The 57,514-nt window shown below is 56.8% G+C and carries 54 protein-coding genes, 1 tRNA gene and 1 pseudogene (2 of these 56 cut by a window edge); 24 read left to right on the forward strand and 32 right to left on the reverse strand.

Going from position 1 to position 57,514, the window contains the following annotated elements:
- The 5 genes from GV827_RS03460 to GV827_RS03480 form a co-directional block, all read right to left on the reverse strand.
- Positions 1-1,369, reverse strand: partial view of a biotin carboxylase gene (locus GV827_RS03460; protein WP_164352314.1) — the 5' portion only. Its footprint begins 89 nt before the window's first position; 1,369 of the gene's 1,458 nt are visible here — the first part of the coding sequence; its start codon is at positions 1,367-1,369; its stop codon lies beyond the left edge, outside the window.
- Positions 1,370-1,385: 16 nt separating this feature from the next.
- On the reverse strand, positions 1,386-4,118 hold the full coding sequence (locus tag GV827_RS03465) for an aminotransferase class I/II-fold pyridoxal phosphate-dependent enzyme (protein ID WP_164352315.1): 2,733 nt from the start codon (positions 4,116-4,118) through the stop codon (positions 1,386-1,388).
- 75 nt (positions 4,119-4,193) lie between these two features.
- Positions 4,194-5,306, reverse strand: coding sequence for a carbon-nitrogen hydrolase family protein (locus GV827_RS03470; protein WP_164352316.1), 1,113 nt, complete (start codon positions 5,304-5,306; stop codon positions 4,194-4,196).
- A gap of 163 nt (positions 5,307-5,469) precedes the next feature.
- Positions 5,470-8,220, reverse strand: coding sequence for a TRAP transporter permease (locus tag GV827_RS03475; RefSeq protein WP_164352317.1), 2,751 nt, complete (start codon positions 8,218-8,220; stop codon positions 5,470-5,472).
- A 118-nt stretch (positions 8,221-8,338) separates the two neighbouring features.
- On the reverse strand, positions 8,339-9,295 hold the full coding sequence (locus GV827_RS03480) for a TAXI family TRAP transporter solute-binding subunit (protein ID WP_164352318.1): 957 nt from the start codon (positions 9,293-9,295) through the stop codon (positions 8,339-8,341).
- A 401-nt stretch (positions 9,296-9,696) separates the two neighbouring features.
- On the opposite strand from GV827_RS03480, the gene GV827_RS03485 reads away from it, so the two are divergent.
- A complete protein-coding gene (locus GV827_RS03485) occupies positions 9,697-11,313 on the forward strand; it encodes an FMN-binding glutamate synthase family protein (RefSeq protein WP_164352319.1) in 1,617 nt (538 codons plus the stop codon).
- Between the two features lie 106 nt (positions 11,314-11,419).
- Here GV827_RS03485 and gabT read toward each other — a convergent pair whose 3' ends face one another.
- Positions 11,420-12,829 (reverse strand): 4-aminobutyrate--2-oxoglutarate transaminase, encoded by a 1,410-nt coding sequence (gene gabT / locus GV827_RS03490; protein ID WP_164352320.1) that lies wholly within the window; start codon positions 12,827-12,829, stop codon positions 11,420-11,422.
- Between the two features lie 185 nt (positions 12,830-13,014).
- On the opposite strand from gabT, the gene GV827_RS03495 reads away from it, so the two are divergent.
- Positions 13,015-13,566 carry a cupin domain-containing protein gene (locus tag GV827_RS03495; protein WP_164352321.1) on the forward strand — a complete coding sequence of 184 codons (552 nt, stop codon included), beginning with the start codon at positions 13,015-13,017 and terminating at the stop codon, positions 13,564-13,566.
- 65 nt (positions 13,567-13,631) lie between these two features.
- Here GV827_RS03495 and GV827_RS03500 read toward each other — a convergent pair whose 3' ends face one another.
- The 4 genes from GV827_RS03500 to GV827_RS03515 all read right to left on the reverse strand — a co-directional run bounded on the left by GV827_RS03500 (position 13,632) and on the right by GV827_RS03515 (position 16,323).
- Positions 13,632-13,790, reverse strand: coding sequence for a hypothetical protein (locus GV827_RS03500; protein ID WP_164352322.1), 159 nt, complete (start codon positions 13,788-13,790; stop codon positions 13,632-13,634).
- A gap of 99 nt (positions 13,791-13,889) precedes the next feature.
- Positions 13,890-15,611, reverse strand: coding sequence for a sensor histidine kinase (locus tag GV827_RS03505; RefSeq protein ID WP_164352323.1), 1,722 nt, complete (start codon positions 15,609-15,611; stop codon positions 13,890-13,892).
- Between the two features lie 2 nt (positions 15,612-15,613).
- Positions 15,614-16,171, reverse strand: a complete 558-nt coding sequence (locus GV827_RS03510) for an RNA polymerase sigma factor (protein WP_164352324.1) — start codon at positions 16,169-16,171, stop codon at positions 15,614-15,616.
- Positions 16,168-16,323, reverse strand: coding sequence for a NepR family anti-sigma factor (locus GV827_RS03515; RefSeq protein WP_164352325.1), 156 nt, complete (start codon positions 16,321-16,323; stop codon positions 16,168-16,170). Before GV827_RS03515 ends, GV827_RS03510 begins: the two co-directional genes overlap by 4 nt.
- Positions 16,324-16,439: 116 nt before the next feature.
- Here GV827_RS03515 and GV827_RS03520 point away from each other — a divergent pair, with 116 nt between their 5' ends.
- Positions 16,440-17,249, forward strand: a complete 810-nt coding sequence (locus GV827_RS03520) for a response regulator (protein ID WP_164352326.1) — start codon at positions 16,440-16,442, stop codon at positions 17,247-17,249.
- A 35-nt stretch (positions 17,250-17,284) separates the two neighbouring features.
- On the forward strand, positions 17,285-17,698 hold the full coding sequence (locus tag GV827_RS03525; RefSeq protein ID WP_235930220.1) for a hypothetical protein: 414 nt from the start codon (positions 17,285-17,287) through the stop codon (positions 17,696-17,698).
- Positions 17,699-18,015: 317 nt separating this feature from the next.
- Here the strand turns inward: GV827_RS03525 and GV827_RS23320 are convergent, their stop codons facing one another.
- Entirely contained in the window at positions 18,016-18,171 is a 156-nt protein-coding gene (locus tag GV827_RS23320; protein ID WP_204325700.1) for a hypothetical protein, read from the reverse strand.
- 298 nt (positions 18,172-18,469) lie between these two features.
- On the opposite strand from GV827_RS23320, the pseudogene GV827_RS03530 reads away from it, so the two are divergent.
- Positions 18,470-19,197, forward strand: a pseudogene (locus tag GV827_RS03530) (Crp/Fnr family transcriptional regulator).
- 1 nt (position 19,198) lies between these two features.
- On the opposite strand, the gene GV827_RS03535 reads toward GV827_RS03530, so the two are convergent.
- Positions 19,199-20,125 carry a YihY/virulence factor BrkB family protein gene (locus GV827_RS03535; RefSeq protein WP_164352328.1) on the reverse strand — a complete coding sequence of 309 codons (927 nt, stop codon included), beginning with the start codon at positions 20,123-20,125 and terminating at the stop codon, positions 19,199-19,201.
- Between the two features lie 18 nt (positions 20,126-20,143).
- Entirely contained in the window at positions 20,144-20,992 is an 849-nt protein-coding gene (locus tag GV827_RS03540) for a formate/nitrite transporter family protein (protein WP_164352329.1), read from the reverse strand.
- A gap of 126 nt (positions 20,993-21,118) precedes the next feature.
- Here GV827_RS03540 and GV827_RS03545 point away from each other — a divergent pair, with 126 nt between their 5' ends.
- Together GV827_RS03545 and GV827_RS03550 are read left to right on the forward strand one after the other, a co-directional pair.
- Positions 21,119-22,372: an aminotransferase class V-fold PLP-dependent enzyme gene (locus tag GV827_RS03545; protein WP_164352330.1), complete on the forward strand. Its 1,254-nt coding sequence runs from the start codon at positions 21,119-21,121 to the stop codon at positions 22,370-22,372.
- Between the two features lie 50 nt (positions 22,373-22,422).
- Positions 22,423-23,706, forward strand: coding sequence for an acetylornithine deacetylase/succinyl-diaminopimelate desuccinylase family protein (locus GV827_RS03550; protein ID WP_164352331.1), 1,284 nt, complete (start codon positions 22,423-22,425; stop codon positions 23,704-23,706).
- On the opposite strand, the gene GV827_RS03555 is transcribed toward GV827_RS03550, so the two are convergent.
- Entirely contained in the window at positions 23,703-24,950 is a 1,248-nt protein-coding gene (locus GV827_RS03555; RefSeq protein ID WP_164352332.1) for an Hsp70 family protein, read from the reverse strand. The two genes, GV827_RS03550 and GV827_RS03555, sit on opposite strands and share 4 nt — an antisense overlap.
- Positions 24,951-25,083: 133 nt before the next feature.
- Between GV827_RS03555 and GV827_RS03560 the strand changes: the two genes are divergently transcribed.
- Entirely contained in the window at positions 25,084-26,562 is a 1,479-nt protein-coding gene (locus GV827_RS03560; protein ID WP_164352333.1) for an ABC transporter substrate-binding protein, read from the forward strand.
- A 98-nt stretch (positions 26,563-26,660) separates the two neighbouring features.
- Positions 26,661-27,659, forward strand: coding sequence for an adenylate/guanylate cyclase domain-containing protein (locus tag GV827_RS03565; RefSeq protein WP_164352334.1), 999 nt, complete (start codon positions 26,661-26,663; stop codon positions 27,657-27,659).
- Here GV827_RS03565 and GV827_RS03570 read toward each other — a convergent pair.
- Together GV827_RS03570 and GV827_RS03575 are read right to left on the reverse strand one after the other, a co-directional pair.
- Positions 27,642-28,763 carry an acetoin utilization protein AcuC gene (locus GV827_RS03570; RefSeq protein ID WP_164352335.1) on the reverse strand — a complete coding sequence of 374 codons (1,122 nt, stop codon included), beginning with the start codon at positions 28,761-28,763 and terminating at the stop codon, positions 27,642-27,644. The two genes, GV827_RS03565 and GV827_RS03570, sit on opposite strands and share 18 nt — an antisense overlap.
- Before the next feature lie 98 nt (positions 28,764-28,861).
- Positions 28,862-29,269: an HdeA/HdeB family chaperone gene (locus GV827_RS03575; protein ID WP_164352336.1), complete on the reverse strand. Its 408-nt coding sequence runs from the start codon at positions 29,267-29,269 to the stop codon at positions 28,862-28,864.
- A gap of 270 nt (positions 29,270-29,539) precedes the next feature.
- On the opposite strand from GV827_RS03575, the gene GV827_RS03580 reads away from it, so the two are divergent.
- Genes GV827_RS03580 through GV827_RS03605 form a run of 6 tightly spaced genes read left to right on the forward strand, consistent with a single transcriptional unit; the run spans position 29,540 to position 35,052 of the window.
- Complete coding sequence (locus GV827_RS03580) at positions 29,540-30,487, forward strand: ABC transporter permease (RefSeq protein ID WP_164352337.1); 948 nt, start codon at positions 29,540-29,542, stop codon at positions 30,485-30,487.
- Positions 30,484-31,299, forward strand: a complete 816-nt coding sequence (locus tag GV827_RS03585) for an ABC transporter permease (protein WP_164352338.1) — start codon at positions 30,484-30,486, stop codon at positions 31,297-31,299. The genes GV827_RS03580 and GV827_RS03585 overlap by 4 nt, the downstream gene beginning before the upstream one ends.
- On the forward strand, positions 31,296-32,894 hold the full coding sequence (locus GV827_RS03590) for an ABC transporter ATP-binding protein (RefSeq protein ID WP_164352339.1): 1,599 nt from the start codon (positions 31,296-31,298) through the stop codon (positions 32,892-32,894). Before GV827_RS03585 ends, GV827_RS03590 begins: the two co-directional genes overlap by 4 nt.
- Entirely contained in the window at positions 32,891-33,244 is a 354-nt protein-coding gene (locus tag GV827_RS03595; RefSeq protein ID WP_164352340.1) for a cupin domain-containing protein, read from the forward strand. Before GV827_RS03590 ends, GV827_RS03595 begins: the two co-directional genes overlap by 4 nt.
- Positions 33,245-33,260: 16 nt before the next feature.
- A complete protein-coding gene (locus GV827_RS03600) occupies positions 33,261-34,250 on the forward strand; it encodes a P1 family peptidase (protein WP_164352341.1) in 990 nt (329 codons plus the stop codon).
- A gap of 55 nt (positions 34,251-34,305) precedes the next feature.
- Entirely contained in the window at positions 34,306-35,052 is a 747-nt protein-coding gene (locus tag GV827_RS03605; RefSeq protein WP_268895715.1) for an alpha/beta fold hydrolase, read from the forward strand.
- Here the strand turns inward: GV827_RS03605 and maiA are convergent, their stop codons facing one another.
- The 5 genes from maiA to GV827_RS03630 all read right to left on the reverse strand — a co-directional run bounded on the left by maiA (position 35,053) and on the right by GV827_RS03630 (position 40,459).
- Positions 35,053-35,700, reverse strand: a complete 648-nt coding sequence (gene maiA / locus GV827_RS03610; protein ID WP_164352343.1) for a maleylacetoacetate isomerase — start codon at positions 35,698-35,700, stop codon at positions 35,053-35,055. It abuts the gene before it with no gap.
- The gene (locus GV827_RS03615; protein WP_204325701.1) at positions 35,697-36,392 is read right to left on the reverse strand and encodes a fumarylacetoacetate hydrolase family protein; all 696 of its coding nucleotides are present in this window, start codon (positions 36,390-36,392) and stop codon (positions 35,697-35,699) included. Before GV827_RS03615 ends, maiA begins: the two co-directional genes overlap by 4 nt.
- Before the next feature lie 112 nt (positions 36,393-36,504).
- Complete coding sequence (gene cueR, locus GV827_RS03620; protein ID WP_164352344.1) at positions 36,505-36,924, reverse strand: Cu(I)-responsive transcriptional regulator; 420 nt, start codon at positions 36,922-36,924, stop codon at positions 36,505-36,507.
- On the reverse strand, positions 36,921-39,368 hold the full coding sequence (locus GV827_RS03625; protein ID WP_328823105.1) for a heavy metal translocating P-type ATPase: 2,448 nt from the start codon (positions 39,366-39,368) through the stop codon (positions 36,921-36,923). Before GV827_RS03625 ends, cueR begins: the two co-directional genes overlap by 4 nt.
- A 74-nt stretch (positions 39,369-39,442) precedes the next feature.
- Positions 39,443-40,459 carry a threonine/serine dehydratase gene (locus GV827_RS03630; RefSeq protein ID WP_164352345.1) on the reverse strand — a complete coding sequence of 339 codons (1,017 nt, stop codon included), beginning with the start codon at positions 40,457-40,459 and terminating at the stop codon, positions 39,443-39,445.
- Between the two features lie 206 nt (positions 40,460-40,665).
- Here GV827_RS03630 and GV827_RS03635 point away from each other — a divergent pair, with 206 nt between their 5' ends.
- The gene (locus GV827_RS03635; protein ID WP_164352346.1) at positions 40,666-42,120 is read left to right on the forward strand and encodes a mannose-1-phosphate guanylyltransferase/mannose-6-phosphate isomerase; all 1,455 of its coding nucleotides are present in this window, start codon (positions 40,666-40,668) and stop codon (positions 42,118-42,120) included.
- 3 nt (positions 42,121-42,123) lie between these two features.
- On the opposite strand, the gene rfbA is transcribed toward GV827_RS03635, so the two are convergent.
- The 6 genes from rfbA to GV827_RS03665 all read right to left on the reverse strand — a co-directional run bounded on the left by rfbA (position 42,124) and on the right by GV827_RS03665 (position 46,165).
- Positions 42,124-42,996 carry a glucose-1-phosphate thymidylyltransferase RfbA gene (gene rfbA / locus GV827_RS03640; RefSeq protein ID WP_164352347.1) on the reverse strand — a complete coding sequence of 291 codons (873 nt, stop codon included), beginning with the start codon at positions 42,994-42,996 and terminating at the stop codon, positions 42,124-42,126.
- Positions 42,993-43,844: a dTDP-4-dehydrorhamnose reductase gene (gene rfbD, locus GV827_RS03645; protein ID WP_164352348.1), complete on the reverse strand. Its 852-nt coding sequence runs from the start codon at positions 43,842-43,844 to the stop codon at positions 42,993-42,995. Before rfbD ends, rfbA begins: the two co-directional genes overlap by 4 nt.
- Positions 43,841-44,881 carry a dTDP-glucose 4,6-dehydratase gene (gene rfbB / locus GV827_RS03650; RefSeq protein WP_164352349.1) on the reverse strand — a complete coding sequence of 347 codons (1,041 nt, stop codon included), beginning with the start codon at positions 44,879-44,881 and terminating at the stop codon, positions 43,841-43,843. Before rfbB ends, rfbD begins: the two co-directional genes overlap by 4 nt.
- Positions 44,878-45,447 carry a dTDP-4-dehydrorhamnose 3,5-epimerase gene (gene rfbC, locus GV827_RS03655; RefSeq protein ID WP_164352350.1) on the reverse strand — a complete coding sequence of 190 codons (570 nt, stop codon included), beginning with the start codon at positions 45,445-45,447 and terminating at the stop codon, positions 44,878-44,880. Before rfbC ends, rfbB begins: the two co-directional genes overlap by 4 nt.
- 75 nt (positions 45,448-45,522) lie before the next feature.
- The gene (locus GV827_RS03660) at positions 45,523-45,687 is read right to left on the reverse strand and encodes a hypothetical protein (protein ID WP_164352351.1); all 165 of its coding nucleotides are present in this window, start codon (positions 45,685-45,687) and stop codon (positions 45,523-45,525) included.
- A gap of 1 nt (position 45,688) precedes the next feature.
- Positions 45,689-46,165, reverse strand: a complete 477-nt coding sequence (locus GV827_RS03665; RefSeq protein WP_164352352.1) for a hypothetical protein — start codon at positions 46,163-46,165, stop codon at positions 45,689-45,691.
- Between the two features lie 37 nt (positions 46,166-46,202).
- Between GV827_RS03665 and GV827_RS03670 the strand changes: the two genes are divergently transcribed.
- The 3 genes from GV827_RS03670 to GV827_RS03680 are packed head-to-tail and all read left to right on the forward strand — an operon-like array spanning position 46,203 to position 50,189.
- The gene (locus GV827_RS03670; RefSeq protein WP_164352353.1) at positions 46,203-47,363 is read left to right on the forward strand and encodes an acyl-CoA dehydrogenase family protein; all 1,161 of its coding nucleotides are present in this window, start codon (positions 46,203-46,205) and stop codon (positions 47,361-47,363) included.
- Positions 47,363-49,393 carry an acetate--CoA ligase family protein gene (locus GV827_RS03675; RefSeq protein ID WP_164352354.1) on the forward strand — a complete coding sequence of 677 codons (2,031 nt, stop codon included), beginning with the start codon at positions 47,363-47,365 and terminating at the stop codon, positions 49,391-49,393. The genes GV827_RS03670 and GV827_RS03675 overlap by 1 nt, the downstream gene beginning before the upstream one ends.
- Before the next feature lie 10 nt (positions 49,394-49,403).
- Entirely contained in the window at positions 49,404-50,189 is a 786-nt protein-coding gene (locus GV827_RS03680; RefSeq protein ID WP_164352355.1) for a carnitinyl-CoA dehydratase, read from the forward strand.
- 122 nt (positions 50,190-50,311) lie between these two features.
- On the opposite strand, the gene GV827_RS03685 is transcribed toward GV827_RS03680, so the two are convergent.
- From GV827_RS03685 to GV827_RS03700, 4 genes are all read right to left on the reverse strand, one after another.
- A tRNA-Thr gene (locus tag GV827_RS03685) sits at positions 50,312-50,387 on the reverse strand.
- Between the two features lie 45 nt (positions 50,388-50,432).
- Entirely contained in the window at positions 50,433-51,929 is a 1,497-nt protein-coding gene (locus GV827_RS03690) for a heme biosynthesis protein HemY (protein WP_164352356.1), read from the reverse strand.
- 13 nt (positions 51,930-51,942) lie between these two features.
- Positions 51,943-53,337, reverse strand: coding sequence for a COG4223 family protein (locus GV827_RS23550; RefSeq protein WP_235930224.1), 1,395 nt, complete (start codon positions 53,335-53,337; stop codon positions 51,943-51,945).
- Positions 53,338-53,409: 72 nt separating this feature from the next.
- Positions 53,410-54,114, reverse strand: coding sequence for a uroporphyrinogen-III synthase (locus tag GV827_RS03700; protein ID WP_164352357.1), 705 nt, complete (start codon positions 54,112-54,114; stop codon positions 53,410-53,412).
- A 74-nt stretch (positions 54,115-54,188) separates the two neighbouring features.
- On the opposite strand from GV827_RS03700, the gene tsaD reads away from it, so the two are divergent.
- From tsaD to GV827_RS03725, 5 genes are all read left to right on the forward strand, one after another.
- A complete protein-coding gene (gene tsaD / locus GV827_RS03705) occupies positions 54,189-55,280 on the forward strand; it encodes a tRNA (adenosine(37)-N6)-threonylcarbamoyltransferase complex transferase subunit TsaD (protein ID WP_164352358.1) in 1,092 nt (363 codons plus the stop codon).
- Positions 55,277-56,230, forward strand: coding sequence for an NAD(P)H-dependent glycerol-3-phosphate dehydrogenase (locus GV827_RS03710; protein WP_164352359.1), 954 nt, complete (start codon positions 55,277-55,279; stop codon positions 56,228-56,230). The genes tsaD and GV827_RS03710 overlap by 4 nt, the downstream gene beginning before the upstream one ends.
- 1 nt (position 56,231) lies before the next feature.
- On the forward strand, positions 56,232-56,504 hold the full coding sequence (locus GV827_RS03715) for a YciI family protein (protein ID WP_164352360.1): 273 nt from the start codon (positions 56,232-56,234) through the stop codon (positions 56,502-56,504).
- Positions 56,504-56,923 carry an EVE domain-containing protein gene (locus GV827_RS03720; RefSeq protein WP_164352361.1) on the forward strand — a complete coding sequence of 140 codons (420 nt, stop codon included), beginning with the start codon at positions 56,504-56,506 and terminating at the stop codon, positions 56,921-56,923. The genes GV827_RS03715 and GV827_RS03720 overlap by 1 nt, the downstream gene beginning before the upstream one ends.
- 125 nt (positions 56,924-57,048) lie before the next feature.
- On the forward strand, positions 57,049-57,213 hold the full coding sequence (locus tag GV827_RS03725; RefSeq protein ID WP_164352362.1) for a hypothetical protein: 165 nt from the start codon (positions 57,049-57,051) through the stop codon (positions 57,211-57,213).
- A gap of 233 nt (positions 57,214-57,446) precedes the next feature.
- Here GV827_RS03725 and GV827_RS03730 read toward each other — a convergent pair whose 3' ends face one another.
- A protein-coding gene (locus GV827_RS03730) for a DUF2853 family protein (RefSeq protein WP_164352363.1) crosses the window boundary here: on the reverse strand, positions 57,447-57,514 show its end. Its footprint extends 274 nt past the window's final position; only the last 68 of its 342 coding nucleotides appear in the window; its start codon lies off the right edge, out of view; the stop codon is at positions 57,447-57,449.

Genomic DNA, 57,514 nt, shown 5'->3' on the forward strand with positions numbered 1-57,514 from the left:
GAATCCACTTTTTCGCGCGCTCATTCAACTGGAAAGACTTCGTCATGGAACGACCTCGCGTCACCAGGATGCCGATGTCAGCACCTTCGTAGCGATACTCGCCCGGGCGCAGGATGCTGAGGAAGAATGCTTCGTTCTCGCTCTCCACCGCGCGACGGTGATAATCAAAGCGGTCAAAAACAACGCTGCCGTCTTCCTTCATCCTGTAGATGCCTGTTTCTGGCGCCTGCGTGCAAATATCGACGCTGTCGTCGGTGTGCTTGATCACCATCTGCGACCAGCCATCAATGTTCGCCGCGTCAGCCCAGCGCGCATTCAACTCGTCCACATCGAGATTGAATTTCTTTTTCGAGAACTCAAGAAGGTGGAACAAAAACAACGGCGCATCCGCGTGGGCAAAGGCCGCATGGTTCGTCATCGAAGACGCGCCGGTGATACGTGGGTTCAGTTCACCCAGCCACAGATCGCCGGTCTTCTTGTCAATCAGGAAGTCGAGCTCAAAATAGCCACGATAGCCTTCCTTGCGCAGCTGCTCACCAAACTTGAAGGTCAGTTCGCGTGCTTTCTCACGTACCTTGGGTGGGAAAGCGGTTGCCAGTATTTCGTTGCCACACCATCCGCCGCGATAGGGCGTCAGTTCCTTAAAGCCCACAAGTTCTGTCATCAGCGGGCCGACGATCGTGCCTTCCTTGGTGGCGCAAGCCTCGATCGCGGCACCACGGCAGTCGATCCGCTTCATGATCTTGATTTCGCCTTCGCCGATGATCTCAGATTCGTGACGGCGGAAATCGGCCTCGTTCTTGATAAAGAACGTCGTGTGACCGCTGTCACCAAAGGCGGATTGCAGCACCAGATCGTGCCCAATGCCCGCCTTTTCGCAGGTCTCGCGCAGGTTCTCGTACGATGTGACTTCGGCCAGAACGTTCGGCACTGACGGGACGCCCGCCTTGTTGCCGATCCGGACGGTTTCGATCTTGTTGTCCATCGACTGGCGCAGCTTGGCTTTGGGGAACCAGACGGTTGCGCCCAACTCTTTCGACAGTCGTTCGGTTTCCTCGTCAAACATCAGAAAAACGAACTTGGGCTTGCCCCCGCGCCGCTTGATGAAGTCGATGACTTCTTTGTGCTGCAGCAGATAGTTGTTGATATCCTCGATGGACTGGAACTCTGCGTGCGGCTGTTCAGACGGGCAGAACACGTTCGGATGCTTGCCGCCGTAACAGTCGATGTAGCAGATGTATTTGAAATTCTTCACCCATTCATCAAGACCCAGCAAGTTGAAGTTGGTCGCCGAGATGAAATAAATCGGGTCTTCGTTTCGATGAAAGAACCGGCGAATTTCTGAGATATTTTTGAGAACAGTAGCCATAGTTGTGGTCCTTTTCTTAGGTCGATGCGTTTGAAAGTTGCTTGGCGCTAACACCGTCAAGCGCCTCTTTTGTGAATACGCGCAGGCCCAGATCGGGCCGGTATCCATGAATCTCGCTCACGTCCAGCGCGCGCATAAAGTCGAGAATTTCATGACTGATCACCTGTCCAGGAACAAGGATCGGAAAGCCGGGTGGGTATGGAATGATAAAGCTCGCGGAGACCACGGTTTCGCCCGCTTCCATCGCGTCCTTCAATGATCCATCAAGATCAAGGTAATCGCAGTTGGTGTCATCATAGCTCAGATAATACGCGGTCCGAATGTCGCCCTCCGGTGTGTCTGGTGCCTTGAATGCATCATGGAACCTGCTGAAATCAGGCAACGGCGGATAATGCTCCATCAGGTTTGCAACCCGCTTGTCAAAGCTCATCTTCTCCATACGGCTGGCATCATCCAGACGTTCATCCAGTGACTTGGCGATCTCAACCAAGACTTCGATCAGATAGGCCACGCTGGAGCGCGTTGTGCCGATGTTCGTCATGAACAGAACAGTATTGCGGGACGTCTTGTTGATCTGAATGCCGTAGCGGTCCATCAGGATATCGGTCTTGAAGGTGTCACCATCCCAACCGGTGCCGCCGACAGCGAGTGTCACGCGGGTCGGGTCAAGCACGAACTCATCCTGTTCGTAGCAATCCCACATGTCCGTCCAGCCCTGTTCGGTATCGTAATAGCTGGTCACACCGCTTTCACGATGCTCTTCGGGGATCATGTCGCCTGCGGTCAGGACCTTGAAATACTTGGTCAGCAATGGGTGATCCGAAATCGCCCGTCGCATCGACATCGCCGCCTCGACCTGACGCTGAACAAACTCAAAGCCTTCGAGTTCGACCTGTCTGCGGCCAACGTCGAGGGATGCAATGATCTGGTAGTTGGGCGAGGTCGAAGTATGGGTCATATAAGCTTCGTGGAAAGACTGCTCTACCTCACCTTTGAAATCCTGATCGTACACATGGATCATCGACCCTTGCCGCAGTGAAGTGAGCGTCTTGTGCGTTGATTGTGTTGTATAAACCCGCACCCTCGCATTCGGTGGCGGGATCAGGCGAGTCTTGAGTATCGTGTCCTCATCCGCATCTTTCAGCAGGCTCTGCTGCGCCTCGTACATACGTGCATGTGGTTCCGAACGCAGCTTTTCGCGTAACCGATTTGCCGCCTCCATTCCGGTGCGCTGGCGGTACGTTGGACTGAAACGTGCGAAGGCAAACCATGCCTCGTCCCACAGGAAAATCAGGTCCGGCTTGATCGCAAGACATTCTTCCATCACCCGCTCAACGTTATAGACCAGTCCGTCAAAGGTGCAGTTGGTCAGCAGCAGCATTCGAACGCGATCCAGCTTGCCCGCCGCTTTGAGTACCAGCAACTGGCGCTTGATCTCGTGCAATGGCACAGCACCGTACATGGAATATTCGTTCAGTGGATAGCTATCCAGATAACAGACCTGCGCACCCGCCAGCACCATCCCGTAATGGTGCGACTTATGGCAGTCACGGTCCACCAGAACGATATCGCCGGGTTTGATCAGCGCTTGGACAACGATCTTGTTACAGGTCGAAGTACCGTTGGTGGCAAAGAAGGTCTGCTTGGACCCAAAAGCGCGCGCCGCCAGTTCCTGTGCTTCCTTGATTGGGCCGTGCGGCTCAAGCAGGGAATCCAGACCACCGGATGTGGCTGAGGTTTCTGCCAAGAAGATATTGGGGCCATAGAACGCGCCCATGTCCTGAATCCAATGTGACCGCGTGATCGACTTGCCCCGGCTGATCGGCATGGCGTGGAAAACGCCTGTGGGCTGCTTGGAATACTCGACAAGCGCCGTGAAGAACGGCGATTTGTTACGCGCCTGCACACCGCGAAGGATGTTCAGGTGCAATTCCATGAAGTCTTCCTGATTGTAGAAAACCCGGCGGCAAATACCCAGATCAAGGCCCGCAATATCTTCCACGGACCGCTCTGTAACCAGATAGGCGTCAAGTTCCGGCCGCACCTTGGCAACCATCCGACACAGCTCAGGACCATAGAATTCAGGCTGCAGCGCGTCGATTTCGTCACGGCCTCCGGCGCGCGCCAGATACCGGGTCAGAATATCCTGATCGATCTTGGATTTCAGCGTGAGGCCCGGACGGACCACGATGGCCTGAATATTGTGATTGAACAGAACCGCAATCAGCGCATCCTCAAGGCTGTTCACCACGACAGGTTCATAAATGAACGAATCTTCAGACCGCCGCATGCGGTTCACGTTGGACTTCAGCCAGCGCTCCTGCTGTTCGTTGACATTATCGACGATCAAGACCTCAAAATAAGGCTTTGCCAGCGCGCGCGCCTCTGGTGGCAGCATCGCTTCGTCATCTTCTTCGTGATCAACGGTATCGCGATCAAGCGGGATATGGCGGCGGCGATAGGCTCCTGTCGTCAATGCCCGCGTAACTCGATTAACCGCAAAAGCGAGGTCGTCGTAATTGCCATGCTCATACTGCCGGCGCAGGTGATCAAAAGCGGACATCCCGGGAAACGCCCAATAAGGCTCGATTATTGCGAGAGAGTTGAAAAGCTCCTCGATCTTTTTGTTCAGGATCTTGGTTTCTCTGGCCTTCGGGTCGCGGGTCAAGGCCGCAGCCGCCTCGCGCAAGGCGCTCCAGCGGTCGGATCGCAATTGAATGGCTGACGAATACTCGTTCATCGAATGCATAGTCACTTCTCCATTTGGCGGAAAAGCTTCTACATCCGATCCCGGCGCAGAATGCGCCGGGGTCTTTGCAGTTGCTTATCCGCTGGATGTTTCTTCTGTGCCTGTCAGAACACCGGGTTTGACAGGAGGGTTAGGCATCCCCGCAGCGGGTGCTGCCGGGGTCTCAGATTCTGCAGGCATGTTCGCAGTGCCTGCGGAAGGGTTCGGAAGGGGTTCAGGCGCAAAACCGGTCTGGTGATGCGCGAAGCTTGGAAAGTTATCATGGCCTTTGAAGGCAGGTGCATCTGGCACTCGCTGCGCGGGCACATCTACGTGCAGCCCTGCGCGGCTCCCCTGTTGTGGTATTTCTAGCGGGCCCAACGTCTGCAGATAAGCATCGGTTCCACTATTCCGGTCATAAACTGAAAAATCGGTAGAACGGTCGCGGAAGGACTTAAGAACCTGCCCCAGTCCCTTCATCCCGGTTTCACGCTGACGGCGCACCATGTTCAGGTCGATCTCAATCGGGAACATGTCCTCTTGACCTGCCGACTGGTGCAGCACCATCGACGTTGGGTCAATAACGCAGGATTTGCCCACACCGCCCGCACCCAGACCGTTCACATCAAAGATGTAGCACTGGAACTGCGCCGCCGTCGCACGCGCGATTGCAAGCTCTGCGTCGCGGTCGGTGGTCCCTGTCAGCACGGGGTGCAACAGGACTTCGACACCCTGCGAGGTCAGCTGGCGCGTGGTTTCGGGGAACCAGATATCGTAGCAGATCGACAGGCCGAAACGGCCCACATCCGGCACATCAAAGACGCAGAATTCAGTACCCGCCGCAATGCCGCTCTCGTAAGGCCGGAACGGGAACATCTTGGCATAACGTCGGATCACCTCGCCTTCGGGGTTGATCACGACGGAGGTATTGTAGACACGTCCATCCTCGGGGTTTTTCAGGAACATTGAGCCGGGGATCAGCCAGACCCGATGCTTCTTCGCCGCTTCCTGAAACTGTTCAATCGTTTCATTCTCAGGTGGCAGCGCAAATTTGTCCAAGGGGCCAAATGGTGCCAGTTCGGAAAACAGCACCATCTGCGTCCATGGGAAACGCGCCATCAGGATATCAAGCCGATGGATCATACCATCGACATTTGAATGCAGGGCATTGACGTACATCTGCACGCCAGCAATTGCGAAAGGGGTCATATCTTAACACTCCGTGAAACACGGCGCGGGGCGAATATCGCCTGGGGAGGAGCGCCGATTTGTTCCGGTCTTACGCCCATAAAAGGGTAAGGGGAACAGGCGATATCACACCATGTTAACACAGCCTTGCAAGGCAGATATGAGCGTTGCGCAAAGATGACAGTTACGCCGCGGCCTGCTCACGCGGGCTGCGCGCGGCACGCCCTCTTTGCAGGAACACGACGAGCGCCAGCAACAGAAGCGCCGGAATGAACATCAGGTACTTCGTCGGTTGCGGCACAGGCTTGAGCACCCGCAGCACCTCCTGATCCCAATCAAGACCTGCATTCTGGGCGGCTGAATCAAAACTGACATCGTCGATGATCATCTTTTCACCATCGGTGCGGAAAAGAAGCCCTGCGTTCTCCAGCTTCTCCTCGCCAGTCGCCCCTTCGGCAATGGGCAAGATCGCCACAAATTCAATCGGATCACCCAGATCATTCATACCCGCAACGCGCAGCCGCAAATCTTCGCCCGGTGGCGTGTCATTGGCGGCCTGTTGGATCTCTGTTGGCGCGACCTCGTCAAATGGAGGTGCGACCATGTCCATCCAGAAGCCCGGCCGGAACAAGGTGAACGCAATCAGAAGCAGGGCGATCGTTTCGTAAAAGCGGTTCTTGGCAAAGAACCAACCTTGGGTCGCCGCCGCGAAAAGCAGCATCGCAATGGTCGCGACGATAAAGACGAAGATACCCTGTCCCCATCCCACGCCGATCAACAGCAGTTCAGTGTTAAAGATGAACAGGAATGGCAGTGCTGCGGTGCGCAGCGAATAGAAGAACGCGACCACACCCGTCTTGATCGGATCACCGCCCGACACAGCAGCGGCCGCAAAGGACGCAAGGCCAACCGGGGGCGTCACATCCGCCATAATGCCGAAATAGAACACAAACAGGTGGACGGCGATCAATGGCACGATCAGGCCATTCTGCTGGCCAAGTGTCACGATAACAGGGGCAAGCAATGCAGACACGACGATGTAGTTCGCCGTTGTGGGCAGGCCCATGCCAAGGATCAACGACAGGATTGCCGTCAGCGCCAGAATGGCGAGGATATTGCCGCCCGACAGAACTTCGACCACGTCAGCAAGGGCAGAGCCCACGCCGGTCTGGCTGACCGCGCCCACGATAATACCCGCAGTCGCCGTGGCGATGCCGATACCGATCATGTTGCGCGCACCGGTGACCAGACCGTCGATCAGGTCAAGAAATCCGTCTTTGATATCAGACGCCAGTTTGCTTTCGCCGCGCATGATGGCCATCAAGGGCCGCTGCGTTAGCAGGATAAAGACCATATAGGCAGACGCCCAGAAAGCGGAGAGGCCCGGAGACAGACGATCTACCATCAACGCCCAGACCAGCACGACAACCGGCAGGATAAAGTGCAGACCCGAACGCGCGGTCGGCCCGGGCATTGGCAAGGCCGTTACTTCAGCGTTCGGATCATCCAGCTTGAGCGGCTCTTCCTTGCTCGCCACATACAGCAGGGCAACGTAGATCAACGTGATGAAGGCAAAGATGATGTAAGACGCTGTCTCAGGGAATGCCGGACGGATCCAACCCATGCCGTAGTAGACCGCGAAAGACAGCGCGCAAATCGCCGCGATGGCAAAGGCCGTGCCGATCAGCCGCTGCACAATAGGCTTGGGCGTATAGGCGCGGGGCAGACCCTGCATACCGGCTTTCATTGCTTCAAGGTGAACAATGTAGACCAAAGCGATGTAGGAAATCACCGCAGGCAGAAAAGCGTGTTTGACCACGTCAAAATAGGGGATGCCGACGTATTCCACCATCAAGAAGGCCGCCGCCCCCATCACGGGCGGCATGATCTGGCCATTGACGGATGAAGCAACTTCCACGGCCCCTGCTTTTTCAGATGAGAAGCCAACCTTCTTCATCAGCGGAATGGTGAATGTGCCGGTGGTCACAACGTTGGCGATTGAGGAACCAGAGATCAGACCGGTCATGGCCGACGCAACGACCGCAGCCTTGGCAGGTCCGCCGCGCATGTGGCCCATCAGGCTGAACGCAACCTGGATAAAGTAGTTGCCTGCGCCCGCACGATCCAAAAGGGAGCCGAACAAGACGAACAGGAATACAAAACTGGTAGAAACGCCCAAGGCGATGCCAAAGACGCCTTCGGTCGTGATCCACTGGTGGTTCACGATCTCAGACAGGCTGTTGCCCTTATGTGCAATGATGCTGGGCATGTTCGGGCCAAGTACGGTGTATAGCAAGAAGACCGACGCAACGATCATCAGTGCGGGCCCAAGAGCGCGACGCGTTGCTTCCAGCAAAATCATGATGCCGATGGTGGCGACCACATAATCCTGCATGATCGGCGCACCGACGCGGTCGGCAATGTCCCGATAGAACAGGAATAGATAGAGGGCAGCACCTGTACCTGCGATGGCCAGCGCCCATTCCCAGATTGGGACGCGATCCTTGGGCGAGCCCAGCAAAACGGTTGCAGCGACAGCAATCGCCGGAATCGGGATCCACCACGTCGCAACACCGTCTTTGGCAGCCACCATAAACAGAACTGCAAGGGCAAGTGGGACAACGGTGCCCAATACGACCTGAAATGTCGTTCTGGCGGCGGGGAACATCATGATGCCAAGAAAAACCGCGAACCCAAGGTGAATAGAGCGCGCCAGCGTGTCGTTAAACAACCCGAATGGCGACGCGATATAAAGCTGGAAAAGGGACCAGGCGAGCGCAACAAGCATTAAAAGGGTCCCGACGCCCCCACCAACTGATCGTCCGCCGGTGTCCGAAGAGGCGACAAGTTCATCCAGTTCTTCTTGGCTCAAACCACCGTGGCCGGCGGCTGCGGCCTCAACGGCGGCAGCCTGCTGCTGTTCTCTTTCGGTCATGTCAGTCCCCCTGATATGCCCGGCTTTGTACCGGTGCCTTATCAAACATGCTTCATCGGAGAAGCGTTGTGATGGCGACCTCCTGGACCGCCATCACATTTTTCAAACGTACTGTGGATTACATCCAGCCGCGTTCTTTGTAGTACTTCTCGGCACCGGGGTGCAGAGGCGCGGAAAGACCGCCCGAGATCATTTCTTCCTCGGTCAGGTTTTCAAATGCAGGGTGCAGGCGCTTGAACCGGTCAAAGTTGTCAAAGACAGCCTTTACCACCTGATAGATCGTGTCTTCGTCAACATCGGCGGATGTCACGAAGGTCGCCTTGACGCCAAAGGTGTTTACGGTTTCATCCGTACCTTTGTACATGCCGCCCGGAATGCTGGCAGCAGCGTAATAGGGGTTGTCCGCGATCAACTTGTCGATCGCCGCACCGGTGACGGGAACCAGTTCCGCGTCGATGGTGGATACCGCCTCCTGAATGGAGCCATTGGGGTGGCCCACGGTGTAGATGATTGCGTCGACCTTGTTGTCGCCCAGTGCTGCCGCTTGCTCAGCAGGCTTCAGCTCGGATGCGAGCGCAAAGTCATCCAGTGTCCAGCCTTTGGCATCCATCACGACTTCCATCGTGGCGCGCTGACCAGAGCCAGGGTTGCCGATGTTGACGCGCTTGCCTTTGAGATCGTCGAATGACTTGATACCGCTGTCTTTGCGGGCAATCACGTTGAACGGCTCTCCATGGACAGAGAACACGGCACGCAGATTGTCGAACTTGTCACCTTCGAATTTCGAGGTGCCGTTATACGCGTGGAACTGCCAGTCAGACTGGGCCACGCCCATGTCCATGTCACCCGCCTTGATCGCGTTGATATTGGCAATCGAGCCACCTGTGGACGGCGCGGTGCACTTCAGACCATGATCGGCGGAGCCCCGGTTCACCAGACGGCAAATCGACTGACCCACGACAAAGTAGACGCCCGTCTGGCCGCCTGTACCGATCGTAATAAACTTCTCTTGTGCAGTTGCTGCCGTACCGGCGACCATGGCCCCGGCAAGTGCAAGCATCTTGAACATCTTCATGCTTTTCTCCCTTTTGTTATAGTATCGCGTCCCGCTGTTTTTCGCTGGACGCGCCGTCTTGAGACAGATTTCAATCCCCGTATTCATCCAGGAAACCAAGACGAAATACGTGACATGTGTCTCTCTTCCCGCGCTGTTTGTCAGACTTCAAAAGCTGCCTGCACAGGAATCTAAGAATCAGCTTAGGGAGGTTTCTGCCACTCTACAAGTAAGCTTTTCGCACAGGCATCAATTCCTTCTATTATATTGAAATCGTTTGGGAATTTTATGAATTGAAACCCAAGATTGCTCATTTTGAGTGCATAAGATTTTCTGGTTCGTGTGGACCAATAGCTTGCGAAAATCCAATATCTCGTCACACTGAAGCAATTGGAAACATTCACCGCGGCAAAGGGGACGACATGCCAGATCTTGGGGACATGAAAAGGTTCACGACTTTTGCAGGTGTTGCGGTGCTGACCGTTATTTCACTTGTCCTGATGATCGTCTGGTCGTGGTGGTTTTTCATCCTTTTTGCTGTCTTTGCGGTGCTGACCACGATGGGCGTTTATGACGTCACACAGACCAAGCATTCGATTTTGCGGAACTACCCGGTGCTGGGGCACATGCGGTTCTTTTTTGAAGGGATCCGGCCGGAAATCCGGCAGTACCTGATCGAGTCAGATCAAGATGAAGAACCTTTCAGCCGCGATGATCGCAGTCTGGTTTACCAGCGGGCCAAGGGTCAGGAGGATGCGCGTCCTTTCGGGACAAGACAGCGCGTTTATGACGCCGGATATTCGTGGGTCACCCATTCGGTACAGCCTGTGCACATCGAAGATTTCGATTTCCGCACCACCATCGGCGGACCCCAGTGTACCAAACCGTATTCAGCTTCGCTTTATAATATCTCCGCGATGAGCTTTGGTTCGCTTTCAGCAAATGCAATTCAGGCATTGAACACCGGGGCCAAGCTGGGCGGTTTCGCCCACGATACCGGAGAAGGATCTGTCAGCCGCTACCACAAGGCGGGGGGCGGAGATCTGGTTTATCAATTGGCCTCCGGCTATTTCGGCAGCCGCGCTGAGGACGGGTCATTCGATCCGGATAAATTCAGGGAGACAGCATCACTTGATCAGATCAAAATGATCGAATTAAAGCTCAGTCAAGGCGCCAAACCCGGACACGGCGGCCTGTTGCCTGCATCCAAGATCACGCCCGAAATTGCGGAAGCGCGTGGCGTGCCGATGGGCAAAGACTGCGTGTCGCCCGCTGCCCACTCGGCGTTTTCGACGCCGATTGAAATGATGGAATTTCTGGCGCAATTGCGCGAACTGTCTGGCGGCAAACCGGTAGGTTTCAAGCTTTGCATCGGGCACAGGCGCGAGTTCATGTGCATGGTCAAAGCCATGTTGAAAACCGGGATCGTTCCAGACTTCATTGTGGTGGATGGCACCGAAGGTGGGACGGGTGCTGCCCCTGTTGAATTTTCTAACCACGTCGGGATGCCAATGATCGAAGGTCTGACCTTTGTACATAATACGCTGCGCGGCGCTGGGTTGCGCGATCAGGTTAAAGTCGGGGCAGCAGGCAAGATCGTATCCGCTTTTGACATCGCCCGCGCATTGGCGCTGGGGGCTGATTGGTGCAATGCTGCGCGCGGTTTCATGTTTGCGGTGGGTTGTATTCAGGCGCAGGCATGCCACACAAACCACTGCCCCGTAGGTGTCGCAACACAAGACAAGATGCGGATGCGCGCACTGGACGTGGAACACAAAAGCAAACGGGTCGCGCGGTTCCATCATAACACCATGGAAGCACTAGGAGAGATGACCGGGGCGGCAGGCCTGCACCATCCCAGCGACTTTCTGCCCTATCACCTGATGCTGCGGCAGGGTGACAAAAGCATGGCCGAAGGCAACGATGTCTACACGTATCTGCCCGAAGGTTTCCTGTTGGATGATAAGGCGGAAGACTTTCAGGGACACAAGGCGCGTTGGGGACGTGCTCGTGCAGAATCCTTCGCGCGTGTCGACTGATCTTCATGCCAATTGGGCACGCACTTGTCGCTGAAATGCAAGTGGCTGTCCCATAAGAAAAGGCGCGCAGAACATCTGCGCGCCTTTCAAAATGCTTTGCTGAGACTTAGCCTTCTGCGACAGCAGCCTGAACAGCCGCTTCGAGAATTGCGAGGCCTTCATCAACAACTGCGTCAGATGCTGTCAGCGGCACCATGATACGCAGCGCGTTGCCGTGCATGCCACAGCTCAGCAGCAGCAGACCACGTTTCAGCGCATGGGCAATCACACGCTTGGTGAAATCTGCGTCCGGCTTGGCTGTATCAAAGTCGGTGACGAATTCGACCGCCACCATCGCGCCAAGGCCACGAATGTCCCAGAACCGGTAGGGTGCAGAACGTGTGCCAATCTCAGCCAGACGCGCCTTGAGCGTTTCGCCCATTGCGGTGGACCGGGCCAGCAGGCCTTCGTTCTCAATCGCGTCGATCGCGGCAAGAGCTGCGGCGCATGCAACAGGGTTTCCGCCGTAGGTGCCGCCCAGACCGCCAGGGTCCATCGCGTCCATAACGTCAGCGCGACCGATGACACCAGCCAGCGGATAACCACCAGCCATCGACTTTGCCACGGTGATCAGATCCGGCACGACGCCCGAATGCTCAATCGCGAACCATGTACCGGTACGGCCAAAGCCCGCCTGCACTTCATCAGCAATCAGCAGGATACCGTGTTCGTCACAGATGGCGCGCAGTTGCTGCATCATCTCGAATGGGACGGGGACATAGCCGCCCTCGCCCAGAACGGGTTCGATAATGATCGCGGCCACACGGGACGGCTGCGCGTCGGTCAGGAAGAGATTTTTCAGACCAATGATCGCGTCGTCAACGGTGATGCCGTCACGAACCGATGGAAAAGGTGCGCGGAAAACATCGGCAGGGAAGGGGCCAACGTCCTTCTTGTAAGGAGAGACCTTGCCGGTCATGCCAAGCGTCAGCAGCGTGCGGCCATGGTAGCCGCCAGTGAAGGCGATCACACCGGGGCGCCCGGTGGCAGCACGTGCGATTTTCACCGCATTTTCAACGGCCTCTGCACCCGTGGTGACCAGCAGGGTTTTCTTGGGCGCATCACCGGGTGCCAGCGCATTCAGACGCTCCGCCAGTTCAATGTAGGGCGCATAAGGCACAACCTGGAAAGAGGTGTGGGTATAATGATCTTCTTGCGCTTTTGCCGCATCAACCACTTTGGGGTGACGGTGGCCGGTGTTGAGCACGCCAATGCCGCCGCAGAAGTCGATGTAGCGGTTGCCTTCAACATCCCAAAGCTCGGCGTTCTCAGCGTATTTTGCATAGATCGGAGCGGCAGAGGCGACACCACGTGGCACGGCCGCCTCGCGACGGGCGACCAGTTGTGCGTTGGTCACATCAGCGCCGGCAACAGCCTCTGAAACGATATGATCAACAACGTTCTTGGCTTCAGACTTGACCTCGGCCTTCTTTTTCGGGGCAGCCTTGCGGCGCGATTTTTTAACTGTGCTGGACATTTTACGAATCCTTTGATGAAAACGCGGTCTTGGCGTTTAAAAAATGCTATCCTAGTGTTTAATATACTTGTCAATTGATCTTTTGTCATTAATTGAATTTTTTGACAGCCCCAGCTGATTTTTGCCTGTGACAACAGGCGTGCACGGCGCTACGACAGACACACAACACTGCAAGGATTGCTGCATTGGACATCGGACAAAAGCTTAAAACGATCCGCAAAAATCGCGGCTTGTCCCAACGCGAGCTTGCCGCACGGGCGGGGCTGACCAATGGCACCATATCCCTGATCGAACAAAACCGGACAAGCCCGTCGGTGGCGTCGCTCAAAAGCCTGCTTGATGCGATTCCAATCAGCATGGCGGAATTCTTCTCAACCATCGAAGACACTGACACACCAAAAGTTTTTTACAAAGCATCTGAGTTCACAGAGATCGCACCGGAGAGCGACGGCAAGCTGTCGTTGCGGATGTTAGGCGATGCGCAAAATCATGCGCTCCAAGTCCTGCACGAGACATATCCGCCCGGCGCCGATACTGGACCTGAAGAGATTTCCCATGAGGGAGAAGAGGCCGGTATCGTGGTCAGCGGAACAATTGAAGTCACCGTAGATGGTCATACCTCTGTGTTGCATCCCGGCGACGGGTATCTTTTTGACAGCCGCCTGCCCCATCGGTTTCGCAACACAGGCACATCGGTGTGCGAAATCGTCAGTGCCTGTACACCACCAAGCTTTTAAAGTCGGACATGCAAATGGCCCCGACGCAAAGCGACGGAGCCATTTGGCCATTGACTACGGGTGACCTACCGGTCTGATTTTGATTTGCGGCCTCTGTCAGACCTGTTTGGAAAACCGTCGTTTCTGTCCGAGATTTCCCGTCGATTGTTGGTCGTGAGAGTAACGATGATAATCGCCACCAAAATCAGGCTCGCCAAGCCACCAAGGAATAGGTCGGTGGTCATTTTGAGTCCTTTCTACACTCCGTTTCAAAGCCCCAACGGGTGAACAGGGACGATAGTTCCAGATAAAATTCTGCTTTTCTGCAGCGCGGCATCAATCAGTCAATAATCGTAGATCTGTTTTGCCTCCTGAGGGATCGGGAATGTAATTTCGATCGTATATTGATCCTCGGTCTCCTCGACGTTGATTTGACCGTTCAGTTGTCTGGCAAATGCGTGAATCAACTTCGACCCAAGACCAGTGCCTTCCTGTTCAGGCACCCCGCCGGTTGTGTTGCGCAGACTGAGTTTCGCGTGATCTGGTCCATCGTAGTCCAGCTTTATCTCAATCTCGCCCCCACGCCTGTCGTCGTTTGTCACGTATTTCAGCGCATTCGTAACCGCCTCGGACACCAAAAGAGTGAGTGGTGCCGCATCATCTGCCTCAAGGCTGATCGGCTCATATTTCTGGGTCACCTTTACGTTGGACCCGGGCGCCAACCCAACGGACAAAAGCTGGTTCACACTTTCATGCAGCAGGACAGATGCGTCTACCCGCACCAGATCGTCATTCTGATAAAGGTTCTTGTGCACCGTGGCGAGGCTGAGGATGCGTTCCTGAAGCCTGCGCAGAACAAGGCTTGCGTCTTCAGTCTTGGCCTGTCGAATTTGCATGTTCATGATGGAAGAGATCAGTTGCAGGTTGTTCTTGACCCGGTGATGAACCTCTTTCAGCAGAATATTCTTTTCACGGAGACTGTCTTCAAGCGTCGCTTCATCTTGCAGAATGCTCTCACCCATGTTGATGAAGGCCGCTTCCATCTCGACCAGTTCCGTTGGCACCCCCCCGCCGAGTGTCTGCTGCGGCAGGTTACGGTTCAGGGCAAAGCGCCGCATTTGGCGCACTAGCTTTCTGATGTGCCGGATCGCAAGCCGATTGAGCGCCCAAAAAGCCACAACCAAGCTTGCCGCCCACATCACGATTGGCACGAACGCGCCAAGTCTTGTCACAATAGAAGGGTTGAGAAATGGCGTGTTCGCGGGCCAAACGCTGACCGCAAAGACCGCATCCTGTACAATTGGGCGAATGGCATAAACGCGTTGAGCGCCGGCCAGGTTTTCTGCTTCGAAAACCGCAGAATCCTGACCTGTGAATACGGCAAGTGCTACGTCTGCAGGCAATTCATCCGCGGAAACATCCAAACCACGCTCGCTCGTGATAATTTCCCCATGCCTGTTAAAGGTCATCAGGGCAAGCGGAGACATCTGCAACGCTGGTTCTTTAATAGTTTCATAGGCTTCGGAGGGAATCGAAATGACGACAAGTCCAACCAGATCGGATCCTTCAAACACCGGCGTTGTCACTGCAGTTACCCGGCGGTTGGTTACTGTGCTTGATTCGATTGGGCTGATACGCCGGGAAGGATCGGCAAGCGCCTCTATGAACGTCGGGTTCTCAGAAAAGTCATAGGTAGAACCGGCCGATGAGCAGGCCATGATACCAGTGGTCGGAATAAAACCGACAAGATTATAGAATGGATTGGCCTCTTGGTACGCACGGAAGAAATCTGAACATTCTTTAGCGTCGTGACGATGCAATTTAACAATTGAAGCGACCGCGTTCGCGGCACCAAACGCTTCTTGCAAGATCTGCGCTTCGGCAGTTGCTGCCTGTTCGGTTATCGCGACCAAGGAAAGTTCAGCGTTCAAACGGTTCTGACCTGCAATTTGCTGGGTCTGGCTGATCGCTATCAAACCGATGGGCAACAAAGCAAGTGACAGGAAGAAAAGCACACGAAATGCTAATCCCCTGAGGAGGTCACCGCTAAAAAAGCCCGAAGTCATGATTAAAAGGAGGAAACCTTAGAGGCTGACAAGACCGACATCGTTGCATCATCGGTCATCTCCATCGCCTCGTTTTCGTTATGGCCTAGAATCTCGGCAAGCCGGGCGCGGGCGCGATTTGTACGGCTTTTGATCGTACCGACGGCAACACCACACATTTCGGCGGCTTCTTCGTAAGAAAAACCAGACGCACCAACCAACAGCAGCGCCTCGCGCTGTTCGTCTTTCAACTGGCCAAGTGCCCGCCGGAAATCAGCCATCTGCATATGACCGTCATGTGCGGGCTTTTCAGCCAAGTTTTCCGTAAAGACACCATCGACATCCGCGACTTCGCGCTTTGCTTTGCGCCGGTTCGAGTAGTAGGTATTGCGCAAAATCGTAAAGAGCCACGCGCGCATGTTGGTGCCTTCTTGGAATTTGTCGATGTTGGTCCACGCTTTCACCAGCGTGTCTTGCACCATGTCGTCCGCAATGGCGCCATTCCGCGTCAGGCTTATTGCAAACGCGCGCATCGCCGGAAGGTGATCTACCAGTTCCTCGCGGGGATCAGAGCCGCTCATTTCTGAGAGCCTTGTTCAGCATCCTGCTGCTTGAGTTGGCTAAGAAGTTCCTTGAAACGGTCCGGTATACCTTCATCCAAAGTCTGGTCGAAGACTTTTTTCAGGTTCTCGTCGATAGCCCGTTCGCGATCGTCTTTTTTTGGCGTATTCACAAAATCGACCTCTGTCTGCCGCGCAAATTGCGCGCATTAAATTTTCGCCCACATGGGAACCAAACGCACTCTGACGCGTTTGGTTCCCAGAAATTCAAAAAAAGAGGACTGCCTCGATGAGCGAAGCATCGCAAGACCACCACATTAGTGACCAGCTTGGGGCAAACATCCCCTACCTCCGTCGGTTTTCCCGCGCCATGACCGGTAGTCAACAAAGCGGTGATACCTTTGCAGCAGCCACGCTGGAAGCGATCCTTGCAGATAGATCGGTACTGGATGGACATGATGTAAAGACTGGTCTCTTCAAGGTATTGTATGGCATTTGGGCCAGTGCGGGTGCTCCCGTCGATGATGGTGAAAGCGGCGCGCGCGCCAAGGCGCAGCGCCGGTTGGCCAGCCTGACAAACAATAGTAGAGAGGCCCTCTTGCTGCACACAATCGAAGGCTTTTGTTTTGATGAGGTAGCACAGATTATCGGTGTTCAGCAGGCCGAAGCGGAAGACCTGATCAGTATTGCCCGGCGCGAGATGGCCGACAGTACCGCTGGTTCCGTGATGATCATCGAGGATGAAGCGATCATTGCGATGGATATCGAATCTATTGTCGCTGAGATGGGTCACCGCGTAACCGGCATCGCTCGTACCCGCGACGAGGCAATCGCTCTTGCCCGTGCTGATGCGCCGGATCTTATCCTTGCTGACATCCAGCTTGCCGACAATTCATCTGGCATTGATGCCGTCAATGACATCCTGCAAGAGCTGGGTGAGCGTCCTGTGATTTTCATCACGGCATTCCCAGAACGGTTGCTGACCGGCGACAAGCCTGAGCCAGCCTTCCTGATCTCCAAGCCCTATTCCGTCGATCAGGTTGAATCTTCTGTATCGCAAGCGATGTTCTTTTCATCCACGGAAACACTCAACGCCTGACAGCGGTCGTTTTGAAATCCAAAAGCCCCGGTCAAATGCCGGGGCTTTTTTGTTGGAACCATATCATCTCTGCGACGTTGCTTTCACAACGAAATTCTAAACAACGCAAGGAGAACCATATCATGGCAAGCTCTGCTAAATCATCATCCACCAACGGGCGCGCATCAAATAGTAACATCTCGATCGAAGATCTCTCGAACCAGATCGAGATCCTCAAGTCCGACATTTCGACCCTGACCGATACGTTAGGCGAATACGCAAAGGCGAAAGGTGTAGAGGCGGGCGAAACTGCCAAGGTTAAAGCCCAGAAGGTCGCAGACGCTGGTCGCGAAAAGGCACTTGAAGCTCAGCTTCATGCTGAAGATTTTGTGCGAACACAGCCTGCCGCAGCGCTTGGTTTGGCGGCTGGGCTGGGTTTTCTTGTCGGCATGATTACGTCGCGACGTTGATATGTTTGACCGCTTGATCCATCAGGCGCAGGACGCTGCAGCCCGGACCGCTCGGAAAACTGCGATTGGTCTGGGCGCTGTCATTTGTATTGGGGTTGGCGCTGGCTTTCTGACAGTGGCGGCATGGCTTTTTATCACGTCTGTTACTACAGCACTAAACGCAGCTTTGATCATTGGCGGGGCTTATTCAGGAGTTGGACTAATCCTGATCGGAGTTTTATCTTCGAACTCCCAGCCGAAGACAGAAACACGCCAAACACATCAAGCGTCTTCTTCACAGTCCCCTGATGACATAGGACCGAAAATTGTCGAAGCCTTTATGACTGGTCTGAAAGCAGGCCAGCGGTCGCGGACTTAACAATCGCGATAAGACTGTCACTGCTAAACGGGCGTGGTAAATAGAAGAACGAAGCACCGCTTTCGGAGCTTTCTGGCGCCGCGTCGCCAATCACAACAAAGCTGACATCAGGCATCATTCGGCTCAACTGATCGAGGGGTGTTTGCACCAAATCTGAAGACAAAGAGAGAATTGCAACAACAGGGGCCGCCAGCCCAAATTACGTTTCAGCGACACCTTCGATTGTCTCAGCCAAAGCAACTGTTTGGTCTGAGAATTCTTCTAGCAAAGCTTCACAAATGTCTGCCCGCACGAAGGGGTCTTGCTCAAATACGATAAACGGCACGCGCACTCTCACCTTTATTAAGATGCCAATTTAGATGGCCGCGCAGAAACTCGCATTAAACTATGACATACGAAGGGCTGAAAAATTCATGACGACCAAATGCCTTAACTGCCCGCTGCATCGCAAAGACCTTTTCAAGTCGATGACCACGGAAGAGTTGGGCTTTATGCAGAAATTCAAAGTGGGCGAACTGACCGTCGATCCGGGTACACCCATCTTGATGGAAGGTTCCAACGCGCGCAGCTCTTTACCGCATTGTCGGGGATGGGCATACGCGATACCGCGCTTGAAAACGGTGAACGGCAGGTCATCAGCTTTGTGTTTCCCGGTGATTTCATAGGCCTTCAGGCGGGCGTACTGGGAGAGATGGCACATTCGGTAGAAGCACGGACGCACATGCGTCTTTGCGTATTTGACCGGTCGGAATTCTGGAACTTTTTCCGCTCAAATCCGTCACGCGGCTTTGACGTGACTTGGCTTGCCGCAGTCGAGGAACACTTCTTGGGAGAAGCGCTTGCCACACTCGGTCAGCGCAGTGCGATTGAGGCGATTTCATGGGCCTTGGTTAAGGTGTTTCAACGCGGTAGGGCACTTGATATGGTGACCCGCAATGAAATGGAGTTTCCGTTTACGCAGCGTAACTTAGCGGATGCCTTGGGATTGTCCTTGGTCCATACAAACAAGACATTGAGCAAGCTGAAAGACCGGCAGCTTGCAACTTGGAATGACGGCATTTTGCGCATCAACGATCTGGACGCTTTGGCCGAACTTGGCATTACGTCAACCGACATGCCCAAAGAACGTCCGTTGATGTAATCTAACTCTCGATTTCGATGACCTTATCCGCAGCGTAGGCACCTCGCGAACCAGCTGGCTTGGAAGGACCAACTGTGCTGTCTTTTTTTGTGCGCAATTCAATCTGGGCATTCAGTGCCGCGCCGTAGAGCACCAGAAAACTGCTGATCCATAGCCAGATCAGCATTGCGATGACCGCCCCGATAGATCCGTACACCTGGTTATAATTGCCGAAATTCGCAACATAATAGGAGAACCCGGCTGACAAGATCACCCAGAACACAACCGCAACGACCGCGCCAACAGAAAGCCATTGAATGCGCGCCGCCTTGCGATTGGGTCCGTAGCGGTACAGCAGTCCAATACCGGCAAAAAGAACCGCGACAGCAACGATCCAGCGCAACACCTCAACCAGCAGCGTTCCAACGAAACCCAGCGGAAAAAATGCCAGTACCACCGGCAGCACCACGAGGCTCATCAAGGAGATGATGCCGACAGCAACCAATCCAATGGTAAGCAACAAAGCCCGAAAGTAATGCTTGGCCGTGTTCCTGTCCTTCTCCTTGTAGACGGAATTCAGTCCCGTGATCATCGCCCCCACACCCGCGCGCGCAGACCACAGGGCAAGAATCAACGACAACACGCCAGCCCACCCCAATTTGTCACTGCTGGTGGTGACAAGGCTGACAACCTGTCCGTTCAGAATCTCGTAGACGTCATTCGGCATGAATGGGCGCATCTCTTCCAACTGCGCGATAACCACCACCGGATCCGATATCAGCCCGAGAACCGCAATCAGCGCTGCAAGTCCGGGAAACAGTGACAACATGGAAAAAAACGCCACGCCCGCCGATATCAGGGCGAGGTTGTTCTCTCCCACATGTGCAAAGCTCGCCTTTAACGCGTCCCAATATCCACGCAGACCCAATGCTGGCATATGTTTTCCCATCCCGGTTCGCGGTTCCTTTTACAGGTCTTCTTCTACATCATCACGGACCTGACCCCACGCAACGAGGGTAAAGACGAGTGTACCGCCAAAGATATTCCCCGCGAGCACAGGCAGGAAGAAACTAAAGATCGCGCCGCTCGCGCCCAGTTCTCCTTGCAGAACCAATACGGCCATCTCGACTGAACCCGCGACGATATGGGTGAAGTCACCGGCGGCAATCAACCAAGTGAAGGTGAGGATCAGAAAAAACGCAGCCTCGTCTGCCTGTGGCAGCATCCAGACGATCAGCGCGACGATAACGCCCGCAGGAATGGCACGCCAGAAACCGGTTGAGGCACCCATGCCCGTCGCATGGCGCGAAAGCTCTTCGATCGCCGGTATAATCTCTGGCGGAAGCGCGGGCGTGTAGACGAACAAGGCAGCGGCCGCGAAAGCACCAATGACGTTCGCAAACAACACGATACTCCAAAGCCGCATCATAGAGCCGAAAGCTGCAAGCGTGCGTTCCCGCATGATGGGCAGGACGGTCGTGATCGTGTTCTCTGTGAAAAGCTGCATCCGGCCCATGATCACAGCCAGAAACCCAAGGGAATATCCAAGGTTTTCAATCAGGTAACTGGCCGGGTTGTCGGGCAGATAAGTTCTGAAAACCGCCTCACCAAGGACCGAAAGGCTGATCAGCATTCCCGCCGCAATGCCCGACCAGATCAGTGACCGCTTGGTGCGCGCCAGTTCTTCTTCGCCATCACGACGAATAACCTCGTAGATCAGCTTGGGCGACAATGCTGCCGCATCTTTGACTGACTTTTCCTCTGCCGCCTCCTCAACACTCTCGTTGCGGGCGTACTTCGTCATCAAGGGGGCCATCTGTATTCATTTCCTAATCTTGTCCGTTGTTTCAAATAGTGCTGAAAGAGGGTTTTGACAGGGTAGACTTGCATTCGATACGCAGTGGCCCCAAGCCTTTGCACAAAGGGCAACAAAGGACATACCATGATCACCCAATCCACTGATTTGACCGATGCCATCCGCGACAGGTTTGCGCATGTGGATGTCTGCCCTTTTCAGGGTCCCCGTATCTTTTTCGAGAACGCAGGCGGCGCGCTGACGCTGAAATCGGTGGTTGAGACATCGGCGACCTATGCTGCGATCCCTGACAACCAAGGGCGGGACAACCCTGCCTCGGCCGCCCTAGGAAAAGCCATCGCACAAGCCAAGGCGGACATGGCGCTGTTTTTCAATGCCCCGACCGGGCGGTTTTTTGTAGGGGAATCAGGCACAGAACTGACCTTTCGACTGATCCGTACTGCGGTGATGGGCAGCGAAGCGGGCGGCTCTGTGATCGGGTCTTCGGTGGAACATCCGGCCTCGCGAAGCGCGGCGCAGCATTGGGCCCAGATGGCAGGCAAACCCTACATCAGCGTTGCGCATGATGATGCGACCGGGCAAGTCACCCCAGCCGCTTACGCCGCTGCAATAACCCCCGATGTGCGCGTTGCGACGATCCTGCACACCTCACCCGTGACAGGCATCGCGAACGACGTGGCCGGCATCGCCACCGCGATCCGTGCAACTGCCCCCGACGCCTTCATTTTTGTCGATGGCATCCAGCATGCCAGCCACGGACGTATCGACATCGCCAGCTACGACATAGACGGCTACGTCGTCTCTCCCTACAAGGTCTTCTCGCGGCATGGATACGGGGTGGCCTGGGCATCGGACCGGCTTACTGCACTCCCGATTGAAACGCTCAAGGACGGCCCGGCAGGCAACTGGGAGATGGGCACGCGCGACACCGGGGCATATGCGACATTCTCCGATGTTGTGCGGTATTTTGACTGGCTTGGGAGTACAGTCTCGGATGAGACAGATCCCCGTGCGCGCATCGAAGCCGCCGGTGCGGCGATCCATGCCCATGAGAAGGCGCTGACCGATGCGATACTGCATGGGATCGACAATCTGCCCGGCATCGCGGATTTGCCCGGCGTTACCATTCTGGGTGGCGTCGATAACCCGGATCGCGAAGGGCTGGTGTGTTTCGCCCTTGATCATGTCCCGGCCGCCGAGATCGTCGAGAAATTGAACGCTCAGGGCATCCGCACCCATATCCGACGTGCGGATCATTATTCTGGCAACATCCTAGCGCCTTTGGGGATGGAGGCCGCAGTGCGTGTGTCTTTGTGCCATTACAACACCCTCGAAGAGGTGCGCAGCCTCCTTGCCGCGATGAAAGAGATTTCCGGGTAGCTGCAAAGGGACCACTTGCCAAATCAGCGCCGCCGTTCAACCATGCGTCCATGACCACAGTCCTTTCTTCCGCCATCGATGCAAAACGGGACGATCTGATCGCCCTGACCCAAGATCTGATCCGCATTCCAACACTCAACCCGCCGGGGCGGGATTATCGGTTGATCTGCGAGTATCTGGACAAACGTCTGGCCGATCATGGTTTCCAGACCGAGCTGATCCGCGCCCATGGCACCCCAGGTGACAGCGACAAATATCCGCGCTGGAACATGGTCGCGCGGCGCGAAGGCACACATCCCGGCGACTGCGTCCATTTCAACAGCCATACCGACGTGGTCGAGGTCGGTGCTGGCTGGACCTTTGATCCTTTTGGCGCCGAAGTGTCGGATGGCAAGATTTACGGTCGCGGCACTTGCGACATGAAAGGGGGGCTTGCGGCCTCCATCATTGCGGCAGAGGCATTCATTGAAACCCACCCGGATTTCGCCGGTGCCATCGAGATTTCCGGCACGGCGGACGAGGAAACAGGCGGCTACGGCGGCGTCGCCTACCTTGCAGAACAAGGGTATTTCGATCCGAAACGCGTCCAGCATGTGATCATCCCCGAACCTTTGAACAAGGATCGTATCTGTCTGGGCCATCGCGGCGGCTGGTGGGCCGAGATCGAGACCAAGGGCGAAATTGCCCATGGCGCGATGCCTTTTTTGGGGGACTGCGCCGTGCGCCACATGGGCGCGGTCTTGCAGGAATTCGAAGACAAGCTCTTTCCCGCCATGGCCGCCCGCTACACCGAGATGCCCGTGGTACCGGAAGGGGCGCGGCAGTCTACGATGAACATCAATTCGATACATGGCGGGGAGGCAGAGCCAGAGCCGGGGTTTACCGGTCTTCAGGCTCATTGCGTCCCCGACAGTTGCCGGATCGTGATCGACCGCCGATTTCTGGTCGAGGAATCACTCGATCAGGTACGCGGCGAAGTCACCGATCTGCTTGAAGGTCTGCGCAAAACACGCGCCAACTTTGACTATGAGATCACGGAGCGGAACTCGGTGCTGCCCTCAATGACAGACAAGGGCGCGCCCATTGTCACGACCGTCGCGCGCGCAATCGAGGACGTGATGGGCAAGGAGCCGCAGTATGTGGCGTCCCCCGGTAGTTACGATCAAAAGCACATCGACCGGATCGGTACGCTGAAGAACTGTATTGCCTACGGACCGGGGATTCTTGATCTGGCACACAAACCGGATGAGTACATTGGCATCGACGACATGATCGACAGTGCCAAGGTCATGGGTGCAGCATTGCAGACCCTGCTGTTGCCGACGTCAGACTAGGTCTCTGCCGAACGCAGCGCCAAGCCATCCACAATGGCGGTCAGGGCCGCGCCGCGATGCACCTGCGCTTTTGGCAGACGGGACGTCAAAGCCCTTTCTACCACCTGCATCAAACTCGATCCGCCGACGAAGATCAGCTTCTTGACTGCTTCCGGTGCCAGCTGTGCCTGCGCCAACGTCGCCTCCGCAGCGTCGCCAACCTGATCTGCAAGCCCCGATAGTTTCCGGGTCATCATCTCAGCCGGCAGGGGCAGGGTCGCGCCCCGTTTCAGCATATCCAGCCGGATCACCGGGTCCGCCACATCAGGCGTATTCGCCATGATCTTTCCCGCTTCCACCGCAAACGCCAGATCATGGCCCAGCTCTTGCTCAAGCACCTTCACAAGCCGGGCAAGGCGCTTTTCGTGGACCGCATACTTGCGCAGTTCCTTGGCCGCGCGGACGGTGTCAGGACCATATAGGAACGGGATCTTTGCCCAAGTCGCCAGATCGTTAAAGATCGCATTGGGCGCTATGTGCGTTTCGTTCCCAAAGGCATGCCGGATCGGGCTGCTCATCCCCAACTGCGGCATGACACGCGCGATGCTGAGACGCCGGTCGAAATCTGTCCCACCAATCCGCACACCGTAGCTGGACAGAATATCGATACCTTGCCCTTCGTCCTGTCGGAACAACGTAAAATCCGATGTGCCGCCGCCAATATCAACGATCAGCCCCAGATCACCGCGGGCCAGCACCTCGCGGTTCGCCAGTGCAGCAGCCTCCGGCTCATTCAGGAATCGGACCTCTTTAAATCCCGCCCGCGCATAGCATTCCGTCAGATCGGTCAAGGCCTGCGCATCGCGTCTTGCATCTTCGGAATGAAACCGCACCGGACGACCTGACAAAGCGCGGTCAAATTGCTTGCCTGTCGCCGCCTCTGCCCTTGCCTTCACCTCCGCCAGAAATCGCGCGATGATTTCGATGAAATCGATCCGCTCTCCCAACAACATTCGGCTTTCGCGGATCAGCCGCGTGCCCAACAGGCTCTTGAGGCCGCGCATATAACGCCCTTCGTCCCCGCGCAAAAGCGCCGCGCTGGCCTCTGGCCCCATGACCATCTTCTTCGCCTCAAAATCAAAGAATACTGCCGTCGGAATTGTCTGCGCATCACCTTCAAGCGGGATCAGATGCGGTTTGCCACCCACGCAGATGCCCGCCGCGGAATTCGACGTTCCGAAATCAATTCCTAGTGTTTCCGCCATTTTCCACTGCCCCTTCGCAAGGGGCGTGTCCCTACTGGTAACGGTGACCAAACGCAAACCCTTCTTTGCGGGCACTGGTCAGCACCGGGAGTTTTGGCTAGCCTTCGATCATAACCAATAATGGGAGACCACCATGATCCACCTTCGCCACTTCCTGCTTGGCGTCAGCACGGCTGCCCTGATGGCCGGTGCCGCGCTTGCCAAGGATGACATCACCGTAGCACTTCAGCTTGAGCCGCCACATATGGACCCGACCTCTGCCGCTGCAGGTGCCATCGACTCGGTGCTGTATTCCAACGTGTTTGAGGGACTTACCCGGTTCATGTCTGATGGGTCTGTTGTGCCTGGTCTGGCTGAATCCTGGGAGATTTCCGATGATGGGCTGACCTACACATTCAAGCTGCGGGACGGCGTGACATTTCACGACGGCACCACCATGGACGCAGAGGATGTTAAGTTTACCCTCGACCGCATCGGAGCAGAAGACAGCGCAAATGCGCAAAAAGCACTTTATGCCGCGATCTCTGAGGTCAACGTGGTCGACCCGCTGACCGTTGAGGTGAAGCTGTCAGAGCCAAACGGCAACATGATCTTTAATCTTGCCTGGGGCGATGCGGTGATCGTGGCACCGGAAAGCATTGAGAACATCAAACAGCAGCCGATTGGCACCGGCGCGTTCAAATTCCAAAGCTGGACACAGGGCGACAAGGTCGAACTGGTCCGCAACGACGATTACTGGGGCGACGCCCCCGCGCTGGCATCTGCCACGTTCAAGTTCATTTCTGACCCAACAGCCGCCTTTGCCGCTGTCATGGCAGAGGACGTGGACGTTTTCTCGGGCTTCCCCGCCCCGGAAAACCTGCCGCAGTTCGAGGCTGATCCGCGTTTTCAGGTCCTCGTCGGTTCGACCGAAGGGGAGACGATCCTGTCCACCAACAACAAGATGCCCCCTTTCGACAATGTGAAGGTGCGCGAAGCGATGGCTCATGCCATCGACCGTCAGGCAATCATCGACGGTGCGATGTTCGGCCTTGGCACACCCATCGGCACCCATTTCGCGCCGCACAACCCCGCCTATGTCGATCTGACAGCACAGTCGAATTATGACCCAGAGAAAGCCAAGGCATTACTGGCCGAGGCAGGGTTTGCCGATGGGTTTGAGACCACGCTGCACCTGCCACCCCCTTCTTATGCCCGCCGCGGTGGTGAGATCATCGCGTCTCAGCTGGCTGAGGTTGGCATCAAGGCCGAGATCACCAATGTCGAATGGGCGCAATGGCTGGAAACCGTGTTCCGGGGCAAGAATTTTGGCCTGACGATCGTCAGCCATACAGAGCCGATGGACATCGGGATCTATGCCAATCCGGATTACTACTTCCAGTACGACAACAAGGCGTTTCAGGATCTGATCGCCAAGCTGAACGTCACCAGCGACCCGGACGCGCGCAACCAGATGATGGCCGAAGCGCAAACTATCATCGCGGATGACTACGTGAACGGCTACCTGTTCCAGCTCGCCGCCTCGACCGTGGCCAAGGCGGGTGTGCAGGGGCTTTGGGCCGACGCACCCACGCAGGCAACGGACCTGACCGGTGTCAGCTGGGCCGAATAGGTCACGTCCTGGGAAATAACAAAGGCCCTCGTTCTGCGGGGGCCTTTGCCTATCCAAAGCCGGTTTGGCGGGACCAGACTTGGTGCTAGAGTAAAGCGATGAAAGACCCGTTCTCACCCTCACCGGAACTTGCCGCAATTGCCAGAAGATGGTTGGAATCCTACGCTGCGCGTAGATCAACGACTGCTGCCAACCTGCTCTCTCACTCGGCCGCCCTGGCTTACATTGGCTCAGATGAGGGAGAGATTTTCGATGGTGCCGGCTTGCGCGATGGGTTTGCGAAGTACAGCGATGATCAAGCGATCCTGGTACCAGAAGACATTACGGTAACCGCGTATGAAGCAGGTGAGTTTGGTTGGGCCTATTCAACCCTCGCCATCATATCCTCCGAGGCGGACAAAAAGGTCAGATTCCGAAATACATTCATTTTCACGATGGAAGATGGCGTCTGGCGGATCGTCCACATTCACAACTCGAACCCCAAACCAAACTTTGAAGCGATGGGATATGAGTTGCGCAGGTTGGAAGATTTGCTTGAGGCTGCTCGCTCGGCAGAAGCTGAGATCACCCAGACAGGTATCGCCTCCGTCATGTTCACGGATATCGCGGACAGTACCGCGCTCACCTCGGCAATCGGTGACAGCCGTTGGAGCGAGATCATCAAGAACCATCTTGGTGATGTGATCCAAGAGATCGAGAAAGCGCGCGGTACACTGATCAAATCGCTTGGCGATGGAACGTTATCCACGTTCAGCTCAGCTGGCGCAGCTATGAGGGCGGCGATTGCAATTCAAAATCATCTTGCACAGCAGACGGACGAACCCAGACTTTGTCTGCGGATCGGAATTCAGACAGGTGACGTTGTTCAAAGCGGCGATGATTTTGTGGGAACGGTCGTCAACAAAGCGGCCCGTGTGGCCGCAATGGCCGAACCCGGCATGATCCGCGTATCCGAAGCGACACGGGCGATGGTCGGTGACACAAAGGAGTTCTGCTTCGCAAATCCGGTGGAAGTGCCGCTCAAGGGTCTGACAGGTGAACACCTCATTCACTACCTGGAATGGCAATGTGAAGCTGATCTAGGCACCCGGCAATAGACGTTGAGAGAGTATTCCGACAGCCTCCCGTACTTCATCACGCACGTCACCCTCACGCGGCGTATCCTTTAGCGTGGTGAACCAATGTTCCGGCGGGTTCTTGCCCCGTCGATTGCCGTCAAACCTCAAGGCGCGCAACACGTTCTCTGCAGCGTCTGGCAAAACCTCAGGCGCGTCCAGATCATTCAGCACGCCCCAAACCTGCGCCCACAGACGACCAACGGACCACGGGTTATATCCGCCGCCACCCAGCACCAGCAGGCGCGGCGCCATTCCCATCAGCCCCCGCAGGACATCCAGCTGCGCATTATTGCTCAGCGCCATGTGCGAAAGTGGGTCTTCTTCCAGCCCATCGGCGCCACACAACAGAACAATCGCTTCAGGCTGAAACGCTGCCACTTTGGGCAGGATCAATGCGTCGCGAACCAGTGCCATTTCGCTGTCATTAAACCCGCGCGGCACCGGTAAATTGAATGCATTACCACCTGCGTCATTGTCAATCGGGCCGGTGCGTGGCCACAGTCTTGCCTCGTGTACAGAGATCATCAGGCAATCGGGATCACCTCTGAAACCTTCTTCCACGCCATCCGGGTGATGGGCGTCGATGTCCACATAGGCAATCCGCTGCACCCCGTGATGTCGTAGACTGAGCATCGCCAATACTGGATCGTTGAGATAGCAAAACCCGTTTGCCCGATCAGGCATGCCGTGGTGTGTCCCGCCCGGTGGATTGTAAATCACACCGCCGTCTTTCAACAACTCTCCTGCCAGAATTGACCCGCCTGCAGCCGTTGCCGGGCGGCTGAAAATCTCTGGAAATACAGGGTTCGTCACGCTGCCGATGTCGTGGCGCTTGCGGTCTTGTTCGGTTACGTCCTGCTGTTGCTGCACCCTTTGCAACGCAGAGATATAGGCGGGCGTGTGCCAATTGATCAGTGCGGCCGGTTTTGCACGAGGCGACGTAATGAACTGCTCTGATGGCAACCAGCCCAGTGCACGTGCCAGATCCATGACGGTCGAGACACGTGGCACACGAAGGGGGTGCCATCTGCCATAGGTGGAATGCCGGAAAATCTCGTGTCCGATAAAAATGGGGCGCTGCATGGGCCCAAGATAGCCTGTCGCACGGTCTTAGCCAGTGCTAGCCAGACCAACAAAAAAGGGGCGCCTGTTGGCGCCCCTCTTTCGGTATATTGGTAAAGTTACCGTGTGCCGGACATACCAGCAGCAGCTTCGGTCACCATCGCATCCCAGTTGCGCGAACATGTGCGGTTCAGGACTTTGATTTCTTCTGCCAAGCGGGTCATGTCATCGTCAGCGTTGGCGATGGATGTTGCTGTCGCAGAACCTTCGGACGCTGCCGTGTTGCTCTCTTCAGCAGTAGTACCGACAGAGCTTGCTGTCGCAGTTGCCGTGCCATCGGTTGGCTGTACGTTATCGTTCAGTTCCATCACTGCCATCACAGCGACCTTGTCACGATCTGCGCCACCCAATTCGTTATACTCTTCACAAGTCATCGAATTGATGTCGAGGTGCGCAGCAGCAAATGCAGGCACGGAAAGAGTGGTCATCAGGGTTGCGGCGGCGAGTGTTTTGAATGAGCGTGTCATTGTGTTCTCCAATTCGTTTCAGTTGCCAATTCAACGTCGCCTTGGCAGGTAATGTTCCAAACCCCGGGGCAAAAAAAATGGGGTAAAGTCAAAATACGCCCCAACAACACATTGTTTTTAAATGTTAATTTTTAAAGAATTATTTGACTTGGTTCTCCATCATGTTGGCAAGATCCTCTCCTGACTTCGCGACAAGAATCATCTTTGGGTTCTTGTCAGACCTCCAATACCTACTGGACGCCACCCTGGGCCGCGCCTAACCTCACGACGATGCTGCGCTATACTCTGAAACGACTTTTCTCTTTGATCCTCAGTCTCGCGGTAGCTTCTGTCGTGATCTTTGCGGTTATCGAAATTGCGCCGGGTGACCCTGCCTCATTCATGCTTGGTATGAATGCGCAGCCGGAAACGCTCGCTGCTTTGCGGAGCGAACTGGGCCTCGACGTCTCAAAGGTTGAGCGGTATTTCGCATGGACCAGCGGCATGCTCACCGGGGATTTCGGGACCTCCTATACCTACCGCACACCAGTCATCGACATGATCAGAGACCGCCTGTGGGTCTCGCTTCCCCTCGCGCTCTACGCGCTTGTAATTAGCACTCTGGTTGCATTTCCTGCCGGCATTTACGCAGCCAGCCGTCGCGGGCAGGCAGGCGATATCGGCATCATGGGCGCGACACAGCTTGGCGTCGCTGTTCCAAACTTCTGGTTCGCGATGATGCTGGTGCTGATTTTCGCAATCAACCTGCGCTGGTTCGCCGCCGGAGGTTTCATAGGTTGGGACGCGGGTTTCTGGAAAGGTCTGCACGCCCTGACCCTGCCCGCCATCGCGCTTGCCTTGCCTCAGGCTGCGATCCTTGCGCGTGTCATGCGGTCATCGCTGCTTGATGTCTTGGGAGAGGATTTCATGCGAACCGCACGCGCAAAGGGCTTGTCTTCGCGTCAGGCGCTCTGGCGGCATGGGTTGCGAAACGCGCTGATCCCGGTGCTCACGATCATCGGACTACAGTTTTCTTTCCTGCTTGCAGGCTCCATCATCATCGAACAGGTCTTCTATCTGCCCGGTCTGGGACGGCTGGTGTTTCAGTCGATCTCCGCCCGTGATCTGATCGTGGTGGAATCCGTTGTGATGCTGCTGGTTTTCTCGGTCATCCTCGTGAACTTCCTTGTCGATCTGGCCTATGCGGCGGTTGATCCACGATTAAGGTCGCGCACATGAAGCGTAACCTGATCCTTGGCGGCCTGTTGTCCGCGCTGTTCGTGCTGGCCGCGCTGATCAGCTTTGCCTGGACGCCTTACGATCACACGGCCCTCGATATCCCCAACAAGCTCAAGACACCCTATGCCAATCATCTGCTTGGCACGGATCACTTTGGCCGCGATCTGCTCAGCATGATCATGGTGGGTGCGCGTACCTCGATCGCCGTTGCATTGGTGGCGGTTGGTATCGGGATGGGTCTTGGCGTGCCGCTGGGCCTTTGGGCAGCGGCCCGAAGCGGCAGTCTGGTGGACGAAGTGATCATGCGGGGCAACGATCTGGTTTTTGCCTTTCCCAGCCTTGTCATCGCGATCCTGATCACTGCCATTTTTGGCGCGGGTGCAGTCAACGCGATCATCGCCATCGGCATTTTCAACATTCCCGTTTTCGCCCGGATCACGCGCGGCGCGGCCCTCTCGCTCTGGCAGCGCGAGTTTATTCTGGCCGCCCGTGTCGCAGGCAAAAACGCGGCGCGTATCTCGGTCGAACATATCCTGCCCAACGTCACAAACTTGCTGATCGTTCAGGGCACCATCCAGTTTTCGCTGGGAATTCTCGCCGAGGCGGGCCTCAGCTATGTCGGTCTTGGTGCCCAGCCGCCAACGCCATCCTGGGGTCGTATGCTGGCCGATGCACAAACCCTTGTCAGCATCGCACCACATATGGCGCTCGTCCCCGGTTTCGCAATTATCCTGACGGTTCTGGGCCTGAACCTGATGGGGGACGGTCTGCGCGATTATCTTGACCCCCGGCTTCGGGTGGCACGCACATGACCCTGCTGTCGATTGAGAACCTCAGCCTGTCGATTCATCAATTCGACATCCTGCACGACGTCACCCTCTCTATTGCAGCGGGCGAGATTGTCGCGGTGACAGGGGAGAGCGGCTCTGGCAAATCCATGACCGCGCTGGCCACGATGCAGTTGCTCCCGAAAGGTGCGCATACAACGGGCCGCATCGTTCTGGGTGACCGCGAAATCACCGCTTTGGACGAAACCACCCTGTGCACCATGCGCGGAAATGACATGGGCATGGTGTTTCAGGAACCAATGACCGCGCTTAACCCGGTTCAAACCATTGGCGCGCAGGTCGCGGAAACCATTCGAATCCATGACCGTACAATCACCCGCGCCGAAGCCTTCGACCGTGCCGCCGAAACACTTACCCGCGTTGGTTTGCCGCAGGACCGCTTCCCGCTGGGCCGGTATCCCCATGAATTGAGCGGTGGACAGCGCCAGCGCGTGGTGATCGCAATGGCGATTGCGCTGCAGCCACGGCTTTTGATCGCTGATGAGCCAACGACTGCCCTTGACGTGACCACGCAGGCGCAGATCCTCGATCTGCTCAAGCGCCTCGCCAAGGAAGACGACATGGGCCTGCTGATGATCACCCATGATCTGGCCGTCGTCGCGGACATGGCGGACCGGATCGTGGTCATGCGCAATGGCAAGATTGTCGAACAGGGCGAAACCGGACATCTGCTGCGTCACATGCGGCACCCCTACACCAAGATGCTTTTCGAAGCGTCTGGTCACCGGGTCAATCTGCCAGCAGCACCTGCACCCGCGCCACTGATGCGGGTCGAGAGGGTCATCCGGGACTACCGCCTGCCCCGCACGTCGGTTTTCGGTGCGCCGGGGTCTTTCCGTGCCGTGGACGATGTATCTTTTACCATCCAGCGTGGCGAACGCTTGGGGCTTGTCGGGGAAAGCGGCTGCGGGAAATCCACGCTGACCCGTGCGCTGTTGGGGCTCGAACAGGTGCAGGGCGGCAGCATCATGCTTGATGGGGAACCTGTCTTTACCGGCACCCGTCCCAATCTTGCCGTGCGCCGCAAGATGCAGGTGGTTTTCCAAGACCCCTTTGGCAGCTTCAATCCGCGCCACCGTGTCGATCGGCTGATCACCGAGCCGTTTCATCTGCTTCCCGATCCGCCCAGCGGGGCAGCCCGCACACGCGCCATTGACGAGGCGCTGCTTGCCGTCGGCCTGACACCAAGGGATGCCACCAAGTACATCCATGAATTTTCCGGGGGTCAGCGCCAGCGCATTGCCATCGCACGCGCATTGATCATCCGGCCCGACCTGATCCTTTTTGACGAAGCGGTCAGCGCATTGGACGTATCTGTCCGCGCGCAGATCCTTGATCTTCTGGCCGAGCTTTGCGGGGCTTATGATCTGACGTATCTCTTTATCTCTCACGACCTTTCGGTCGTACGGACCGTGACCGACCGGGTGTTGGTGATGAAGTCCGGCAAAATCGTCGAAGAAGGTCTGACCAAGGATGTGTTCGAGAGGCCGCAACACCCTTATACAAAGACCCTCATTGACGCAGCACCCATACTTCCCGACATCGGAGTACCTGCATGAGCCATCCCATCAACCTTGCGGAAAAACTTGCCCAGATCAGCACCCATTGGGATCCACATGTGATCGCGGATTACAACGGAAACGAGGTGATGGTCGTGAAATTCCAAGGCGAATTTCCGTTTCACCTCCACGAAGAAACTGACGATTTCTTTCTCGTCCTCAAAGGCGAGATGGTGATGGATATCGAAGACAGGTCGCACCCCGTGCGGGCCGGAGAAATCTTTGTCGTGCCCAAAGGTGTGACGCACCGCCCCCGCTCCGAACACGAATGCGAAGTGCTTTTGATCGAACCGAAAGGTGAGCCGAATACAGGCGATGCAGCGACCGCAGCCAGTAAACCGCGCATCTGAACTCATAGGGAACACCATGCATCCAGGCCCCAAGAACCTCATCACCGATGTGACCGGTGTCCTTGTCGGAAACGCTCAGGACGAGACGTTGAAATCGGGCAGCACCGTGCTGACTGCTGCCGACCCCTTTACCGCGTCGGTCCATGTGATGGGCGGTGCGCCGGGATCTCGAGAGACTGACCTGCTGGCACCGGATAAGTTGGTCGCAGCGGTCGATGCGCTGGTGCTGTCGGGTGGATCCGCCTACGGGCTTGACGCATGTTCCGGTGCCATGGACGATCTGCGGGCAGCGGGTCGCGGGTTCAAGGTGGGGACGGCGACCATTCCGCTGGTACCCGGTGCTATCCTGTTCGATCTGTTGAACGCGGGGAAAAAGGACTGGGATGAGAACCCCTATCGCGCACTGGGTCGCGCGGCCTTTGACGATGCATCTGATACCTTCCCACTGGGCACGGTTGGCGCAGGCACCGGTGCATTGACCGGCATGATGAAGGGCGGCCTTGGCTCTGCTTCGCTTGTTCTGCCTGATGGCAGCACGGTTGGCGCGTTGGTGGCATCCAATCCTGTGGGGGCTGTCACAACGCCCGGCGACAGGCATTTCTATGCCGCTCCTTTCGAACTGAACGGCGAATTCGGCGGGCTTGGGCCTGACCCTGCGTCTGGCCTAGGGGTTTCATTGGAAAGCCGCAAGATGAAGGCAATGTCCGTGCGCGAAAACACCACCATCGCGATCGTCGCAACCGACGCGACGTTGACCAAGGCCGAATGCCAACGCGTCGCTGTTGCCGCCCATGACGGTATCGGGCGTGCGACGGTGCCCGCGCACCTGCCTCAGGATGGCGATCTGGTCTTTGCCCTTTCTACCGATGCCAAACCGCGCGGCGATGTGGGTCTGATCGGCCATGCGGCGTCACTTTGCCTTGCCCGCGCCATCGCCCGCGCGGTTTACGAAGCCACACCTGCACCCGGCGACCTGTTGCCATGTTGGAGAACCTTGAATGCCTGATCTCGCGCTGGATGACATCACGCTTCATTAAGAAATCGAAGGGAAAGGCCCGCCGCTGCTCCTTCTTGCCGGAATGTTAAGCGACAATGCGACGTGGGCACCTCTGGTCCCGCTGCTGAGCGACCGATTTACCGTGATACGCCTCCACAACCGCACCACGGGCCGGACCGCGCCTTGGGACGCTCCGGCAGATTGTGCACTGATGGCACAGGATGCCGTTGCCCTGATGGACCACCTTGGATTTCAGCAGTTCCATTGTGCCGGTCATTCGCTGGGTGGTTTGCTGACCCTCGAGATCACCAGCGCGCATCCCGACCGTGTTGCAACCGCTACCGTGCTTGCCTCGGGCCGCATCCGCGCACCACGCACGGCGGCGCTGTTCGATACGCTGCTCGCAATCCGCCGTGCACCACAGGGCGAGGAAATGTGGCTCAGGGCGCTATATCCCTGGATTTTCGGCAATGCGTTTTTCGAAGACCTCGGCAACATCGAAACCGCGCTGGGGGCAGCGCTGGCATACCCCTATGCACAGTCCGCCGATGCAATGGCGCTGCAGGTCGCGGCCTTTCGGGCGTTCCGCCCCAAGGCAAAGCCAGAGCAGATCGTGCGTCCGACGCTGATCCTCTATGCGGGGCAGGATATCATGGTGCCACCCGATGCCGCCCGAAAGAGCTTTGGTGCTCTGCCGAACGCCACGCATCATACGATTGAGCATGCCGGGCACTCCATTGTCTGGGATGCGACCGATGAAGTTGCAGAACACCTGAGCACCTTTCTGGAGGCGCACCCGATCAGAGCCTGATCAGACGGCGTCAATCTGGTTGGCGGGAATGGCTTGCTCAAGCGCGGGGATCGCCATGCAATTGGCGTGAATGCGGCTGATCGTAGGATAGCCGCTCCTATCCTCCTCAAAACGCGCATTGTTGATCACCTGCGCGTAGAGGCAAAGATCGGCCATACTGACCGTGTCACCGTGACAGAACTCACCAGTTTCAACTTCGTTTGCCAGCCGTGTTTCAAGCGCATCCATCCCGGCGCTGGCCCATTTCCGAAACCACTTGGCCTTGGCGGCTGCATCGGCGCCGAATTCAGTTTCAAGATGCTGTAGGATGCGCAGGTTATTCACCGGATGAATATCGAGCGCCACGATATGGGCAAGACTGCGCACGCGGGCGCGCGCCCATGGATCAGCAGGCAAAAGCGCGGGTTCGGGGTGCACCTCGTCGAGCCATTCGAGGATCGCAAGCGATTGGGGCAATGGCCCCTGGGGTGTCACCAGCGTCGGCACCAGTCCCGAGGGGTTCATCGCAAGATGTTCGGCAGCGCGATGTTCGCCTTTGAGCAGGGCCAGCGGAACATAGTCGTAATCAAGCCCCTTGAGATTCAGTGCCGCGCGCACCCTGACTGATGTGGAAGATCGAAAGTAGTTATGCAGTTTGAGATCGCTCATGCGCGGCCTCCGATCCTGACCTCAAGCTCGCCGACACCTTCGACACCGCCAGTGATCACATCACCGGTCACCACTGCCCCGACACCCGCTGGCGTCCCTGTCATCACCAGATCACCGGGGGCCAGCGCCATCGACCGGGACAGGATCGCGACATGTTCTCTGACCGACCAGATCAGATCGGCAATATCCGCGTCCTGTCGCACCTCACCATTCACCGCAAGCCAGATGCGCCCCTTCTCGACGCTTGGCACCTCGGCAATCGGTTTGATCGGACCGATGGGCGCGGATTGGTCAAATGCCTTTCCCCAGTCCCACGGGCGGCCCATCTCCTTGGCCTCGCCCTGCAGATCGCGGCGCGTCATATCAAGCCCGACCGCCGCACCCCAGACGTGGTCCATCACATCATCCTCGGCAATGTCGGACCCACCTTTGCCAATCGCGATGACCAGTTCGATCTCGTGATGCAGGTTTTCTGTCAGCTTGGGATAGGGAATGGTACAGGGCGTATCGACAGCGGCATCCGCAGGTTTGGTGAAAAAGAACGGCGCCTCTCGGGTCGGATCCTTGCCCATCTCACGCGCATGCGCTTCGTAGTTTCGGCCAACGCAAAAGATACGCCGTATGGGAAAACGATCATCTGTGCCCTGCACCGCAAGGCTCGCCTGTTTCGGCGCATCAAAGACGTATGACATAATGAGGTTCCTTTGTGATCGCGGCGTTCAAGGCGCGCCTGTCCGGTCCGCTAGACTTTGCTTCGCGCCTACCGAACACCTCATGCCCCGCACAGTCAACAACCCGCGACATTCATACCTTTTGCGACTCCTCCGCCGCACTTGCCCCCGCCTTTGCCAGATCTGACAGGATCGGGCAGTCAGGCCGATTATCTCCTGCGCATGACCGTACCAACTCGCTCAACGTGTCACGCATCGCGGTCAGTTCGGTCAATTTGCCGTCAATTTCGTCAAGGTGGCTTAATGCTATTGCTTTCACATCACCGCTGGCGCGGTCCTTATCATTGTACAACGCCAAGAGGCTCCGGCAATTCTCCACTGGAAATCCCAGGGATCGGGCACGGGCCAGAAACGCCAGTTTGTGCACGTCTGTGTCCGAGAAAACGCGGTACCCATTCGCCTCGCGTTGAGGGCGCACAAGACCGATGTCTTCGTAATAGCGGATTGTCTTGGCGGGCAGTCCAGTCGCGGTACTGACGGTTTTGATGTTCATGCCACACCCCCCGCACGGCGAAGCCGCAGTGCATTACCCACGACAAACACCGAGGAAAACGCCATCGCCCCGGCGGCGAGGCCTGGCGACAACAAAATACCGAATGCGGGGTAGAGTAAGCCTGCCGCGACGGGGATCAGCAGCGTGTTATAGCCAAACGCCCAGATCAGGTTTTCCTTGATATTGCGCAAGGTCTGGCGCGACAGGTTGAAAGCGTGGACGACCCCCTGCAGATCACCGGACATCAGCACCACATCCGCCGTTTCAATGGCAACATCCGTTCCGGTACCGATGGCGATGCCCACATCAGCCTCAGCAAGGACAGGTGCGTCGTTGATCCCGTCCCCGACAAAAGCGACCTTGCCATGCGCCTCGCGCAGTTCTTTGACCGCTGCCATCTTTCCTTCTGGCAACACTCCGGCCACCACGGTATCGATCCCCAGCGGGCGGGCAACGGCCCGCGCTGTGTTTTCCGCGTCTCCCGTGATCATCGCTATCTTGAGACCACGGGACTTCAGCGCAGCAATCGCGGCAGCACTCGTGGGTCTTATCGGATCAGAAACAGCCAAAAGCGCGATCAGCTTGCCATCTTGCGCTGCGAAAAAGACTGTCTGACCCTTGTTCGAAAGCGTCGAAGCCTCAACCTCTACCGGCGTCAGCTCAGCACCTTCCTGCGCCATCAAACCCGCATTGCCAATGGCAATGCGTTTACCTTCAACAGTCGCTGTGATCCCGCGCCCGGCGTGAACTTCCAGTTTCGTTGCTTCTGGCAGACTTAAACCAGCGTCCTTGGCGCGCTCCACAACAGCGTGGGCCACAGGGTGCTCGGATTGCGCTTCGACTGCGGCGATACGGGCGAGAATAGTGTCCTCGTCATTACCGGCCAACCCGTGAAAGGTGGTCAAGGCGGGCTGGCCCTCGGTCAGCGTTCCGGTCTTGTCCACCGCGACAACCTTCACGCCGCTTAGGGATTGCAGCGCGTCACCTTGCCGAAAAAGCACACCCAGCTCGGCCGCACGGCCAGTCCCGACCATGATCGAGGTTGGCGTAGCAAGGCCCATCGCGCAGGGACAGGCGATGATCAGAACTGAAACGCCCACTACAAGCGCATGCGACAATGCGGGCTGCGGGCCAAATACCAACCAGACGATCACGGTCAGAGCCGCGATGGCGATCACAGCAGGGACAAACCATAAGGTGACCCGGTCCACCAGCGCCTGTATCGGTAGCCGTGCACCTTGCGCCTGCTGTACCATGCGAATGATCTGGGCAAGGGTCGTATCGTCGCCCACCCGTTCGGCTTCGCAGATCAGGCTGCCATGGCCATTGACACTGCCACCAGTCAGGACATCGCCTGCTTCCTTTGAGACCTGCATCGGTTCTCCGGTGATCATGCTTTCGTCAACACGGCTTGACCCCGACACAACTTTGGCGTCCGTCGGCACCCGTGCACCCGGTTGCAGCAGGAACGTGTCACCAACACTCAATTCCGCCACCGTCACTTCGACCCAATCCGATCCCTGCCGGACCATCGCCGTCCGCGGTTGAAGCCCGATGAGCTGGCGAATGGCTGCGCCTGTCTGGCCCTTGGCGCGTGCCTCGAACCAGCGGCCAAGCAGGATCAGCGTCACGATCACTGCCGCAGCTTCAAAATAGACGACACGGGTGCCCTGCGGCAGCAAGGACGGCGCGAACAACGCGACAGTCGAGAAGGTCCAGGCCGACCCTGCGCCCAATGCAACAAGACTGTCCATGTTGGGGGCTCTACGCCAAAGAGCAGGGATGCCTTTGGTGAAAAAATGTCTTCCCGGACCGATCAACACAGCTGTTGTGAGCAGAAACTGGATCACCCAGCTTGTCTCAAGCCCGATGGTGCGGGCGATGAGGTGATGCCAAGCGGGAAAGAGGTGGCCGCCCATCTCAAGCACGAAAACGGGGATCGTCAACGCTGCCGCCAATATCATCGCCCGACGGTGACCTTCCGCCTCGGCCTGCTTGATTTCGCCGTGGTCACGAACGTCCTCCTGAGAGGCAATCCGGGCCGGATATCCTGTCTTGGTCGCTACTTCAGCCAATCGCGCCGCCGTCGTCGCGCCAGGTACGAAGCGTAGTGTCGCACTCTCATCCGCGAGGTTCACGTTAACGTCGACAACGCCAGCCTCGGCACGAAGAGCGCGGTCAAGACGACCAACGCACGAGGCGCAGGACATGCCGCTGACCGCCAGACGCAACTCCTCTGATCGAGCCGGATAACCAGCGCCATCAAGAGCCGATATCGCGTCCATCAAAGGTGCATTCTGGTCGACCGTAATTTGCGCCGTCTCATCAGCAAGGTTTACATAGACATTCTCGGCACCCTGCACCTTTTTGAGAACCTGCGTCACCCGCCCGGCGCAACCGCCACATGTCATATTCTGAACAGGAAATGTTATCGTCTGTGCCACGGATCAGATCCTTATCTACGCGTCTCTCACACTGCAGATAAGGGTTCCAGTGACTGGAAGGTCAAGTGGGGTCGCTAGAAATTTGTCAATGCAGCCAGATGATCAGCCCCGCGCAGGAGTTGCCGGGCGTATGTTGTGGCATCGATATTCGCACCACAGACGATAACGCCAACACGTTTGCCCTGCAGGTCCTTGCGCAAAGGGCCAAAAAGACCAGCCAATGCGGCACCTGCGGCCGGTTCAACGGCCAACTTGGCATCCTGCTGAAAAATCACCATTCCGGCGCAGATCGCATCGTCGCTGACGGTGACGATACGGTCCACGTAGGCGGTGCAGAGGGCATGACCCAGCGGCAAAGCCATTGGCGCACCCAGGCTGTCTGCGATCGTGTCCACCTTGTCGAGCGTGGCGGGTGCGCCCTCTTCCAACGACCGGGACATGCTGGCCGCGCCTTCCGGCTCCACCCCGTAGACCATGCAGGCTGGATTGATCTGCTTGACTGCGGCCGCGATACCACTGATCAACCCTCCACCACCCACCGTGACAATCACGGCTTCAAGGTCGGGCACCTGCTCCATGAACTCCAACCCGACGCTAGCGGTGCCCAATATCGTTCCGACACCTTCGAATGGATGAATGAAGGTGCGCTCTTCCTCGCATGCCAGCCGTTCGGCCTCGGTAAACGTTTCAGCGCCGGGTGCCTTGAGCACAACCTCAGCGCCTTCTGCGCGGGCGCGTTCAATACGGAACGGATTGGCATTGTTCTGCATCACCACCTTGGCAGACAATCCGCAGATCCCCGCAGCCCAGGCCGCAGCAATGGCATGGTTGCCCGCGCTCGCCGCTGTAATGCCTGACGCCTGTTTATCTTGGGGAATCGCCCGCGCATTGGACAGCGCACCACGGGCCTTGAAAGTACCGGTATGTTGAAAACACTCCAGCTTTAGCATCACCGTTCCACCGCCCAGCCCCCGATGGACCAGCGGCGTATCAAGGGCCGCAACGGGTGTGCGCCGGACGCTGCCCTGCAGTGCTGCGGCGTTCGCTTTGATCCTTGCTAGCGTGATTTCGCCTATTTCGACCATGCTCATGATCCAATTCTCCCGCCTTCGGTGTTCGACTATCAGACAATGCGGGTCATTTGGGTCGCAAAAGTCAACAAAATTCATAACTTGGCAAAAACCGGCAAAGCGCTGCCATTCTGTAGGGTATTGTCTCTTGCAACTCAGGGGCGCGCCATCCTAACAGGGGACGTCTCTGACGCGCTCTCAGGGGGCAAAGACGAAAAGGACGTGCGATGACAACCAGCGACATTACTCCGGTGATCCTGTGTGGCGGATCAGGGACGCGTCTGTGGCCAGTCTCCCGCAAAAGCTTCCCCAAGCAATTCATCGATCTGATTGGCGAGGGCAGCCTGTTCCAGCAATCCAGCAAGCGGTTGTCGGGTAAAGGGTTCGCAGCACCACTGGTCGTCACCAATTCAGATTTTCGGTTTATCGCAACGCAACAACTACATGATGCGGGCATCACGCCCGGTGCAGTGTTGATCGAACCGCAGGCACGCAACACAGCCCCGGCGCTGTTGGCCGCAGCCGTGCTGATGGCGCAAAGCAATCCTGCCGCGCTGATGCTTGCAGCGCCATCTGATCACTATATCACGCAGGCCGACGCTTTTTGCGATAGCATTCGCCGGGGCGTGCCTGCCGCCACCGAAGGGCAGATCGTCACATTTGGCATCAAACCCGACCGGCCCGAAACGGGCTATGGCTATCTCGAACTGGGTGACGGCACGGCCAACGGTGCGCTGCCGCTCAAGCGGTTTGTGGAAAAACCGCAACTGGCCGAAGCCGAACGCATGTTGGCCGATGGCGGCTATTTGTGGAATGCCGGTATTTTCATGTACACCGCACAAACCTTGATCGACGCCTTTGCAGAACACGCTCCTGATATGTTGGCGCATGTGAAAGCTGCTGTTGATAAAGCGGTGCCAGACCTCGGCTTTCTGCGCCTTGATCCAGAAGAGTGGACAAAGTGCGAGGACATCTCGGTCGATTTCGCGATCATGGAGAAGGTCAGCAACCTGAGTGTCGTCGCACATGAGGGCGATTGGTCCGATTTAGGCGGTTGGAACGCAGTGCATCAACATGCAGATCGTGATGCAGATGGTGTGGCCCTTCAGGGCGGGGCACATGCGGTCGAATGCAAGGACACGTTGCTGCGCTCTGAAAGTGGGGCGGTTCAGCTTGTCGGCCTTGGCCTTGATAATATCGTGGCTGTAGCGATGCAGGACGCGGTTCTTGTTGCTGACCGCCGCCGGACATCAACTCTGGGCGACGTGGTCAAGCAAATGCGCGCTGCTTCCGTTTTCCAAGCAGATAATTTTCCCAAGGATCACCGCCCCTGGGGGTTTTTTGAGACACTCATCCTATCCGAGTCATTCCAGGTCAAACGTATCGTGGTGAACCCGGGTGCGGCGCTCAGCTTGCAAAGTCACAAACACAGATCCGAGCACTGGATCGTCGTGGTCGGCACTGCCAAGGTCACCGTGGGCGAGACCAAGGACAGCTTGAACGTGCAAATGGTGCATGAGAACGAGTCGGTCTACATCCCGCTGGGTGCCATCCACCGGATGGAAAACCCCGGCGATACGCCAATGGAACTGATCGAAGTCCAGACCGGCGACTATCTGGGAGAGGATGACATCATCCGCTACGAAGACGTGTACGCCCGTGGCCAGGGTGCCAAAGGTTAGACACTACTTCAGAAGTGTCTTGAGATAGCTGCCGTAGTCATTTTTCTCAAACATCTCGGCGCGTTTCAGCAGGTCGGAATCGTCAATCCAGCCCTGATCATGTGCGATTTCTTCCAAGCAGCCGGTTTGCAGGCCTTGCCGCTGTGTCAATGTCCGCACGAAATTGCCTGCGTCCAGCAGGCTGGCGTGGGTGCCCGTATCCAGCCATGCGTAGCCACGGCCCATCCGTTTCACCCGCAGATTTCCCTGTGCAAGGTACATCTCAAGCAATGAGGTGATCTCAAGCTCTCCACGCGCCGAGGGTTGAACCTGACGTGCCTTTTCCGGGGCATTTGCATCCAGAAAATAAAGGCCAGTGACCGCGTAATTTGACGCGGGATTCTCAGGTTTTTCAATAATGGTCTGCGCGGTGCCCGCCTTGTCGAACCCTACGACACCGTACCTTTCCGGGTCTGAAACATGATACCCAAACACCGTGCCGCCGCTGGTCTGTTTGTCCGCATCGGCCAATAGTTCTGGCAAACCATGACCAAAAAAGATGTTATCCCCCAGAACCATTGCCGATGGCGCACCATCAAGAAAGTCTTCCGCCAAGATATAAGCCTGTGCCAATCCGTCTGGTGATGGCTGGACAATATAACTGATCGAGATACCCCACTGACTGCCATCACCCAATGACCTTTGGAACTGCGCCTGATCCTGAGGGGTGGTGATCATTGCAATCTCGCGGATGCCCGCCAGCATCAGAACCGAGATCGGGTAATAGATCATCGGCTTGTCGTAAATCGGCAGCAGTTGCTTACTGATCCCCATCGTAATCGGGTAAAGCCGCGTGCCAGAGCCACCTGCCAGAATGATCCCTTTGCGATTGGTCATGAGAGGGCTCCCAAATCAGTGAGAATTTCAGTGAGACTATTGCGCCAATCTGGCCGCTTGATCCCGAAAGTGCTGTCTGTAGCGCTGCAATCCATCCGCGAATTAAGTGGACGGGCAGCGGGGGTCGGATACGCGGATGAAGGGATATCGGTAACATTGCAAGCGAGGTTTGCCTGATCAAAAATCACACGGGCGAAATCCGCCCAGGAACAATCCGGTGCGCCAGAAAAATGATAGGTGCCGGTTTTTTCAGGCGATACAGCAAGCTGCTCTGCCATTAAGTGACACGCTGTCGCAATATCTCGTGCTGCTGTTGGCCCGCCAATTTGATCTGAAACGATGTTCAGCGCATCCCGCTCTGCCCCAAGCCTGAGCATCGTTTTGACGAAATTGTTGCCATGTGCAGACACGACCCACGAGGTGCGCAGAATCGCATGAACCCCACCAGCCGCGCGCACCTTCTGCTCGCCCGCCAGCTTTGACCGGCCATAGGCACCCAGCGGGCCTGTCGGATCATCCGGACGCCACGGCGCTGTCCCACCGCCCGAAAAGACATAATCGGTCGAAATCTGAACGAACGGGATATTCAGCGATGCACAAGCTCTTGCCATCACGCCGGGGGCGTCCGCATTGATCAAGGTCGCCAATGCTTCTTCTTGTTCGGCTTTGTCCACGGCTGTGTAGGCAGCTGCATTGATCACGGCACGCGGGACATGGGCATGGATCGCGGACGAACACTGTTCAGGTACCGTCAAATCCGCCTCGTCCCTGCTAATGCAGACCGTGTCGGGCAGTTTTGCCAACTCCTGCGCAACCTGTCCGGTTTTGCCGATAACAAGGATACTCACGCCTTGACTCCTAGCCGCTGACCGACGCCGTCACGCGCCTGCAAAGCGCGCCACCAGTCTTCGTTATCCAGATACCACGCAACGGTCCGCTCCAACCCTTCTTGCAGTGTCACGGACGGACGCCAGCCCAATTCGTCACGGATACGACTGGGGTCAATCGCATATCGCAGATCATGCCCCGCCCGGTCCTGCACAAATATAATCTGATCGGCATAGGAGCCGTCCTTGGGGCGCAACCGGTCGAGGATGGCGCAGATGGTCTTCACAAGATCAATGTTCCGCGCCTCATTCTCTCCGCCGATGTTATAGCTCCGGCCCACCGCGCCCTTGGCCAGAACCAGCAGCAGCGCATCGGCATGGTCCTCGACAAACAGCCAATCCCGCACGTTCAGCCCTTCGCCATAGACCGGGATGTCCTGCCCAGCGAGCGCATTCAGAATGACCACCGGGATCAGCTTTTCGGGAAAATGGTAAGGACCATAGTTGTTCGAGCAATTCGTCAGAACAACCGGCAAGCCATATGTTTCATGCCACGCGCGCACCAGATGATCACTGGCCGCCTTGGACGCTGAATATGGCGACCGAGGGTCATAGGGTGTCTCTTCGGTGAACATCCCCTCAGGCCCAAGCGAACCAAAAACTTCATCCGTCGAAATGTGATGAAACCGGAACGTCTCAGGCTTGCCCTTCTCCACCCAATAGCTGCGTGCGGCTTCAAGCATATTGTAGGTGCCGGTGATGTTGGTCTCGATGAAATCTCCCGGACCGTCGATGGAGCGGTCCACGTGAGATTCCGCTGCCAGATGCATGACGGCGTCGGGTTCATGCTTGCCAAAAACCGCATCCAACGCCGTACGGTCACGAATGTCGACATGCTCAAATGCGTATAGTGGGCTGTCCGAAACGACAGCAACGTTTTCAAGGCATCCCGCGTATGTCAGCGCGTCAACATTGACGACCTCATAGCCCCTGCCAACTGCCAATCGCACAACGGCAGAGCCGATAAAGCCAGCCCCACCTGTAACCAGTAATTTCATTGATCCCCCTCATACACAAAGGGACTATCGAACTCCGAAAATACCTGGGCCTGTGCATCCTTCTCAGACAAAACTGCAGGGCCACTTAACCCCCAGTCGATGCCAATATCAGGATCGTCAAACCGCACAGCCCCATCGCATTCCGGTGCATAGTAGTCGCTACACTTGTAGATGATTTCGGTATCAGGGGTACGGGTTGCGAAACCGTGAAGAAATCCTGCCGGAATCAACAACTGCAACCCATTTTCCGCCGACAACTCGTAACCAACCCACTCGCCAAACGTGGGGCTACCCTTACGCACGTCCACCGCAACATCAAACAAAGCACCGCGTCCACAGCGCACCAGCTTGGCCTGCGCATGAGGTGGCGACTGAAAATGCAGGCCCCGCACGGTGTTCACAGCAGCCGAAACTGAATGGTTGTCCTGCACGAAATCAATATCGATGCCCTGCGCCAACATCTTTTTGCGGTTCCAGCTTTCGGAGAAAAACCCGCGCGCGTCTCCAAAACGCGGCGGGTTCAGCAAAACCACTCCTTGTAGTTTTGTTTCAGTCAGAAAATCCACCGCTCTGCTCCGTCCGTGCTTGGTACGTTCTTGGTAGAGTACCAACACAGCGGTGGAAACGATTTGACGCCGAAATCAGGGCTTTTTCTTGGTTTTCTTTTTTGGTGTTGCCGGCGCATCCGCGCCCATGAGTTCGGCAAGGACCTCCGCATCGGTCATATGGTCAGGTACTTGCACGCGGCCCAACCCGGGCAAGATCACGGTACGGTAGATCAATAGAACTGTTTCTGAGGTGCTCATTTCATTTTCCCATCGTTGACAGTGTGAACAAACGGTTAGAGCCAAGACGGTTCTCCACAAACAGCTTGGGCGTCGCTCCGGAGTTGTCGATCGACAGGCTGATCCCCCCGGCCGGTCCTGTCGTGCCTGTCAACGGGCCGGTGAAATAGCTGAGCGTTCCGGCCGGATTTGCAAACATCTCACCAAAGTTGTTGGCCCCGGTCAGGGTCCCTGTGATGGCAACAAGAAAGAACCGCCCTTCCATGTTGATGCTTAACCACAACATAATCCGCGAGGGGTTCGACCATGGAATATCAATTGACCAAAAACTGTCGTTAAGAATGAATACATCCTCAAAAAAGGCCTGTCCGCTTGAAAATTGCACGCCACCTTCGCTTGCGTCGATGCTGATCGCGGTCCTGAAGTTGCTTCCATCGGGCAGTAAATGGAAGATTAACAAAACAGCGTTTTCTGGATAGCTTTCCGGTTCAATCTGCATAAGGTCGGCACGAAAGACAGACGAAGGAACGCCGCGAATGCATTTTGGCCTCAGTGATGAACAAGAGATGATCGTCTCTACCGTGCGCAGTTTTGTGGAAAAGGAGATTTATCCTTACGAGGCCGAAGTCGAACGGACGGGCGAGGTGCCCGAAGGATTGGGTGAACAGATCAAGCAGAAGGTCATCGACCTTGGCTTTTATGCCTGCAACTTCCCGGAAGAAGTCGGCGGTGCAGGTCTTTCGCATCTCGATTTCACATTGGTCGAACGGGAGTTGGGCCGTGGCTCCATGGCACTGACCCACTTCTTCGGACGTCCGCAGAACATCCTGATGGCCTGTAACGATGAACAGCGGGAACGGTACCTGCTGCCCGCCGTGCGGGGGGAACGGATGGACGCGCTTGCGATGACAGAACCGGACGCGGGATCAGACGTGCGCGGCATGAAATGCTCAGCCGTGCGCGATGGCGGTGATTGGGTCGTCAACGGCTCCAAACACTTCATCTCGGGCGCAGAGCATGCGGACTTCTTTATCGTTTTCATCGCAACAGGCGTTGATGAAACACCCAAAGGCCCAAAGAAGCGGATCACAACATTCCTTGTCGACCGAGGCACGCCAGGTTTCGAAGTGCGTGACGGCTATAACTCTGTCAGCCACAAGGGGTACAAGAATTGCATCCTGTACTTCGACAACTGCCGCCTGCCCGACGCGCAGGTCCTGGGCGCGGTCGATGGTGGTTTCGCCGTGATGAACGAATGGCTTTACGCCACAAGACTGACGGTTGCTGCATTCTCTGTCGGCCGTGCCCGCCGCTGTTTTGACTACGCGCTCAACTATGCCGCCGAACGCAAGCAATTCGGCCAGCAGATTGGCAAGTTTCAGGGTGTCAGCTTTCAGATCGCTGACATGATCACCGAGATCGACGCCGCTGACTGGCTCACCCTCGCCGCTGCATGGCGTCTGGACGAAGGGCTGCCATCAAACCGTGAAATCGCCAGCGCCAAAGTCTATGCATCGGAAACACTTGCAAAGGTCACCGATACCACCCTGCAGATCTACGGCGGCATGGGTTTGATGGACGATTTCCCCATTGAACGGTTCTGGCGCGACGCACGCGTTGAACGTATCTGGGACGGCACCTCGGAAATCCAGCGTCACATCATCTCGCGCGATTTGCTGCGCCCGCTGGGGGCCTGATGACCCGCAGTCTTGAGCGGCTTCTGCGACCCCGATCCATTGCAGTCGTCGGCGGCGGGGCATGGTGCCGTCAGGTGGTGATGCAATGTCAGAAAATGGGGTTCGCGGGGGAAATCTGGCCCATCCATCCCAAAGCTGATGTGATCGAAGGGCGCACGGTCTTTCGCAGCGTCGACGCCCTTCCGGACGCGCCAGACGCGACATTCATCGGTGTAAACCGCGAGGCAACAATCGACATCGTTTCTGACCTCGCTGCACGCGGGGCGGGGGGTGCCGTATGTTTTGCCTCAGGATTTCTCGAAGCACAGGCAGAGGACGCGGCAGGCGCTGATTTGCAGACGGCTTTGCTTGATGCTGCGGGTGATATGCCGATCCTTGGCCCAAACTGCTATGGCTTCATCAACTATCTCGACGGCGCGTTGCTGTGGCCTGATCAGCATGGCGGCAGACGCGCCCAGCGCGGGGTCGCCATTATCACGCAAAGCTCCAACATCGCGATCAACCTGACCATGCAATCACGCGCCCTGCCATTGGCCTATGTCGTAACAGCCGGCAATCAGGCGCAATCAGGCATATCCGACATCGGATTGGCTCTGCTGGAAGATGACCGCGTGACTGCCCTTGGTCTGCACATCGAAGGGATCGGCAATTTGCGTGCCATTGAGGCGCTGGCCGCCCGTGCGAGAGAGCTCAATAAACCCATTGTCGCAATCAAGGTCGGTCGCTCTGATCAGGCGCGCGCGGCAACGATTTCGCATACGGCTTCCCTTGCGGGCGAGGATGCAGGTGCCGATGCTCTTCTGCGGCGCCTTGGCATTTTGCGCGTTGCCGACATTCCGATTTTTCTGGAAGCGCTGAAACTCCTGCATGCGGCGGGGCGCCTTGAGGCAAACACCGTCGCGACAATCAGCTGTTCAGGGGGAGAGGCCAGTCTTGCCGCCGATACCGGGCAAAATCTGCCTGTTGTCTTTCCGCCCCTCAACGCCCGCCAAAAAACAGACCTGCGCGCAGCCCTCGGTCCCCGAGTGGCGCTGGCCAATCCGCTGGATTATCACACCTACATCTGGCGCGATGTGTCCGCGATGACACGTGCTTTCGCCGCCATGGCCGACCCCGGAATCGCAATCACCATCCTGATCGTGGATTTCCCCCGCGCTGACCTCTGTGATCCTTCTGACTGGGACTGCGTGATCCAAGCAACCATCGCTGCCGCACGCGAAACGGGCAGGCTGTATGGCATGGCTGCCACGCTGCCTGAGCTTATGCCCGAGGATGTCGCTGGCCACCTGTTGGCAAACGGTGTGGTTCCCTTTTCCGGGCTGACCGAAGCACTTGCCGCCTGTGCTGTTGCTGCACTACCTTTACCGGCCGATCCACAGCCTATCCTACTCCCCAACGCCAGAGACTCCGCCGCGCTGATCTCAGAGGGAGATGCAAAATCTGTCTTGGCGTCCCATGGTCTGCGCGTGCCGCGATCAACACACTGCGCCAACGCTGATAAGGTTGCGGAATACGCTGACAAGATCGGCTATCCACAGGTTCTCAAGGGCGAAGGCATTGCTCATAAAACCGAGTCCGGCGCCGTCCAGCTCAACCTTTCAACGCGCGAAGCAACTGTTAACGCGGCCCGTTCAATGAATACCGAGACCTTTCTGCTCGAAGAGATGATTACAGGCACTGTCACAGAACTGCTGGTTGGCGTCGTCAACGATCCTGCGCACGGTTTTGTTCTGACCCTTGGTGCGGGTGGTACGCTTACTGAACTCATGGACGACACAGCGTCGCTTCTCATTCCAGCCTCAGACGCCGAAATAAAAGACGCGCTGAATGGGCTCAGGATTGCCCCGTTGCTACATGGATATCGGGGTGCAGCGGCGGCCAGCATCACCTCCATTCTCAAAGCCATTCATGTGGTCCAGGATTTTGCGACTGCCAACGCCGATGTCCTGCAAGAAATCGAAATCAATCCCCTGATCTGTACCGAAACAGACGCCATCGCTGCCGACGCCCTGCTGCGTATGGCCCGTTGAAAGGAAGCCCATGTCCGACACCCCCGTCAAAACCCGCCGCGAAGGTGCAATCCTAGAGGTCACGCTTGACCGTCCCAAGGCAAACGCCATCGACCTCAAGACATCACGCTTGATGGGTGAGGTCTTTGCGGACTTCCGCGATGACCCCGACTTGCGCGTCGCGATCATTACCGGCGGTGGCGAGAAATTCTTTTGCCCCGGCTGGGACTTGAAAGGGGCTGCCGACGGCGACGCGGTAGATGGCGATTACGGTGTCGGCGGCTTTGGCGGCATCCAGGAAATGCGCGACATGAACAAACCGATCATCGCTGCCGTCAATGGTATCGCATGCGGCGGTGGGCTTGAGCTTGCCATGTCTGCGGACATGATCATCGCTGCGGACCACGCGACCTTTGCCCTGCCTGAAATCCGTTCTGGCACCGTGGCCGACGCAGCTTCCGTCAAACTGCCCAAGCGCATCCCCTATCACATCGCGATGGAACTGCTTCTGACCGGCCGCTGGTTCGACGTGCACGAGGCCAAAGGCTGGGGCCTGATCAATGAAGTCGTGGCTCCCGACCAACTGATGGAACGCGCATGGGAGCTCGCCCGCCTGCTCGCCTCTGGTCCGCCGCTTGTCTATGCGGCGATCAAGGAAATCGTCCGCGACGCGGAGGATTCAAAGTTTCAGGATGCCATGAACCGCATCACCGGACGGCAGCTGCGCACGGTTGACGTCCTCTATGCCTCCGAAGACCAGATGGAGGGCGCACGAGCTTTTGCGGAGAAGCGTGATCCCGTGTGGAAAGGGAAGTAGATCTGTTTTGCGATCAGAGGGGTAATGCGGGAAGGGAATAGCCATTTCTCGCATTTGCCAAACGACTGCTACTCAGCGCCCTGAAGAAGGGGGCTCTGCGTCTTTCTTGCGAAAAGAATGTGTGGTGCCGCTGAAGGGACTCGAACCCCTGACCCCATCATTACGAATGACGTGCTCTACCAGCTGAGCTACAGCGGCTGTCTGGCAATGCGCTTTATCAACGCTGTCCGATACGCGGAAGGTCTATTTTTCGACTGCTGCATCTTTTGACGTGTCGGTTTCGGCCTCATCGACCAATTCCACATCCTCAATGTCGCTGCGCGTCGCGATCTTAGCGCCGGCATCGGCACCAGACTTGTCTTCGACAGCACCCACGATGAGCGGCAGCATCTGAACACCGCCGGGCATCGCGACCTCTGACATCGGCGGTGTCTTCCACGCCAGCGTGTCAAAGCTCTTGCAATTATTGCAGATCGGTTTCCAGTCAGCGTGGATGTGTTGGCAATTTTCACAAATCCACTGTGGCCCGCGCGGCACCGTCAGCGCGCGCGCAAGCCAACCCTTCACCACCGTATCCGACGCGCCTTCGCCCCGTTCAATCGCGGCCATCAGCGTGACAGCCCGCGCCGTGGGGTCCGTTTCCACCAGATCGCCCAGCGCGCGGCGGGCTGCCGGAAAATCCTCGTCCGCGATGTGGAGTTCCGCCTTGAGCATCTTGGTCTCTGGATGGTCGGGCTGTGATTTTGTCAGCGCGGCAAATCGCTTGATCCGCGCGGCGGGTTTCTCATCCGGCTCAATCGCGGCAAAGGCAGCGGCAAGATCCGGATGCGGATGCACGCTCCAGGCCTTGGTCAGCACCCGTGCTGCATAACGAGGTTTCTTTTTTTCAATATATCCTTGCGCTGCCAAAACGGCTGCGGGGATCAGATCGGGTGACAGCCGGTTTGCTTCAATCGCCGCTTCACGGGCTTCGATATCGCTGCCTTCGTGGAATATGTCCCTAGCTTCCGACAGGGCCAGCACCGCGTCACGACGCTTGTGTACGTCACGGGGCAACTGGCCGTTCTTCAACTTGGCGCTCAGCGTCTTGCGCGCACCTTTCCAGTCTTCCTTCTCGGCCTGCAATTGAAGCAATAGATCGCCCGTCTCTTCGTGCTTTGGCTTCAACGCAAAGGCCTTTTCAGCCAGCTTCAATGCCGTCTCCGTGTCGCCTTCGGACAGTTTCTGCTTCATGATCCCGCGGACCCCGACAAACCGGGTAGATTCATTCTCGACCAGCTTCCGGTAGGTTTCCTCGGCCTTGCGGCGGTCGCCAGCCATCTCTGCCGCCTGTGCGGTCAGCAGGTTGGTCAGCTCTGGCTTGTTCAGGTACTTGTCCGCTTTCTGCGCCTTGGCCAAAGCGATGCGCCCCTCTCCTGACGCCAGTGCCATCAACCCTTCAGACAGGGCGTTGAACCCTTTGCGTTCACGATTGCGGTCGAAATACCGCGACAGCGCCGTCTCGTCCCCATTCAGGAAATGCCATGTTGCCAAAAGCAGTGACATGATCTTGAGCAGGAGCCAGACGCCAATCATCAACACGACGACGGCGATAACTGACTGCAACGGTCCAAAGCTGTATTCGGTGCCCATTACGGTCACCTGAACGCCACCCTGGCTTTCCAAAAGATATCCCGCACCCCAGGCCAGCGCCGCGACTGCGGCGACAAACACGATAATTTTGATCAGTGACCAAAGCATATATTCAACTTCCTCAGTTTGCCGTCAGGCGTTGGGATAGGTCCTGTACCGCGGCTTCGGCCTCAACGCGCGCACGTGCGTCGGACAGCCAGCTTTCCATGGCGGCTTGCGCCTCTGGCGGCAATGTATCGATCTCGGTCAGCGCATCAGTCAGACGGCCTTCGCGCACGGCTGCTTCGGCGCGGGACAGAACGGCATCCGGGTCAGAGCCTTCGCGCGGCTCAACCGATCTGGCGCCCAGCTGACGGCGCAAGAAGCCAACCGCTCCGCTATCGCCGCCATCCACGCCGGCTGCGCGCGCGGCAGCAAGGGCAGCACGGGCAGTATTGGGGAATTCAGCCTGCAGGCTAAGAAGTGTCGCCACACCGCTGTCTGCAGGGGCTGCCAAGGCTTCGGGCACATCTGCCACGCCAGTTTGCGACAAGTCACCCAATGCGGAATCGTATTCGCCACCGGTATTCAATGCCGCTGTAATCTTGGTCAGCGCGCTTTGAACTGCTGCACGGCGCGCAGCCTCTGCCGTGGCCTCTTCAATACTCAGTGCATTTTCGAGCAACCTGTCAATTTCGGCCTTCTGTGCTTCGACAGAAGACTGAAGCGCAGCAAGTTCTTCGCTGTAATCCGCAACTGGTGCAGCGGTCCCGTCGCTGGTGGGAACCGGCCTGTTCTCAAGCTCCGTCAGGCGCGCCTCAAGTGTCGAAACCGTCTCGTCCAGCGCAGCGATCGATGCTTCGATGCCGCTCAGGTCAGGTGCTGCCGCTGGCTCTGCACTCTCGAGCGCCGCGATTTGTGCGCCCTGTTGGCTCAGCGTTGATTTCATCTCTGTCGTGTCAACGCGCGTGTTGAGCACATTCATTTCAGACGCGACAAATCCTAGTGCAGCTGCGATCACACCGCCCAAAACAAGAGGCCAGAAAACACTGCCGGATTTCTCGGCTGTTTTCGGCGGCGCCGGTGTGGCCGGTTTCGTATCACCCGATGTCATTGTGGGCTGTGTGGTCGCTTGTTTCGGCGCGGCTTTGGTCTCAGGCTCCGCTTTCTTCTCAGTGTCGGTTTTATCAATACCCGACTTTTGCGGCTCGGACTTCGCAATCTCCGGTTTAGAGCTTTGAGTTTTGCTCTCGACCGCCTTCGCCGCGCTTACCGATTTTGCAGCCACGCCTTTGCTGTCGGCTGGCGTTGACGCCTTGGCATCAGCCGTTTGAGCGATTTTTGCCGCGTCGTCCCTTGAATTGTTTGTGGAAGGCGGTGTCGTACTCACGGTCTTGTCAGACTTCGCTGCTGCGGCCTTGGACGCAGAGGAAGTCTCGCTTGGCTTTGATGCGCCCTTTGGTTCTTTATCGGCCGCAGCCTTTGGCGCTTGCGACGTGCTCTTGCTGGTTGAAGCCGGTTTTTTCGCTTTCGCCACTCTGCTTACCCTTCTGATTCTGACCAATGATCAGATGAACCCACTAACCATACCCGGCAACGCGCGTGTGCTTCAACCTAAGCTATCGCCGCGCAACAGCATTTCAACACCGCGCCGCATCTCTTTAGCAGTGGGCGCTCGTGCGACGTGCACTTCCTGAACTGCGGTGCTCTGAACTGCTTCAGCGACGGCATCGCTCATCGCAATGATCTGGATATGACGCGTTACGCCGGCTTCTTTCGCGAATTGCGAAGCGGTTCGGGGTGAAAATAGCGGGACAATCACTGGTCGATCACCTCGCAGAATCTCTTGTGCCTCATCTGACAGCGGCAGCAATGCCTGATCATAAAGGACAGTTACGTTGGTTGTGATCCCAATTGCTGAAAGCCGTTCAGCCACCTGACCGCGGCGATGTTTGCCCGCCAAATGCAACAAGGGACCGTTGACCGGATCCTTGGACAAGGATGCAACCAAAGCATCTGCGTCTTGTGCTATTCTCTCGACCCGCCATCCTTTGCCGGTTGCCGCCTCTGCTGTGCGCGTACCAACGCAGAATGCTGGCATGCCCTGTCCGTCCTGCACAAAGCTCACCGCATTGGTCGATGTAAAAATTACACCGGTATAGCCTGTCAAATCGGCCTTGGTGCCAAGAGGCGTGATTTCCAGCAACGGAGAAATGCAAACCAGAACATCTTCCATGACCTGCTGATCAAGGCTTTGCACAAACGCTTCTGCGCTTGCTCTCGGCCGGGTCAGAAGAAGAGACGGTTTATCCATATGGCCTCGCAGCATTGTTTGGCATGGGTGTCGGTGTTACCTGCGGTGCAGCGCCCTTGCAATGGATAGCACTCATGCCCGCGTCTTTGACCATCCTTGGACTGGAAAGCAGCTGCGACGATACCGCAGCGGCTGTTGTCCGTGTGGACGATCTGGGCCGGGCAAATGTGCTGGCTTCTGTCGTGGCGGACCAGACAGATCTGCACGCGGCCTTTGGCGGGGTCGTTCCGGAGATCGCCGCACGTGCGCACGCAGAAAAGCTCGATCTGTGCGTTGAACAGGCTCTAACACAGGCCGAAATTACTCTGGCCGAGGTTGACGCCATCGCAGTGACGGCGGGTCCGGGCTTGATCGGTGGCGTTGTGTCTGGAGTCATGTGCGCCAAGGGATTATCAGCGGCAACCGGCAAACCTCTTTACGGTGTCAACCATCTTGCCGGACACGCGCTCACTCCACGCATGACTGACCAAGTGCCCTACCCCTACCTGATGCTTCTGGTCTCCGGCGGACATTGCCAGTTCCTGATCGTAAGCGGCCCGGATGATTTCAGTCGTCTTGGCGGCACGATTGACGACGCACCGGGAGAAGCTTTTGACAAAGTGGCGCGACTGATCAGCCTGCCCCAACCCGGTGGCCCGTCAATAGAACAAGCCGCGCTCTCAGGTGATCCCGCGCGGTTTCCCTTTCCCAGACCGCTGATGGATCGCGACACATGCGATATGTCCTTTTCCGGTTTGAAAACCGCTGTTCTGCGCGCACGCGACGCCATTGTCGCCGAAAAGGGCGGACTGACACGACAAGATCAGTCGGATATCGCCGCCAGCTTCCAGGCAGCGGTGGTTGAGGTTCTTGCCACAAAAACGAAAAAAGCTTTCAAGAACTACCCGCACGATGCGCCACGAACGTTTTGCGTTGCAGGAGGAGTGGCTGCGAACAAGGCTATTCGAACAGCGTTAGAGACTGTTTCGACCCAGAATGAAGCGGATTTCGTGGCCCCGCCACTATCGCTTTGCACGGATAATGCGGCGATGATCGCCTATGCAGCAGCGGAGCAGTGTCATCTGCGTGGGCCTGATGATCTTACCCTCTCTGCACGTCCCCGATGGCCCCTTGATACCGCGCAACCATCCATGTTGGGCAGTGGCAAGAAAGGAGCCAAGGCATGAGCATTGCAGTATTGGGTGCCGGTGCATTTGGTACAGCGCTCGCCATTTCACTGGCCCAGAACGGTCCGGTCGTACTTTGGGCCCGCGACCCCGGCACAATGGAGACCGAGCGAGAGAATAGAATGAGGCTTCCCGGACGCCCGTTTCCAAAAGCGCTTCGGGTTTCCGGTGAACTGAATGTTGCCTGCGCTGCGGATATCCTTCTGATTGCTGTTCCGATGCAGCAATTGCGGGCTTTTCTGTCAGAACACAGTCAGATCTTGTCCCAAAAAACGCTTGTCGCCTGCTGCAAGGGCATCGAACTCTGCACCGGACTTGGACCGGTTACCGTGATCTCCCAAGCTGTGCCTGACGCGATACCAGCCATATTGACCGGACCGAGTTTTGCCGCAGACATCGCGCGCGGATTGCCCACAGCACTGACCCTCGCCTGTGCAGATGATACGGCAGGACAGGCGCTGCAACAGGCGCTGACGACGTCAAACTTGCGGATATATCGCACGACGGACACCATCGGTGCGGAACTGGGTGGCGCGCTAAAGAACGTGATCGCCATTGCCTGCGGTGCGGCCATCGGGGCTGGACTGGGTGAAAGCGCCCGCGCGGCATTGATGACCCGTGGCTATGCCGAAATGCAGCGGCTTGCGGCCCACTTGAAGGCGGATCCAAGAACACTCTCCGGTCTTTCGGGATTTGGTGATTTGACGCTTACCTGCACATCGACACAGTCGCGGAACTACCGGCTTGGTCTGGCGCTGGGCGAAGGACAAAGCTTTGATCCTTCCGTCACCGTCGAAGGTGCCGCCACCGCGCAGGCCGTTGATGAACTGGCGCAGAAAGAAGGGCTCGATATGCCGATCACAGCAGCGGTTGCGGGATTGCTTGCCAACCGGCTAGATGTGGCAACCGCGATGCAATCCTTGCTGACCCGCCCCTTGAAGGAAGAATGATATGTTTGTTGCTCTGATCGCCCATGACAAACCCGGCGCATTGAACGTGCGTCAGGAAAATCGCCCCGCCCATCTTGAGTATCTCAAATCAACCGATCTGGTTGCACAGGCCGGTCCATTGCTGGACGCGAGCGGCGGCATGATCGGCTCACTGATCATCCTTGAGGTTGAGGACATGGCGCAGGCTGAAGCCTGGGCAGACGCAGATCCTTACGCCAAGGCAGGTCTATTTCAGTCCGTGACCCTGACCCATTGGAATCGGGTAATTGGCTGATGGCATACTGGCTTTTCAAATCCGAACCTAACACCTGGGGTTGGGAGGATCAGGTCGCCAAAGGCGACACGGGCGAGGAATGGGACGGCGTGCGCAACTATCAGGCGCGCAATTTCATGCGAGAGATGAAGGTCGGCGATCTGGGTTTCTTCTATCACTCCATGAAAGAGAAATCGGTCGTCGGAATCGTCGAAGTCATCGCAGAGGCACATCCTGACAGCACGACAGATGACGACCGCTGGGGATGTGTGGATATCAAAGCGGTACGGCCATTCAAAAAACCTGTCTCCCTTGATCAGATCAAAGCTGACGGCCGTCTTGACGACATGGTGCTTGTCAAGAATTCGCGCCTTTCGGTGCAGCCCGTGACCGATAGTGAGTGGCAGATCATCTGCGACCTCGGACAAACCAAACCTTAGCGAGCGACACGTACCATCATCATGCTCAGCCGAGAATAAGGATGATGCCGGCATGGGTGTGACCCCTTGGTTGCAGCAGCTATGTGCCTTGTCTTTGATGTCTTCTGGTCCACCAAAATATCCAGATGAAAGGTTTGATATTCGGCCCTCGCGGCGGTCTTTTCTTCGACAGCCAATTGATCATGATCAACAGGGGCAAGGGGCAGCGCCCTTTCCAGCTGGCGCTGATTGATAGAGGCGATGCGCCCATTGGATGCGCGATCACCGCGCTCATCCTCACGCTGTTCTAGACGTACGCCAAATTGAAAAAGAGGGTCCTGGCAACAGTGCCAGAACCCTCTCTCACCCCGTGTGCTCCCAAGCTACCACACACGTATTGAAATCTGTTCTGGCCATACTGGCCGGTCCGAAACACATATCAAGTACGGATGGATTTACCAAGCATCTGATGTCTATAAATCATCTAAAATGAGAAACGCCCGCGACAGTGTCACAGGCGTCTCACTAAGTTCAATCTGCAGGCTTAGCCGTAGACAGATTCTTTGCCAAAGTGCTTGGTCAGCATGTAGTAGACGACCGCACGGTATTTGT

Source organism: Sulfitobacter sediminilitoris (genome assembly GCF_010667575.1).
Lineage (GTDB): Bacteria > Pseudomonadota > Alphaproteobacteria > Rhodobacterales > Rhodobacteraceae > Sulfitobacter > Sulfitobacter sediminilitoris.

Excerpts from the sequence above, each read along its gene's own strand:
- GV827_RS03465 (WP_164352315.1), bottom strand. The coding sequence starts at position 4,118 with ATGCATTCGATGAACGAGTATTCGTCAGCCATTCAATTGCGATCCGAC.
- GV827_RS03470 (WP_164352316.1), bottom strand. The coding sequence starts at position 5,306 with ATGACCCCTTTCGCAATTGCTGGCGTGCAGATGTACGTCAATGCCCTG.
- GV827_RS03475 (WP_164352317.1), bottom strand. The coding sequence starts at position 8,220 with ATGACCGAAAGAGAACAGCAGCAGGCTGCCGCCGTTGAGGCCGCAGCC.
- GV827_RS03480 (WP_164352318.1), bottom strand. The coding sequence starts at position 9,295 with ATGAAGATGTTCAAGATGCTTGCACTTGCCGGGGCCATGGTCGCCGGT.
- GV827_RS03485 (WP_164352319.1), top strand. The coding sequence starts at position 9,697 with ATGCCAGATCTTGGGGACATGAAAAGGTTCACGACTTTTGCAGGTGTT.
- gabT (WP_164352320.1), bottom strand. The coding sequence starts at position 12,829 with ATGTCCAGCACAGTTAAAAAATCGCGCCGCAAGGCTGCCCCGAAAAAG.
- GV827_RS03500 (WP_164352322.1), bottom strand. The coding sequence starts at position 13,790 with ATGACCACCGACCTATTCCTTGGTGGCTTGGCGAGCCTGATTTTGGTG.
- GV827_RS03505 (WP_164352323.1), bottom strand. The coding sequence starts at position 15,611 with ATGACTTCGGGCTTTTTTAGCGGTGACCTCCTCAGGGGATTAGCATTT.
- GV827_RS03510 (WP_164352324.1), bottom strand. The coding sequence starts at position 16,171 with ATGAGCGGCTCTGATCCCCGCGAGGAACTGGTAGATCACCTTCCGGCG.
- GV827_RS03520 (WP_164352326.1), top strand. The coding sequence starts at position 16,440 with ATGAGCGAAGCATCGCAAGACCACCACATTAGTGACCAGCTTGGGGCA.
- GV827_RS03525 (WP_235930220.1), top strand. The coding sequence starts at position 17,285 with ATGCCGGGGCTTTTTTGTTGGAACCATATCATCTCTGCGACGTTGCTT.
- GV827_RS23320 (WP_204325700.1), bottom strand. The coding sequence starts at position 18,171 with ATGCCTGATGTCAGCTTTGTTGTGATTGGCGACGCGGCGCCAGAAAGC.
- GV827_RS03535 (WP_164352328.1), bottom strand. The coding sequence starts at position 20,125 with ATGGGAAAACATATGCCAGCATTGGGTCTGCGTGGATATTGGGACGCG.
- GV827_RS03540 (WP_164352329.1), bottom strand. The coding sequence starts at position 20,992 with ATGGCCCCCTTGATGACGAAGTACGCCCGCAACGAGAGTGTTGAGGAG.
- GV827_RS03545 (WP_164352330.1), top strand. The coding sequence starts at position 21,119 with ATGATCACCCAATCCACTGATTTGACCGATGCCATCCGCGACAGGTTT.
- GV827_RS03550 (WP_164352331.1), top strand. The coding sequence starts at position 22,423 with ATGACCACAGTCCTTTCTTCCGCCATCGATGCAAAACGGGACGATCTG.
- GV827_RS03555 (WP_164352332.1), bottom strand. The coding sequence starts at position 24,950 with ATGGCGGAAACACTAGGAATTGATTTCGGAACGTCGAATTCCGCGGCG.
- GV827_RS03560 (WP_164352333.1), top strand. The coding sequence starts at position 25,084 with ATGATCCACCTTCGCCACTTCCTGCTTGGCGTCAGCACGGCTGCCCTG.
- GV827_RS03565 (WP_164352334.1), top strand. The coding sequence starts at position 26,661 with ATGAAAGACCCGTTCTCACCCTCACCGGAACTTGCCGCAATTGCCAGA.
- GV827_RS03570 (WP_164352335.1), bottom strand. The coding sequence starts at position 28,763 with ATGCAGCGCCCCATTTTTATCGGACACGAGATTTTCCGGCATTCCACC.
- GV827_RS03575 (WP_164352336.1), bottom strand. The coding sequence starts at position 29,269 with ATGACACGCTCATTCAAAACACTCGCCGCCGCAACCCTGATGACCACT.
- GV827_RS03580 (WP_164352337.1), top strand. The coding sequence starts at position 29,540 with ATGCTGCGCTATACTCTGAAACGACTTTTCTCTTTGATCCTCAGTCTC.
- GV827_RS03585 (WP_164352338.1), top strand. The coding sequence starts at position 30,484 with ATGAAGCGTAACCTGATCCTTGGCGGCCTGTTGTCCGCGCTGTTCGTG.
- GV827_RS03590 (WP_164352339.1), top strand. The coding sequence starts at position 31,296 with ATGACCCTGCTGTCGATTGAGAACCTCAGCCTGTCGATTCATCAATTC.
- GV827_RS03595 (WP_164352340.1), top strand. The coding sequence starts at position 32,891 with ATGAGCCATCCCATCAACCTTGCGGAAAAACTTGCCCAGATCAGCACC.
- GV827_RS03600 (WP_164352341.1), top strand. The coding sequence starts at position 33,261 with ATGCATCCAGGCCCCAAGAACCTCATCACCGATGTGACCGGTGTCCTT.
- maiA (WP_164352343.1), bottom strand. The coding sequence starts at position 35,700 with ATGAGCGATCTCAAACTGCATAACTACTTTCGATCTTCCACATCAGTC.
- GV827_RS03615 (WP_204325701.1), bottom strand. The coding sequence starts at position 36,392 with ATGTCATACGTCTTTGATGCGCCGAAACAGGCGAGCCTTGCGGTGCAG.
- cueR (WP_164352344.1), bottom strand. The coding sequence starts at position 36,924 with ATGAACATCAAAACCGTCAGTACCGCGACTGGACTGCCCGCCAAGACA.
- GV827_RS03630 (WP_164352345.1), bottom strand. The coding sequence starts at position 40,459 with ATGAGCATGGTCGAAATAGGCGAAATCACGCTAGCAAGGATCAAAGCG.
- GV827_RS03635 (WP_164352346.1), top strand. The coding sequence starts at position 40,666 with ATGACAACCAGCGACATTACTCCGGTGATCCTGTGTGGCGGATCAGGG.
- rfbA (WP_164352347.1), bottom strand. The coding sequence starts at position 42,996 with ATGACCAATCGCAAAGGGATCATTCTGGCAGGTGGCTCTGGCACGCGG.
- rfbB (WP_164352349.1), bottom strand. The coding sequence starts at position 44,881 with ATGAAATTACTGGTTACAGGTGGGGCTGGCTTTATCGGCTCTGCCGTT.
- GV827_RS03660 (WP_164352351.1), bottom strand. The coding sequence starts at position 45,687 with ATGAGCACCTCAGAAACAGTTCTATTGATCTACCGTACCGTGATCTTG.
- GV827_RS03665 (WP_164352352.1), bottom strand. The coding sequence starts at position 46,165 with ATGCAGATTGAACCGGAAAGCTATCCAGAAAACGCTGTTTTGTTAATC.
- GV827_RS03670 (WP_164352353.1), top strand. The coding sequence starts at position 46,203 with ATGCATTTTGGCCTCAGTGATGAACAAGAGATGATCGTCTCTACCGTG.
- GV827_RS03675 (WP_164352354.1), top strand. The coding sequence starts at position 47,363 with ATGACCCGCAGTCTTGAGCGGCTTCTGCGACCCCGATCCATTGCAGTC.
- GV827_RS03680 (WP_164352355.1), top strand. The coding sequence starts at position 49,404 with ATGTCCGACACCCCCGTCAAAACCCGCCGCGAAGGTGCAATCCTAGAG.
- GV827_RS03690 (WP_164352356.1), bottom strand. The coding sequence starts at position 51,929 with ATGCTTTGGTCACTGATCAAAATTATCGTGTTTGTCGCCGCAGTCGCG.
- GV827_RS03700 (WP_164352357.1), bottom strand. The coding sequence starts at position 54,114 with ATGGATAAACCGTCTCTTCTTCTGACCCGGCCGAGAGCAAGCGCAGAA.
- tsaD (WP_164352358.1), top strand. The coding sequence starts at position 54,189 with ATGCCCGCGTCTTTGACCATCCTTGGACTGGAAAGCAGCTGCGACGAT.
- GV827_RS03710 (WP_164352359.1), top strand. The coding sequence starts at position 55,277 with ATGAGCATTGCAGTATTGGGTGCCGGTGCATTTGGTACAGCGCTCGCC.
- GV827_RS03715 (WP_164352360.1), top strand. The coding sequence starts at position 56,232 with ATGTTTGTTGCTCTGATCGCCCATGACAAACCCGGCGCATTGAACGTG.
- GV827_RS03720 (WP_164352361.1), top strand. The coding sequence starts at position 56,504 with ATGGCATACTGGCTTTTCAAATCCGAACCTAACACCTGGGGTTGGGAG.
- GV827_RS03725 (WP_164352362.1), top strand. The coding sequence starts at position 57,049 with ATGAAAGGTTTGATATTCGGCCCTCGCGGCGGTCTTTTCTTCGACAGC.